Source organism: Pigmentiphaga soli (assembly GCF_039541095.1).
Taxonomy (GTDB): Bacteria; Pseudomonadota; Gammaproteobacteria; order Burkholderiales; family Burkholderiaceae_B; genus Pigmentiphaga; species Pigmentiphaga soli.
In genome coordinates this window covers 1-56,291 of record NZ_BAABFO010000001.1, presented here as the reverse complement: position 1 = coordinate 56,291, position 56,291 = coordinate 1, and the positions used below count along the sequence as shown (strand labels likewise).

At 69.9% G+C, this 56,291-nt stretch carries 52 protein-coding genes and 2 pseudogenes (1 of these 54 running past the window's edge); 25 read left to right on the top strand and 29 right to left on the bottom strand.

The annotated features are described in order from the left end of the window. Nucleotides 1-348 carry the end of a pseudouridine synthase gene (locus ABD927_RS00270; RefSeq protein ID WP_345245125.1) on the top strand. 399 nt of this gene lie to the left of the window's left edge, so only the last 348 of its 747 coding nucleotides appear in the window; its start codon lies off the left edge, out of view; it ends in the stop codon at nucleotides 346-348. 30 nt (nucleotides 349-378) lie between these two features. Here ABD927_RS00270 and ABD927_RS00265 read toward each other — a convergent pair whose 3' ends face one another. The 8 genes from ABD927_RS00265 to ABD927_RS00230 all read right to left on the bottom strand — a co-directional run bounded on the left by ABD927_RS00265 (nucleotide 379) and on the right by ABD927_RS00230 (nucleotide 11,070). Further along, nucleotides 379-552 (bottom strand): hypothetical protein, encoded by a 174-nt coding sequence (locus ABD927_RS00265; protein ID WP_345245123.1) that lies wholly within the window; start codon nucleotides 550-552, stop codon nucleotides 379-381. 223 nt (nucleotides 553-775) lie between these two features. Beyond that, nucleotides 776-1,459 (bottom strand): PqiC family protein, encoded by a 684-nt coding sequence (locus ABD927_RS00260; protein WP_345245121.1) that lies wholly within the window; start codon nucleotides 1,457-1,459, stop codon nucleotides 776-778. Then, the gene (locus ABD927_RS00255) at nucleotides 1,456-3,090 is read right to left on the bottom strand and encodes a PqiB family protein (RefSeq protein WP_345245119.1); all 1,635 of its coding nucleotides are present in this window, start codon (nucleotides 3,088-3,090) and stop codon (nucleotides 1,456-1,458) included. The genes ABD927_RS00260 and ABD927_RS00255 overlap by 4 nt, the downstream gene beginning before the upstream one ends. After that, nucleotides 3,068-3,766: a paraquat-inducible protein A gene (locus ABD927_RS00250; RefSeq protein ID WP_345245117.1), complete on the bottom strand. Its 699-nt coding sequence runs from the start codon at nucleotides 3,764-3,766 to the stop codon at nucleotides 3,068-3,070. The genes ABD927_RS00255 and ABD927_RS00250 overlap by 23 nt, the downstream gene beginning before the upstream one ends. Before the next feature lie 52 nt (nucleotides 3,767-3,818). Then, a complete protein-coding gene (locus tag ABD927_RS00245; protein WP_345245115.1) occupies nucleotides 3,819-4,415 on the bottom strand; it encodes a paraquat-inducible protein A in 597 nt (198 codons plus the stop codon). 107 nt (nucleotides 4,416-4,522) lie between these two features. Then, a complete protein-coding gene (gene tldD, locus ABD927_RS00240; RefSeq protein WP_345245113.1) occupies nucleotides 4,523-5,983 on the bottom strand; it encodes a metalloprotease TldD in 1,461 nt (486 codons plus the stop codon). 53 nt (nucleotides 5,984-6,036) lie between these two features. Beyond that, entirely contained in the window at nucleotides 6,037-6,882 is an 846-nt protein-coding gene (locus tag ABD927_RS00235) for a carbon-nitrogen hydrolase family protein (protein WP_345245112.1), read from the bottom strand. A gap of 48 nt (nucleotides 6,883-6,930) precedes the next feature. Further along, the gene (locus ABD927_RS00230; RefSeq protein WP_345245110.1) at nucleotides 6,931-11,070 is read right to left on the bottom strand and encodes a YhdP family protein; all 4,140 of its coding nucleotides are present in this window, start codon (nucleotides 11,068-11,070) and stop codon (nucleotides 6,931-6,933) included. Between the two features lie 161 nt (nucleotides 11,071-11,231). Between ABD927_RS00230 and glnE the strand changes: the two genes are divergently transcribed. Further along, on the top strand, nucleotides 11,232-13,997 hold the full coding sequence (glnE, locus tag ABD927_RS00225) for a bifunctional [glutamate--ammonia ligase]-adenylyl-L-tyrosine phosphorylase/[glutamate--ammonia-ligase] adenylyltransferase (RefSeq protein WP_345245108.1): 2,766 nt from the start codon (nucleotides 11,232-11,234) through the stop codon (nucleotides 13,995-13,997). Between the two features lie 27 nt (nucleotides 13,998-14,024). Here glnE and ABD927_RS00220 read toward each other — a convergent pair whose 3' ends face one another. Further along, entirely contained in the window at nucleotides 14,025-14,351 is a 327-nt protein-coding gene (locus tag ABD927_RS00220; RefSeq protein ID WP_345245106.1) for an AzlD domain-containing protein, read from the bottom strand. Beyond that, entirely contained in the window at nucleotides 14,348-15,025 is a 678-nt protein-coding gene (locus ABD927_RS00215) for an AzlC family ABC transporter permease (protein WP_425570150.1), read from the bottom strand. The genes ABD927_RS00220 and ABD927_RS00215 overlap by 4 nt, the downstream gene beginning before the upstream one ends. 289 nt (nucleotides 15,026-15,314) lie before the next feature. Here ABD927_RS00215 and ABD927_RS00210 point away from each other — a divergent pair, with 289 nt between their 5' ends. The 6 genes from ABD927_RS00210 (at nucleotide 15,315) to ABD927_RS00185 (ending at nucleotide 19,864) form a co-directional block, all read left to right on the top strand. Beyond that, a complete protein-coding gene (locus tag ABD927_RS00210) occupies nucleotides 15,315-16,235 on the top strand; it encodes a branched-chain amino acid transaminase (RefSeq protein ID WP_345245102.1) in 921 nt (306 codons plus the stop codon). Between the two features lie 152 nt (nucleotides 16,236-16,387). Continuing rightward, nucleotides 16,388-16,588, top strand: coding sequence for a zinc-finger domain-containing protein (locus ABD927_RS00205; protein WP_345245100.1), 201 nt, complete (start codon nucleotides 16,388-16,390; stop codon nucleotides 16,586-16,588). Nucleotides 16,589-16,714: 126 nt separating this feature from the next. Then, nucleotides 16,715-17,569 (top strand): formyltetrahydrofolate deformylase, encoded by an 855-nt coding sequence (gene purU / locus ABD927_RS00200; protein ID WP_345245098.1) that lies wholly within the window; start codon nucleotides 16,715-16,717, stop codon nucleotides 17,567-17,569. A 26-nt stretch (nucleotides 17,570-17,595) separates the two neighbouring features. Beyond that, complete coding sequence (locus ABD927_RS00195) at nucleotides 17,596-18,015, top strand: YybH family protein (RefSeq protein WP_345245914.1); 420 nt, start codon at nucleotides 17,596-17,598, stop codon at nucleotides 18,013-18,015. After that, nucleotides 18,016-19,059, top strand: coding sequence for a YheT family hydrolase (locus tag ABD927_RS00190; RefSeq protein WP_345245096.1), 1,044 nt, complete (start codon nucleotides 18,016-18,018; stop codon nucleotides 19,057-19,059). It begins immediately after the preceding gene. A gap of 139 nt (nucleotides 19,060-19,198) precedes the next feature. After that, on the top strand, nucleotides 19,199-19,864 hold the full coding sequence (locus tag ABD927_RS00185; protein WP_345245094.1) for a DUF2946 family protein: 666 nt from the start codon (nucleotides 19,199-19,201) through the stop codon (nucleotides 19,862-19,864). A gap of 59 nt (nucleotides 19,865-19,923) precedes the next feature. On the opposite strand, the pseudogene ABD927_RS00180 reads toward ABD927_RS00185, so the two are convergent. Both ABD927_RS00180 and ABD927_RS00175 read right to left on the bottom strand, forming a co-directional pair. Then, nucleotides 19,924-20,333: pseudogene (locus ABD927_RS00180) on the bottom strand (type II toxin-antitoxin system HicB family antitoxin). Between the two features lie 105 nt (nucleotides 20,334-20,438). After that, nucleotides 20,439-21,950, bottom strand: coding sequence for a M48 family metalloprotease (locus tag ABD927_RS00175; protein WP_345245092.1), 1,512 nt, complete (start codon nucleotides 21,948-21,950; stop codon nucleotides 20,439-20,441). 186 nt (nucleotides 21,951-22,136) lie between these two features. On the opposite strand from ABD927_RS00175, the gene ABD927_RS00170 reads away from it, so the two are divergent. From ABD927_RS00170 to ABD927_RS00140, 7 genes are all read left to right on the top strand, one after another. Further along, nucleotides 22,137-22,994: a sulfurtransferase gene (locus tag ABD927_RS00170; protein ID WP_345245090.1), complete on the top strand. Its 858-nt coding sequence runs from the start codon at nucleotides 22,137-22,139 to the stop codon at nucleotides 22,992-22,994. Continuing rightward, nucleotides 22,994-23,485: a cyclic pyranopterin monophosphate synthase MoaC gene (gene moaC / locus ABD927_RS00165; protein ID WP_345245088.1), complete on the top strand. Its 492-nt coding sequence runs from the start codon at nucleotides 22,994-22,996 to the stop codon at nucleotides 23,483-23,485. Before ABD927_RS00170 ends, moaC begins: the two co-directional genes overlap by 1 nt. Nucleotides 23,486-23,640: 155 nt before the next feature. Continuing rightward, nucleotides 23,641-24,012, top strand: coding sequence for a RidA family protein (locus tag ABD927_RS00160; RefSeq protein WP_345245912.1), 372 nt, complete (start codon nucleotides 23,641-23,643; stop codon nucleotides 24,010-24,012). Between the two features lie 120 nt (nucleotides 24,013-24,132). Further along, on the top strand, nucleotides 24,133-25,104 hold the full coding sequence (locus tag ABD927_RS00155; RefSeq protein ID WP_345245086.1) for an ornithine cyclodeaminase family protein: 972 nt from the start codon (nucleotides 24,133-24,135) through the stop codon (nucleotides 25,102-25,104). A 24-nt stretch (nucleotides 25,105-25,128) separates the two neighbouring features. Continuing rightward, complete coding sequence (locus tag ABD927_RS00150; protein WP_345245084.1) at nucleotides 25,129-26,097, top strand: threo-3-hydroxy-L-aspartate ammonia-lyase; 969 nt, start codon at nucleotides 25,129-25,131, stop codon at nucleotides 26,095-26,097. Between the two features lie 306 nt (nucleotides 26,098-26,403). Continuing rightward, nucleotides 26,404-27,360 carry a Bug family tripartite tricarboxylate transporter substrate binding protein gene (locus ABD927_RS00145; protein ID WP_345245082.1) on the top strand — a complete coding sequence of 319 codons (957 nt, stop codon included), beginning with the start codon at nucleotides 26,404-26,406 and terminating at the stop codon, nucleotides 27,358-27,360. A gap of 10 nt (nucleotides 27,361-27,370) precedes the next feature. After that, nucleotides 27,371-28,210 (top strand): creatininase family protein, encoded by an 840-nt coding sequence (locus ABD927_RS00140; protein ID WP_345245080.1) that lies wholly within the window; start codon nucleotides 27,371-27,373, stop codon nucleotides 28,208-28,210. A 52-nt stretch (nucleotides 28,211-28,262) separates the two neighbouring features. Here ABD927_RS00140 and ABD927_RS00135 read toward each other — a convergent pair whose 3' ends face one another. From ABD927_RS00135 to ABD927_RS00120, 4 genes are all read right to left on the bottom strand, one after another. Further along, nucleotides 28,263-28,892 (bottom strand): helix-turn-helix transcriptional regulator, encoded by a 630-nt coding sequence (locus tag ABD927_RS00135; RefSeq protein ID WP_345245910.1) that lies wholly within the window; start codon nucleotides 28,890-28,892, stop codon nucleotides 28,263-28,265. A gap of 5 nt (nucleotides 28,893-28,897) precedes the next feature. Then, complete coding sequence (locus tag ABD927_RS00130) at nucleotides 28,898-29,665, bottom strand: HAD family hydrolase (protein WP_345245078.1); 768 nt, start codon at nucleotides 29,663-29,665, stop codon at nucleotides 28,898-28,900. Further along, nucleotides 29,658-30,125: a YbaK/prolyl-tRNA synthetase associated domain-containing protein gene (locus ABD927_RS00125; protein ID WP_345245076.1), complete on the bottom strand. Its 468-nt coding sequence runs from the start codon at nucleotides 30,123-30,125 to the stop codon at nucleotides 29,658-29,660. The genes ABD927_RS00130 and ABD927_RS00125 overlap by 8 nt, the downstream gene beginning before the upstream one ends. Before the next feature lie 85 nt (nucleotides 30,126-30,210). Next, a complete protein-coding gene (locus ABD927_RS00120) occupies nucleotides 30,211-31,185 on the bottom strand; it encodes a glycosyltransferase family 9 protein (RefSeq protein WP_345245074.1) in 975 nt (324 codons plus the stop codon). Between the two features lie 145 nt (nucleotides 31,186-31,330). Here ABD927_RS00120 and ABD927_RS00115 point away from each other — a divergent pair, with 145 nt between their 5' ends. Beyond that, nucleotides 31,331-32,020, top strand: coding sequence for a VIT1/CCC1 transporter family protein (locus tag ABD927_RS00115; RefSeq protein ID WP_345245072.1), 690 nt, complete (start codon nucleotides 31,331-31,333; stop codon nucleotides 32,018-32,020). 1 nt (nucleotide 32,021) lies between these two features. Here ABD927_RS00115 and ABD927_RS00110 read toward each other — a convergent pair whose 3' ends face one another. The 3 genes from ABD927_RS00110 to pmbA form a co-directional block, all read right to left on the bottom strand. Then, entirely contained in the window at nucleotides 32,022-32,696 is a 675-nt protein-coding gene (locus ABD927_RS00110) for a tetratricopeptide repeat protein (protein ID WP_345245070.1), read from the bottom strand. Between the two features lie 82 nt (nucleotides 32,697-32,778). Beyond that, a complete protein-coding gene (locus tag ABD927_RS00105; protein ID WP_345245068.1) occupies nucleotides 32,779-34,068 on the bottom strand; it encodes an NAD(P)/FAD-dependent oxidoreductase in 1,290 nt (429 codons plus the stop codon). Nucleotides 34,069-34,206: 138 nt separating this feature from the next. After that, nucleotides 34,207-35,601, bottom strand: coding sequence for a metalloprotease PmbA (pmbA, locus tag ABD927_RS00100; RefSeq protein WP_345245066.1), 1,395 nt, complete (start codon nucleotides 35,599-35,601; stop codon nucleotides 34,207-34,209). A 201-nt stretch (nucleotides 35,602-35,802) separates the two neighbouring features. Between pmbA and yjgA the strand changes: the two genes are divergently transcribed. From yjgA to ABD927_RS00080, 4 genes are all read left to right on the top strand, one after another. Then, nucleotides 35,803-36,432, top strand: a complete 630-nt coding sequence (gene yjgA / locus ABD927_RS00095; RefSeq protein ID WP_345245064.1) for a ribosome biogenesis factor YjgA — start codon at nucleotides 35,803-35,805, stop codon at nucleotides 36,430-36,432. 43 nt (nucleotides 36,433-36,475) lie between these two features. Next, a complete protein-coding gene (gene mog / locus ABD927_RS00090; protein ID WP_345245062.1) occupies nucleotides 36,476-37,114 on the top strand; it encodes a molybdopterin adenylyltransferase in 639 nt (212 codons plus the stop codon). Between the two features lie 16 nt (nucleotides 37,115-37,130). After that, a complete protein-coding gene (locus ABD927_RS00085) occupies nucleotides 37,131-37,808 on the top strand; it encodes an alpha/beta hydrolase (protein WP_345245060.1) in 678 nt (225 codons plus the stop codon). Between the two features lie 65 nt (nucleotides 37,809-37,873). Next, complete coding sequence (locus tag ABD927_RS00080; RefSeq protein ID WP_345245058.1) at nucleotides 37,874-38,347, top strand: universal stress protein; 474 nt, start codon at nucleotides 37,874-37,876, stop codon at nucleotides 38,345-38,347. A 69-nt stretch (nucleotides 38,348-38,416) separates the two neighbouring features. Here the strand turns inward: ABD927_RS00080 and ABD927_RS00075 are convergent, their stop codons facing one another. From ABD927_RS00075 to ABD927_RS00060, 4 genes are all read right to left on the bottom strand, one after another. Next, nucleotides 38,417-41,584 carry an efflux RND transporter permease subunit gene (locus tag ABD927_RS00075; protein WP_345245056.1) on the bottom strand — a complete coding sequence of 1,056 codons (3,168 nt, stop codon included), beginning with the start codon at nucleotides 41,582-41,584 and terminating at the stop codon, nucleotides 38,417-38,419. After that, on the bottom strand, nucleotides 41,574-42,752 hold the full coding sequence (locus ABD927_RS00070; protein WP_345245054.1) for an efflux RND transporter periplasmic adaptor subunit: 1,179 nt from the start codon (nucleotides 42,750-42,752) through the stop codon (nucleotides 41,574-41,576). Before ABD927_RS00070 ends, ABD927_RS00075 begins: the two co-directional genes overlap by 11 nt. A 14-nt stretch (nucleotides 42,753-42,766) precedes the next feature. Continuing rightward, nucleotides 42,767-44,020, bottom strand: a complete 1,254-nt coding sequence (locus ABD927_RS00065) for a TolC family protein (protein ID WP_345245052.1) — start codon at nucleotides 44,018-44,020, stop codon at nucleotides 42,767-42,769. Between the two features lie 75 nt (nucleotides 44,021-44,095). Continuing rightward, complete coding sequence (locus ABD927_RS00060) at nucleotides 44,096-44,443, bottom strand: heavy metal resistance regulator (protein ID WP_345245050.1); 348 nt, start codon at nucleotides 44,441-44,443, stop codon at nucleotides 44,096-44,098. Between the two features lie 140 nt (nucleotides 44,444-44,583). On the opposite strand from ABD927_RS00060, the gene ABD927_RS00055 reads away from it, so the two are divergent. After that, entirely contained in the window at nucleotides 44,584-44,838 is a 255-nt protein-coding gene (locus ABD927_RS00055; RefSeq protein ID WP_345245048.1) for a FitA-like ribbon-helix-helix domain-containing protein, read from the top strand. Further along, nucleotides 44,835-45,034: pseudogene (locus tag ABD927_RS00050) on the top strand (PIN domain-containing protein). The gene ABD927_RS00055 and the pseudogene ABD927_RS00050 overlap by 4 nt, the downstream one beginning before the upstream one ends. A 53-nt stretch (nucleotides 45,035-45,087) precedes the next feature. Here ABD927_RS00050 and ABD927_RS00045 read toward each other — a convergent pair. The 6 genes from ABD927_RS00045 to ABD927_RS00020 all read right to left on the bottom strand — a co-directional run bounded on the left by ABD927_RS00045 (nucleotide 45,088) and on the right by ABD927_RS00020 (nucleotide 51,302). Then, nucleotides 45,088-46,554 carry an NAD-dependent succinate-semialdehyde dehydrogenase gene (locus ABD927_RS00045; protein WP_345245046.1) on the bottom strand — a complete coding sequence of 489 codons (1,467 nt, stop codon included), beginning with the start codon at nucleotides 46,552-46,554 and terminating at the stop codon, nucleotides 45,088-45,090. Nucleotides 46,555-46,577: 23 nt separating this feature from the next. Then, nucleotides 46,578-47,801 (bottom strand): iron-containing alcohol dehydrogenase, encoded by a 1,224-nt coding sequence (locus ABD927_RS00040; RefSeq protein ID WP_345245045.1) that lies wholly within the window; start codon nucleotides 47,799-47,801, stop codon nucleotides 46,578-46,580. Between the two features lie 70 nt (nucleotides 47,802-47,871). Then, nucleotides 47,872-48,888, bottom strand: a complete 1,017-nt coding sequence (locus tag ABD927_RS00035; protein ID WP_345245043.1) for an Ldh family oxidoreductase — start codon at nucleotides 48,886-48,888, stop codon at nucleotides 47,872-47,874. 71 nt (nucleotides 48,889-48,959) lie between these two features. After that, nucleotides 48,960-49,157, bottom strand: a complete 198-nt coding sequence (locus ABD927_RS00030) for a hypothetical protein (protein WP_345245041.1) — start codon at nucleotides 49,155-49,157, stop codon at nucleotides 48,960-48,962. Between the two features lie 70 nt (nucleotides 49,158-49,227). Beyond that, entirely contained in the window at nucleotides 49,228-50,418 is a 1,191-nt protein-coding gene (locus ABD927_RS00025; RefSeq protein ID WP_345245039.1) for an MFS transporter, read from the bottom strand. After that, nucleotides 50,415-51,302: a LysR substrate-binding domain-containing protein gene (locus ABD927_RS00020; protein WP_345245037.1), complete on the bottom strand. Its 888-nt coding sequence runs from the start codon at nucleotides 51,300-51,302 to the stop codon at nucleotides 50,415-50,417. Before ABD927_RS00020 ends, ABD927_RS00025 begins: the two co-directional genes overlap by 4 nt. A 106-nt stretch (nucleotides 51,303-51,408) precedes the next feature. Between ABD927_RS00020 and ABD927_RS00015 the strand changes: the two genes are divergently transcribed. The 3 genes from ABD927_RS00015 to ABD927_RS00005 form a co-directional block, all read left to right on the top strand. Next, on the top strand, nucleotides 51,409-52,596 hold the full coding sequence (locus tag ABD927_RS00015; RefSeq protein WP_345245035.1) for an acyl-CoA dehydrogenase: 1,188 nt from the start codon (nucleotides 51,409-51,411) through the stop codon (nucleotides 52,594-52,596). 145 nt (nucleotides 52,597-52,741) lie between these two features. Next, nucleotides 52,742-53,947, top strand: coding sequence for a CaiB/BaiF CoA transferase family protein (locus ABD927_RS00010; RefSeq protein ID WP_345245033.1), 1,206 nt, complete (start codon nucleotides 52,742-52,744; stop codon nucleotides 53,945-53,947). 118 nt (nucleotides 53,948-54,065) lie between these two features. Continuing rightward, nucleotides 54,066-56,291, top strand: a 2,226-nt coding sequence (locus tag ABD927_RS00005; RefSeq protein WP_345245031.1) for a CHASE3 domain-containing protein, incomplete at its 3' end; no start/stop codon positions are given.

Sequence of the window (56,291 nt, the reverse complement as noted above, 5' to 3'; positions counted from 1 at the left end):
GGCCGCATCGCGCGCCACCTGATCGGCGAGGACTCCACGGTCGACAAGGAATACCTGGTGCGGGTGCAGTACGCCCGCCCCGGCCGCTTGCCCGAGCGCGACCTGAAGTTGCTCAACCACGGCCTGTCGCTCGACGGCAAGCCGCTGCGGCCGGCGGTAGTGCGCTGGCAGAACGACGACCAGCTCAGCTTCGTGCTGCGCGAGGGCCGCAAGCGCCAGATCAGGCGCATGTGCGAAGCGGTGGGACTGAAGGTGCTGGGGCTCAAGCGGGTGCGGATCGGCGGCGTGCGGCTGGGCAGCCTGCCGCCGGGGCAATGGCGCTACCTGGGGCCCGACGAGCGGTTCTGATCCCGGGCGCGTGCCGTTGTCCGGCTGCCGTCAGCGCGCGGCGACGGCCAGCAGTTCACGTTCCAGTTCGGCCACGAGCGCCGGCATGCGGGCCTGGGCCTCGGGGCGGCGGGCCTCGCGGGAAGCCACCGCCTCGGGCGCGTAGAAGCGTTCCCTGAAATCGTCCTGCGCCCAGGGCTGCCCCGCTTCGCCATAGAAAGGCATGGGCTGGCCGCGTTCGAAATAGGCCCGCGCCGGACCGCCGCGCCGGCCGCGAAGGCCTTGTTGGCGGCCAGCCCGGGAGCCGGGCCGTCATCGGCGGCGAAGATGAATCGGTAGTCTTGCAGGACGGGGCCCAGCAGCCCGTACAGCGCCAGGGCCTCGCCGAAGTCTTGCGCGTTGCAGACGCGCGCCGCGGCGGCGCGCGCCAGCGCGGCGGGCGGCGCGGTCATCCGGCCGCCCACGACGGCGCCGCGCCGCCCTGCTCGGCCGCCCGGCGGCTGGCCGCCAGCGCGTCGACCAGCTCGCCGACCAGGCGCTGGTGGGCCGCCACCACGGCGCCGATGGTGTCGCCGGCCGGCACGCCGAGATCGAGGTGGCAGACCAGCCCGGCGCGCGTATCGGCCAGCGGCCGCACCGACCATGCCACGGCGGCGCTCACGTCGCCGCCTTCGCGGGCGTCCAGCGCGCTGAACTCGATCGAGATCCGGTAGACCGGCCGGCCGCCCGCCAGCCCGGTCTGGGAGACGTCGACCATGCCGTAGCGCGCCTTCAGCCCGGCCGCGATGGCGTCGTGCAACTCGTCGGGCAGCGAGGCCGCCCAGCGGTCCTGTTCCAGCACGCGCAGGCGGGCGGCATCGTCGCGCAGCATGATCTGGCGGCGGCGCATGCGTTCGGGGACGACGACGGGGGCGATGTCGACGAAGGCCGGCGCGGCGCCGGCGTCCGGCACGGGAATGGCCGTGGCGCCCGGCGCGGCGGCGGACGTGGCCGAGCGGCCGGCCCCGGCCGCCGAAGCCGGCGCGTCGGCCTGCAAGGTATAAATGCGGGGCGGCTCGGGCGAGGCGCAGCCGGCCAGCGCCAGGGCTGCGAGGACGGCGGCCGCTGCGTGCGGGGCGGCGGGGATTTTCATGGCTGCTCCTTCGGCTTGCCGCGCAACAGCGACTGCGGGTTCTGTTCGAGGTAATCGGTCAGCTGGCGCAGCGAATCGGCGGCCCGCATCAGTTCCTGCATCGCGCGCCGCACGTCCTGCTGCAGCGGCGCGTCGGAAGCGAAGGTGCGCTCGGCCGCCTGCAGCGTCTTGCGCGCGTCTTCCATCGTCGCCACCGCCTCCGGCGCGACCTGGCCATTCAGGCGATCCATCAGCTGCTGCGCGGTGTCCATCGTGGCCTTCATCGAGCGGGTGGCGTCCGACAGGTTCTGGCCGAGCTGGTCGAACGGCACCTTGCCGATCTTGTCGACGATGTCGGCCAGCTTGCTCTGCAACTCGTTGAAGGCGCCCGGCACGGTGGGGAACTCGGCCATCGAACCTTCTTCGGCCGGCGGCAGCTTGCGCGCGCCGGGGAAGAAGTCGATCGCCACGTACAGCTGGCCGGTCAGCAGGTTGCCGTTGCGCAGCTGCGCGCGCAGGCCGCGCCGCACCAGCACGTCCATCAGGCGGTCGGCGGCCTCCTTGTCGGCGGCGCCCTTGTAGCGGATGCCGAGCCGGCCCGGATACAGGTTGACCACTACCGGCATGCGGAAGGAATTGGTCTTGCGGTCGAACTCGATGCCGATGGTGCGCACCTCGCCGATCACCACGCCGCGGAAATCGACCGGCGCGCCGGGCGACAGGCCGCGCACCGACTGCTGGAAGTACATGACCCGCTCCACCGGCGCGCCGTCTTCGCGCCTGAGCGCGTCGTCTTCGTCGGCGGCCAGATCGAACACCGTCTCGTTGTCGGCCGGCTCCGACCGCGGCAGGTGCGGCGACGGCAGGAAGGCCACGCCGCCCAGCGCCACCGAGGCCAGCGACTGGGTCTGCAGCTTCAGGCCATCGGCGTTGAGCTGCACGTTGATCCCGCTGGCGTGCCAGAAGCGGGCGCTGCGGGTGACGAAGCGGTCGTACGGCGCGCTGACGAAGATCCGCACCGTCAGGCCCTCGCCGTCGGGGTCCAGGTCGTAGGCCACCACCTGGCCCACGTTGATGCGCCGGTAATACACCGGCGAGCCGATGTCGAGCGAGCCGAGGTCCTTGGCGCGCAGCACGAACTGCTTGCCGGGCGTGTCGGCGGTGACGATGGGCGGCACTTCCAGCCCGGTGAATTCGGTGACGCGGTTTTCCGACTTGCCCGGGTCCACGCCGATGTAGGCGCCCGACAGCAGCGTGCCCAGCCCCGACACGCCGCTGGCCGCCACGCGCGGCTTGACCACCCAGAAACGGGAGCCTTCCACCGCGAAGTCGGAGGCGTCGTTGGTGAGCTCGACCGTGACGATGACGTTCGACAGCCCCTTGTCGAGCTTGATCGCCTTGACCTGGCCGATGTCGACGTCCTTGTAGCGCACGCGCGTCTTGCCGGCCTCCAGCCCTTCGGCCGAGCGGAAGGTGATCTCGATGTCGGGCCCGTGGCGCGACAGCATGTTGAACATGAAAGACAGCCCGGCGGCCGCGGCCACGATCGGGATCAGCCATACCAGCGACGGCAGCCAGCGGCGCGGCCGGCGCCGCGCGGGCTCGGGAACGGAAGGCGGGGGGTTGCCGTCAGCGGTCGGTTCTTGTGTCATGGCGGTCTATCGTGTCCCAGATCAGGCGGGGATCGAAACTGAGCGAAGCGAACATCGTGAACACCACCACGGCGCCGAAGGCGATGGCGCCCGGCTCGGGGGTGACGGTGGCCAGCGCGTCGAGCCGGACCAGCGAGGCCAGCAGCGCGACGACGAAAATGTCGACCATCGACCAGCGGCCGATGGCTTCCACCATCCGGTACAGGCGGGTGCGTTCGACCGGCCGCCAGGTGGACCGCATCTGGACGGAGACCACCAGCACGATCAACGCCGCGAGCTTGAATATAGGCACCACGATGCTGGCCATGAAGACCACGCCGGCCACGAAATACGAGCCGTCGAGCCACAGATAGATCACGCCGCTCATGATGGTGTTGGTCTGGCGGTCGACCAGCGTGCCGGTGGTCATGATCGGCAGTATGTTGGCCGGCACGTACAGCACCAGCGCGGCGATCAGGAAGGCCCAGGTGCGCTGGATGCTGTCGGGCTTGCGCGTGTGCAGCGCCGCGCCGCAGCGCGGGCAGGCGGTGCCGGCGGCCGAGCGCGGGCTGATGGCGGCGCATTGCGGGCATTCGACCACGCCGGCGCGGCTGGCCGTGACGACCGCCGGCAGCTCGGCGGGCGTGTCGGCCGCGGGCGCGCCGGCGCCGGGGGCGGTCGGACTGGTGGCGCTCAACGCGCGCCCCTCCCTTGGCTGCGCGCTGGCCGGGCGGCGCCGCGGGCCACGCTCATCGCTCGCACCGCTCGGCCTGGTCCCACAGGCCTTTGGGGTCGACCCGCAGCACCAGCGCCAGCAGCACCGTCAGGATGCCGAACGACCACAGCGCCATGCCCGGGACCAGGTCGGCCAGGGTCGACAGCTTGACCAATGCGGCGATGATGCCGAGCAGGAAAACCTCGATCATGCCCCACGGCCGGCCGATGCGCACCGCGCGCAGCACCAGCCCGAAGCCCGGCGCCACGCGGCCCAGCGCCAGCGGCACCAGCACGTACAGCAGCAGCAGCATCTCGGCTGCGGGAAAGAAGATGGTGGTGGCGAACACCAGCGCCGCCACCGGCAGCATGCCTTCGTTGGCCAGCACCACCACCGATTGCCAGACGGTGGTCTGCGTGCTCTGGCCCTGGATTTCCATCGTGACGATGGGAAAGGCGTTCGAGATCAGGAAGACGATGAAGGCGGCCAGCACGATGGGCAGCAGCGCCTCGTACTGGCCGGCCCGCTCGGCGTACAGCTCGCTGCCGCAGCGCACGCAGTAGGCGCGCTCGGCGCGGCGCAGCGCCGTCTTCAGGTAGACCGCGTCGCAGTGTTCGCAGACGGAGAGCATGCCCCCCCCCTACGCGCTTCGCGCGCCCCCCGGGGGGCAACGCTGGCCGACCGGCGGAGCCGGATCGGCGGCGTTCTGGATCAGAATGCGGCATGCCGGACGGCCCGTCATGCCGTGCCGCCCACGGTAAGCCCCTCCATCCGCAGCGTGGGCTGGCCCACCCCGACCGGCACGCTCTGGCCGTCCTTGCCGCAAGTGCCGACGCCCGAATCCAGCCGCATGTCGTTGCCGATCATGGTGACGCGGTTCATCGCGTCGGGGCCGTTGCCGATCAGCGTGGCGCCCTTGACCGGGTAGGTGATGCGGCCGTCTTCGATCATGTAGGCCTCGGACGTGGAGAACACGAACTTGCCGTTGGTGATGTCGACCTGGCCGCCGCCGAAGTTGACCGCGTACAGCCCGCGCTTGACCGAGCGCACGATTTCGTCGGGATCCTTGTCGCCGGCCAGCATGTAGGTGTTGGTCATGCGCGGCATCGGCAGGTGGGCGAACGATTCGCGCCGGCCGTTGCCGGTGACGGCCGTCTTCATCAGGCGGGCGTTCAGGGCATCCTGCATGTAGCCGCGCAGGATGCCGTCCTCGATCAGCACGTTGCACTGCGAGACGTTGCCCTCGTCGTCGATGTTGAGCGAGCCGCGGCGGTCGGGCAGCGTGCCGTCGTCGACCACCGTGACGCCCTTGGAGGCCACCCGCTGGCCCACGCGGCCGGAGAACACGCTCGAGCCCTTGCGGTTGAAGTCGCCCTCCAGCCCGTGGCCGACCGCCTCGTGCAGCAGGATGCCGGGCCAGCCCGAGCCCAGCACCACCGTCATTTCGCCGGCCGGGGCCGGCCGCGCCTCCAGGTTGACCAGCGCCTCGTGCACCGCGCGCTCCACGTAGCCGGCCAGCACCTCGTCCGTGAAGTGGCCGAAGCCGGTGCGGCCGCCGCCGCCGCCGTGGCCCATCTCGCGCCGGCCGTTCTGCTCGGCGATCACCGTCAGCGACAGCCGCACCAGCGGCCGCACATCGGCCGCCAGGCGGCCGTCGCTGCCGGCCACCAGCACCACGTCGTACTCGGCGCCCAGGCTGGCCATGACCTGCGACACGCGCGGGTCGCGGGCGCGCGCCATGCGCTCGACCTTCTCCAGCAGCGCGACCTTGTCGGGGGCCGGCAGCGAAACCAGCGGGTCGACCGGCGCGTACAGCGTGCGGCCCTGCGCGTGGCGGCGCTCGGCGGCCACCTTGACGCGGCCGGCGCCGCGCCGGCCGATGGTGCGCACCGCGCGCGCCGACGACAGCAGCGCCTCGGGCGACAGGGTGTCGGAATAGGCGAAGGCGGTTTTCTCGCCGCTCTGGGCGCGCACGCCCACGCCCTGCTCGATGGAGAAGCTGCCCGTCTTGACGATGCCCTCTTCCAGGCTCCAGCCTTCGCTGCGGGTGTACTGGAAGAACAGGTCGGCGTAGTCGACCTTGTGCGTGAAGATCTCGGCCAGGGCGCGCGACAGGTCGGCCTCGGTCAGGTCCCAGGGATCGAGCAGCAGCGATTTGGCGGTGGCGAACGACTGGATGTTGGGTTCTACGAGCTGCATGTGGAAGGATCGCTCCGGTGAAAGCTTCGGAAAAGACGGGAACGCGCGCGCGGCTACATCACGCGGTGGCGCAGCGCGGGCAGCGCGGCGCGGACCTCGGCCAGGCGTTGCGGATCGACGGTGCCGGCGGCCAGGCCGGGCCCTTCCGGCACCACGTCGAGCACCTCGCCCCACGGGTCGACCAGCATCGCGTGGCCCCAGGTGGAGCGGCCGTTCGGATGGCGGCCGCCCTGGGCGGGCGCCAGCACGTAGCACTGGTTCTCGATCGCGCGGGCGCGCAGCAGCGTTTCCCAATGCGCCTTGCCTGTGGTGTAGGTGAAGGCGGCGGGCACCAAAATCAAGTGGACGTCGCCCAGCGCGCGGTACAGCTCCGGAAAGCGCAGGTCGTAGCAGGTGGACAGGCCCACGCGGCCCAGCGGCGCCTCGAAGGTGACCGGCTCGCCGCCCGGGCGGATGCTGAGGGCTTCGTCGTAGGATTCGTCGCCGCGGCGGAAGTTGAACAGGTGGATCTTGTCGTAGCGGGCGATGCGGGTGCCGTCGGGGCCGTACACCATGGACGAGTTGAAGACGCGGTCGGGGTCGGGGCAGACCAGCGGCAGCGTGCCGCCGACCAGGTAGACGCGGTGGCGCAGCGCCTGGCCCGACAGGAAATCCTGGATCGGGCCGTCGCCGTCGTGCTCGCGGATCGCGACTTTTTCGTGGTCGGCGCGGCCCATGAAGCAGAAGTATTCGGGCAGCGCGACCAGTTCGGCGCCGTCGTCGGCGGCGCGGGCGATCAGTTCGGCGGCGGCGTTCAGGTTTTCGCCGACGTCGGGCGTGGAGACCATCTGCACGGCAGCCACTTGCATGGCGACCGGCGCGTCGGCATCGGCGGGGGCATTCGTGGCGGAAGCGTTCATGGGCGTCGGAAGCCGCGGCGGCGGCCCTGGTTGGGAGTCGGCAAGGGTTTATTGTCGCGCAGAACCGGCGGCGCCGGATTGCGCCTCGTCCGGACCGGACCCGCCCGCGCTGGAGAACGGCGCGGCGGGCGTCGCGTTCGGCAGGCGCTCGATATGCGGGTCGCTCCAGTTGCCGGTGATCGCGTACTGGTAGGTGAAGGCCTGCGACAACGGCTGCTTGAGCAGCATCTGCGCCAGGAACACGCTGAGCCCCACCGCCGGGTTGACCAGCCCGTACAGCAGCGAGGCGCCGCCGGCGTCCAGCTTGGGCACCACCACCACGCGCAGGTTCTGGCTTTCGCGGGCCAGGTCGGTGTCGCCGGCGATCAGCACGGTGGCGTTCACCCCGTTCATGTTGAAATCGTCGGTATGGGCCACGCCGCCCGTAATGCCCGCGTGGGCCCGGATCGTGTCGTAGGCGAAGCCTTCGCTGAAAACGTCGCGGAAATCCAGGGTCACGCGGCGCGGCAGGCTCTGCAGCGACAGCACGCCCAGCAGCTTGGCGATGCCGGGGTCGGCCTTCAGGAACTGGCCCTTGTCGAGCGACAGGTCGATGCTGCCGGCCAGGCTGGGCAGGTCCAGCGAATACGGCAGCCCGCGCCACGACAGCCTGGCGGCCAGCGTGCCCTTGCCGCCGGCCATCGTGCCCGGCAGCCCCATGCGGTCGAGGAAGCGGCCGGCGTCGTTCAGGGTCAGCGTGCTGTTCAGCGTCATCAGGCGCCGGTGGTCGGACTGGGGGCCCGGCTCGGCGCGCCAGACGCCGCTGCCTTCGAGCTGGGCGTCCGGATTGGCGAGGCTGAAGCGGTCCAGGCGCCACTCGCGGTCGCGGCCGATGCGGCGGGCCAGCACGTCGAGCCGACCGAGCGGCTTGCCGTACAGCCGGAAGGCGTCGACGACCAGGTCGATTTCGGGCACGTCGGCGTCGTCGTCGCCCAGCGGATCGGCGCTGCCGGGCTCGGACGCGTCGCCGTCGCCGGCATCGCCGACTTCCAGCCGGCTCAGGCGCGCCGTGATGCGGCCGGCGTCGGCCGCGGCGCCCGGCGCCGTATCGCGCCACGAGATGCGGCCGGCCAGCTGGCGCGATTCGGCGTCCAGCCGCCAGACCGACGAGGTGGGATCGGCCAGCGCGACCAGCGATGCGTCGTCGAACTGGCGGCCGAACAGGCGCAGCTTCGGCGTGTGCAGGCTGATCCGGCGCAGCGGCGGCAGCCCGCCGGCCATGGCTGCGCCGGAGGAACCGGCTGCCGCGGAGGCGGTCCCGGCGCCTGCGCTACCGGGAGCCCCACCGTTGCCGGCACCCGCGCCGGCTCCCGGACGGGTGGCATCGGCCGGCGGCACGAACTCGGCCGCGATCCGGCGCCACTGGTCGACGTCGATCTCGGGCAGGTCGGCGCTGATGCCCAGCCCCGGACCCGCCAGCGTGGCCGGGCGGTTCACGCCCAGCGCGGCGCGCACGGCGCGCACCGCGCCGCCGGGGTCGAAATCCCGCTCCACATGCAGGTTGACGTGGTCGCCCAGCCCGCCGGCCAGCCAGTCGCCGCCGCTGCCGCCCGCGCCATTGTCGATGGCGTCCCATTCGAGCCGCAGCGGCAGCGCGCCGGCGGCCGGCTTGCCCAGCGGCGCGGGCAGGTCGATCGCCAGGCCGGCCAGGTCGGACTGGATCGTCACCGCCGGCGGCCGGCCGTGGGCCGCCACCACGCGGGCCGAATACGCCGCCTGGCCGCTCAGCCGCGCCATGCCGGGCGCCGGCCACAACTGGCGCAGGCCGTCGGCCGACGCGCTGCCGTCGATCTGCAGCACGTCGCGGCCGTCGGCCTGCGGCCCGCCGGCGATGCGCACCGGGCCGCCCAGCAGCGAGCCGGCCACGCCGCGCATCTCCAGGCCTGCGTTGCCAAAGGCCACGGTGCCGGTCAGCCGCTGCAGGGGCGGCAGTTCCGGCCTGAGCCGCAGGTCGTTGCCCGCCAGCCGGACTTCGCCGCGCACCTGGCTCTGCGCCATGCGCGCCAGCTGCAGCCGCAGCGACAGCGGCACCACGAAGGCGCCGGTGGCGGTGGCGCCGTCGAGCGCGCCGCCGATCATCGAGGCCACCGGCGAACCCTGGACGAAGGCGAGGAAGGCCGACGCCGGGCCGCGCGTCTCGCCGTCCACCTCGAGCAGCGGATCGTGCTCCATGTCGGCGATGCGCACGCGGGTCGGGCCGAGCTCGATGGCGGCATCGCCCGGCGGGCGGATGCGCCCGGCGCGCGCGTTGATCGTCATCGCCGCGCCATCGAACGACCAGTCGCCGGCCACGCCCTCCAGCCGCGGCCAGCCCGGCAGGCCGGCATGCGCCGGCTCGTAGTCGAGCGTGGCGCCCTGGACCTGCCCGCCCACATGGAACTGGCCCGCCTTGCCGTCGACGAAGGGAAAATCGTGCAGATCGCCGCGCACCCTGAACGAGACGTCGCTCGCCGTGCCGGCCACCAGCGCCTGCCTGAGCCAGCCGCGCACGTGCGGCCCCACCACCAGCGGCACCAGGGCGGGGATTTCCCGCATGTCGGCGCGCGCCAGGCGCCCCGTCAGGTCGAGCGTGCCGTCGCGCCCCTTGCCCTCGCCGCGCCAGACGCCGGACGCCTCGCCGGACAAGGTCGTCCGCTGGAATTCGAAGCGTTCCAGGCGCACCTCCAGCACGCCGTCGGCGCCGCGCGCGTAACGCGCCTGCGCGGTCAGGCCGCGCAAGGGCACGGCCGGGTTCTCGAACACGCCGGGGAAAAACAGCACCGCGTCGCGGGCGTCGATCGACAGCGTGCCGCCGTCGAGGCGGCCCTCGAAGCTGCCGCTCAGGTTGCTGAAGCCCGGGCGCCGCGGATGCGCGGCGTCGGCGCCGGCCGGCGCGGGCGCGGCGGCCAGCGTCAGGCCGCTGAAGCGCATCGCCACGCTGGCGGACGCCAGCTGCGGCGCGGCGCCGCGCCATTCGAGCGCGAACGCCTGCAGCATGCCGGACGGCGCCAGCTCCTCCACCCGGCTGCGCACCGCGGCGGGCAGCGGCAGCCGGTCGGCCAGCTTTTCCAGCGCCGTCAAGTCCAGCTCCGATACCTGCAACTCCCCGCCGGCCACCTGCCCCTCGACGCGGCGCGCCTGCCAGACCACGCTGCGCGGCGCCAGCGCCAGCCCGTCGGCGGTCTCGACGCGGCTGTCGACCAGCGCCACCCGGTCGCCGTCGCGGCCGTGCGCGGCGTCGATGCGCGTGGCGGCGCTGCGCAGCGCGAGCGGCGGCAGGCCGGACTGCAGGCTCAGCTGGGCATCGGCCAGCGCGACGTCGGCCACCGCGCCCGTCAGGCGGCCCTGCCGGAGCGTGACCCAGGCGCGCAGCGCGCCGGCGCCCCGTTCGACGCCGGCCGGCAGGTCGAGCCAGGCCCGCCAGCCGGCCAGGTCGAGGCGCGGCGCGGCGGCATACACGGTGCCGCTCCAGCGCCTGGGGTCGCCGGCGTCGAACTCGAACAGGCCATGATAGAAATCGGCGCGCACGTCGAGCGGCGCGGCCAGCCCGGCCGGCGGGTCGGCGCGCAGCGCCGCCCGGTGGTGCAGGCCGGTATTGCTCAGCCGCAGCTCCACGTTACGCAGCTCCAGCGGCGGCGCCGGCCGCGTTTCGTCGGTCCAGCGCAGCAGCGCGCCGCGCACGGCGATCTGGCGCTGCGCGAACAGCCAGCGCAGCCGGCCGGAGGAAGGCGACGTCTTGTCGATATCGATGGGAAAGCCGGCGATCTCGATCCGGCCTTGCGCGTCGCGCCGCACGTCGAGCTCGGGCGCATCGAGCCGGAAATCGAGCAGGCGCGGCTCCAGCGCCAGCACGCTGCGCCAGGAAAACAGCGCGTCCACGCGCGGCAGCGCCAGCGCCGTGCGCCCCTGGGCATCGAGCACGCTGACCTGCCGCAGCTCCAGCCGCGGATTGAGCCCCCGCCAGTCGGCGCCGATGTCGCCGATGCGCACCGTGGTGCCGGCCATGCGGGTGGCCAGGCGTTCGATCGAAGGCCGGTAGTCGTCGATCGACGGCAGTACCAGGTAGCGCAGCACGAGCGCCGTGACGGCGAACAGGAAATAGCCGGCCAGCAACAGCCATAGGACCGGACGCAGGACGCGCAGGCAGAAGGGGCGGGGATCGATACGCACGAAAGACGCGAGAGAATGGAACTGCGCGGCGGCGCGCCGGAACCGCGGCGAACGGCAAGAGACGAAGCTTATACCGTAGAACATGTCTTATGCTGGCGTCTGCGGAAATCGCCGCCCCGGGCGACAATTCTGTTACGCATTACAACGACGAGACTGCCCCCATGTCCGACTCCTCCCTGCTGGCGCCCGCCCTGGCCTGGTCGGCCCATCTGCGCCAGCGGCTGGCCGCCCGCCCGGGCTTTGCCGAATGGCTGCAAGAAGCCGCCCGCGAACCCCTCGATGCCGCCGTGCTGGCGCGCTGGTTCGACGAATTGTGCGGCGGCGCCTGCGTGCCGCTGGACGGCCCGGCCTGCCGGGCGGCGCTGCGCCGGCTGCGCGAGCGCGTGTTCTGCACGGCCATGGTGCGCGACCTGGCCGGGCTGGCGCCGCTGGAGGAAATCGTGGGCGCGATGACGCGCCTGGCCGACGTCGCCATCGACCAGGCCTACCGCAGCACGGCCGCCGAGCTGGGGCAGATCCACGGCATCCCGCGCGAGGCGGCCTCGGGCCGGCCGCAGGAAATGCTGATCGTCGGCATGGGCAAGCTGGGCGGCGAGGAACTGAACGTGTCGTCCGACATCGACCTGGTCATGCTGTACGGCGACGAGGGCGAGACCGACGGCCCGCGGCCGCTGTCCTACCACGAGTTCTACGGCCGGCTGACGCGCCGCATGATGCCGGTCATCTCGGAAGTCGACGCCGACGGCCATGTGTTCCGCACCGACCTGCGGCTGCGGCCCGACGGCGACGGCGGCCCGCTCGCCTGGAGCCTGGACGCGCTGGAGAACTACCTGATCAGCCAGGGCCGCGAATGGGAACGCTATGCCTGGCTCAAGGCGCGCCGCATCGAGACCGCCGCCTTCGAGGGCAGCGATCCGGCGGCCCAGGCCGCCCAGCTCGAATCGCTGCGCCAGCCCTTCGTGTTCCGCAAGTATTTCGACTTCGACGCGCTGGCCTCGCTGCGCGGGCTGCGCGAGCGCATCCGCCAGGACTGGAACCGCCGCGCCGTCAACGCCGCCGGCGACGAGGCCGACAACGTCAAGCTGGGCGAAGGCGGCATCCGCGAAATCGAATTCATCGTCCAGCTGCCGCAGCTGATCCGCGGCGGCCGCATGCCGGCCCTGCAGACGCGCGGCCTGCTGGCGGCGCTGCACGTGGAACGCGACGCCGGGCTGATCGACGCCGGCGAAGCCGCGCGCCTGGAAGCCGCCTACCGTTTCCTGCGGCGGGTGGAGCACGCGCTGCAATACCGGGAAGACCAGCAGACCCACCTGCTGCCGCCCGACCCGGAACGCCGCGCCCAGCTGGCGCAGGCGCTGGGCCTGGCCGACGCCGCGGCCTTCGAGCGCGAACTGGCCGGCCATCGCGAGTTCGTCGAACAGATGTTCCGCGGCATATTCGGCCAGGCCGGCCTGGAGGCCGCGCCCGACACGGCGCCGGCCGCCGCCGCCGCGCCCGACCCCGACGAAGGCCTGGCGGCCCGCATCGCCGAGCGCCTGCCCGGCCAGGCCGAGGCCGTGCTGCCCCACGCCCGGGCGCTGCTCGACAGCCCGCGCATCCGCAGCCTGCCCGACGCCAGCCGGCGCCGGCTGGCCACGCTGCTGCCGGCCGCGGTCGACGCCTGCGCCGGCACCAAGGCGCCGGCCGCCGCGCTGGTCCGCATCTTCGACCTGATCGAGAACATCGCCCAGCGCAGCGCCTACCTGGCGCTGTTGGCCGAATACCCGGAAACGCTGGCGCGCGTGGCCCGCATCGCCGCCGCCAGCGACTGGGCCGCGCGCTACCTGATGCGCCACCCGATCCTGCTCGACGAACTGCTCGACTGGCGCACGCTGCTGGCGCCGCCCGACTTCGACGCGCTGGCGCGCAAGCTGTCGGAAGACCTCGACGCCTGCGTGATCGTGGAAACCGGCGCGCCCGACGTCGAGCGCCAGATGAACCTGATGCGCGACGCCCAGCGTCAATGGGGCTTCCATCTGCTGGCGCAAGACCTGGAAGGCATGCTGACGGTGGAGCGGCTGGGCGACTATTTATCGATGCTGGCCGACGTGATGCTGCGCGAGACGCTCAAGCGGGTCTGGGCGCAGGTCTCGAAGGACGGCGGCAAGACCCCGGCGCGCTTCGCCATCATTGCCTACGGCAAGCACGGCGGCAAAGAGCTGGGCTATACCTCCGACCTCGACCTGGTGTTCCTGTTCGACGACCCGCGCGAAGACGCCGACGAGATCTACGCCAGGCTGGCCCAGCGCATCCTGTCGTGGCTGGGCTCGATGACGGCCTCGGGCCGGCTGTACGAGGTGGACCTGCGGCTGCGGCCCGACGGCCAGGCCGGCCTGCTGGTCAGCTCCACCGCGGCCTTCGAGCGCTACCAGAAAGAACACGCCTGGCCCTGGGAACACCAGGCCATCACCCGCGCGCGGTTCGCGGTCGGCGATCCCGATGTAGGCGCCCGCTTCGAAGCCATCCGCCGCGAAGTGCTGCTGATGCCGCGCGACCCGGCCAAGCTGGCGGCCGAGGTGGTGGAGATGCGGCGCAAGATGGCCGAAGGCCATCCCAATCCCACTTCCGACTTCGACCTGAAGCAGGATCCGGGCGGCATGGTGGACGTGGAATTCGTCACCCAATACCTGGTGCTGCTGCATGCGCGCCGGCACCCCGTGCTGCTGGAGAACCTGGGCAACATCACGCTGCTGCGGCTGGCCGGCGAGGCCGGGCTGATCCCGCCCGGGCTGGCGGCGCGCGCCGGCGACGCCTACCGCATCCTGCGCGCCGAACAGCACGCGCTGGGGCTGCAAGGGGTGGAGACGGCCCGCGTGCCGCCGGAACGCGTCATGCGCGAACGGGCGGCCGTGATGGAGCTGTGGACCGCCACCCTCGGACGGGGATAAAACCCGCCTGTATAGGCCTGCACGGATTCATGTGCCGAATATCCAGCGCAGCAGCCACAGCGCGGCCATGCCGGCCACGATCATGGCCGCGGTGCTGCGGGTATAGGCCATGACGGCCACCGCCACCACGGCGGCCAAGGGCTTGAAGTCGAACGGCGGCGCGGCGCCCCAGGGGAACAGCTCGGGCACCACGATGGCCGCCAGCGCGGCGGCCGGCGCATAGCGCAGGGCCCGCCGCACGATATCTGGCAAGGGCATGTAGTCGCCCAGCAGCAGGAAGCCCGAGCGGGCCACCACGGTGCACGCCGTCAGGGCCGCGATCGCCAGCCAGACGTAGCCGTCGCCCGGCGTCACGACGGCGCCCCGCGCCGGGCTGCGCGGCCTTCGGCCAGCAGGCCGGCGGCCACGCCGGCCACCACAGCCGCCACCAGCCCCAGGCGCAGCGGCAGCGGCTGCGCCGCCCAGGCCGTGACGCCGGCGGCGGCCAGCGCCGCCAGCATCGGCCGGCTGGCCGCCATCGGTACCACGATGGCCACCAGCGCCAGCACGCCGGCGAACTCCAGCGACCATGAAGCCGGGAACAGGCCGCCCAGCAGGATGCCCGCGATCGAGGCCACCTGCCACACCGCCCAGTTGGCCGCCGCGATGCCCACGTAGAAGCCGGTCTGCTCCGGCGTGCCCTTGACCGCCGCGCTGCCGTAGCGCGGCATGAACAGCACGAAATTCATGTCGCCGCCGATGTAGCCCAGGAACAGCCGCTGGTACCAGCGGTAAGGGCGGAAATAGGGATGCAGCCCGGCCGCGAAGATCACGAAGCGCAGGTTGACCACGAAGGCGGCGGTGAACAGCAGCCACAGCGGCACGCCGGCCATGACCAGCGGCAGCGAGGTGAGCTGGGCGGTGCCTGCGTACACGATCAGGGTCATGCCCAGCGCGGCGCCGATGCCCAGGCCGGCCTTGACCATCGCCACGCCGGTGACCAGGCCCCACAGCGCGGTGGCGACCGCGACCGGCGCCAGCGTGCGCACGCCTTCGCGGAAGCCGGCGCGGAATTCGGCGGAGGCGGCCGATGGCGCGGCCTTCCCTACGGTGGAACCAGGGGTGGAATCGGGGGTGGAATGGGTGGGCATCGGGCGGCGCCCTGGCGTCTCTGCTGGCGGCCGCGCGCGGCGCGGCCCATGGTTTTTTTCTTATTGTAAGGGACAACCCCGTCCCCCGCCGCCGTGCGCGCCTGGCCGCCGTGGCGCAAAATCGCGGGCACGGCCATGCAGGGCCACAGATTGCTACAATGTCTGGTTCATTTCGGAGATCCAAATCATGTCGATGGCAGACCGCGACGGCTTCATCTGGTACGACGGCAAGCTCGTACCGTGGCGTGAGGCCAATACCCACGTGCTCACGCACTCTCTGCACTACGGGTTGGCGGTATTCGAGGGTGTTCGCGCGTACAAGACCCATCTCGGCACGTCGATCTTCCGGCTCAAGGAGCATACCGACCGCCTGTTCAACTCGGCGCACATCTACCAGATGCCCATCCCGTACAGCCGGGAACAGGTGATGGAAGCGCAGAAGGAAGTGGTGCGCGCCAACAAGCTGGAATCGTGCTACCTGCGCCCGATCGCTTTCTACGGCTCCGAAAAGATGGGCGTCTCGCCCAAGGGCGCCACCGTGCACGTGGCCATCGCCGGCTGGGAATGGGGCGCCTACCTGGGGGCCGACGGCCTCGAAAAAGGCATCCGCATCAAGACCGCGTCGTACGCCCGCCACCACGTCAACGTGACGATGCCGCGCGCCAAGCTGGCCTCCACCTACGCCAACTCGATCCTGGCCAACATGGAAGCCACCGACGCCGGCTACGACGAGGCCCTGCTGCTCGACACCGACGGCTTCGTGGCCGAGGGCGCGGGCGAGAACGTCTTCATCGTCAAGGACGGCGTGATCTACGAACCCGAGATCGCCTCGGCCCTGATCGGCATCACGCGCGCCACCGTGCATGCGCTGGCGGCCGACCTCGGCCTGAAGGTCGTCACCCGTCGCCTCACGCGCGACGACGTCTACATCGCCGACGAAGCCTTCTTCAGCGGCACCGCCGCCGAGATCACCCCCATCCGCGAACTCGACGGCCGCAAGATCGGCGCCGGCAGCCGCGGGCCGGTCACGGCCAAGGTACAGCAGGCCTATTTCGACCTGGTCGCCGGCCGCAACGAGAAATACGCCCATTGGCTGACGAGGGTTTGAGCCCACCCCTACGCGCTTCGCGCGCCCCTCGAGGGGCGGCACCGGCGGACCGGCGAAGCCGGATCCGCGGTGCCCTGGATGCAGTGACGCAGGTTGGTGCCGTATTTGAAGGTGCGCAGCACCATGGAAACAGAGCTGAGCAGGAAATGGCCATGAATGCCGACACGAAAGAAGAAGTGATCGAAATCGACGGCGACGAGCTGCCGCTGGCCTGCCCCGGGCCGCGCGCGCCGCTGTGGAGCATGCACCCGCGCGTGTTTCTCGACGTCGCCACCACGGGCCAGGCCAAGTGCCCGTACTGTGGCGCCGAATATCGGCTGAAGGCCGGCGCTATCGTCCACGGGGGGCATTAAGGCCCCCTACGCGCTTACGCGCGCCCCCAAGGGGCGACGCTGGCGGACCGGCGGAGCCGGATCCGCGGCGTCCTGGATCGGGGCGGCTGAATGCCGCCCGGCGGGCTTTTTTTACAGGACATTCCTGTGCAGCAGAACGACCACATCCTGACGCTCGCCTGCCCCGATTCGATCGGTATCGTCTACCACGTCTCGGGCTTCCTGTTCGAGCGTGGTTGCAACATCATCGATTCGCAGCAGTTCGGCGACGAAGACACCAAGCTGTTCTTCCTGCGCGTGCATTTTTCGCTGCCCGACGGGGTCGGCCCCGGCCGGGTGCGCGAGGAGTTCGCCGCGATCGGCGAACGCTTCGGCATGAGCTGGCAGATCCACGACGCGCACCGCAAGCAGCGCGTGATGCTGATGGTCAGCAAGCACGGCCACTGCCTGAACGACCTGCTGTTCCGCGTCAAGAGCGGGCAACTGCAGATCGAGATCCCGGCCATCGTCTCCAACCATCCCGATTTCGCGCTGCTGTCGGCTTCGTACGGCATTCCGTTCTACCATCTGCCGGTGCAATCCGGCGGCAAGGAACAGCAGGAGCGGCAGGTGCTGCAGATCGTGGAGCGCGAACGCATCGACCTGGTCGTGCTGGCGCGCTACATGCAGATCCTGTCGGCCGGCATGTGCCACGCGCTGGCCGGCCGCGCGATCAACATCCACCACAGCTTCCTGCCGAGCTTCAAGGGCGCGCGCCCCTACTACCAGGCGCACGAACGCGGGGTCAAGCTGATCGGCGCCACCGCGCACTACGTCACGCCCGACCTCGACGAAGGCCCGATCATCGAACAGGACATCGCGCGGGTCGACCACACCATGTCGCCCGAAACCCTCACCCAGGTCGGCCGCGACGTCGAAAGCCTGGTGCTGTCGCGCGCGGTGCGCTGGCACGTGGAGCACCGCATCCTGATCAACGGTCACAAGACCATCGTGTTCCGGTAACCGCCATGACCCCCCGCACGTCGCCGCTGTTCGCCACGCCCGACGAAGCCGAACACGCCTTCTACGAGGCGCTGGAGCAGGCCGACCTCGCGCAATTGATGGAAGTGTGGTCCGACGACGAGGAAATCGTCTGCATCCACCCCGGCGGCCCGCGGCTGGTGGGGCTGCAGGCGGTGCAGGAATCGTGGCAGGAAATCTTCGCCAACGGACCGCTGCCGATCCGCCCGCTGCACCTGCACACGGTGCAGAGCATGATGAGCTCGGTCCACACCGTGGTGGAGCAGCTGGTGGCCGGCAGCGGCCGCAGCCGGCAGATCCTGAACTGCCATGCAACCAATGTCTATCACAAGGGTCCGACTGGCTGGCGCCTGGTGTTGCACCACGCGTCGCAGGCGCCGGCCGGGTTCGAGCCGGTCCCCGAGGACATCCCCGACCTGCTGCACTGAATGCCCGCCCGACTGGACACCACCGCCTGCCCCACGCCCCGCTGGCTGCCCGAAGGACATAGTCAAACCATCTATGCGGCGCTGTGCGCGTCGCACCACCGCGTAGGTTTCGCGCGCGAGCGGGTCGAGACGCCCGACGGCGATTTCATCGACCTGGACTGGACCGCGCCCGGCCTGGTGCCCGGCCCCGCCCCGGCCGGCGGCATCGCCGCCGCGCTGGCGGCCCGCAAGCCCTCGCCGCGCGGCGCCGATGCGCTGGCCCTGTTCCATGGCCTGGAGGGCAGCAGCGCCAGCCACTACGCGCAGGCGATCGCCCAGCATTTCCGCTCGCGCGGCTGGACGGTGGTCGTACCCCACTTCCGCGGCTGCTCGGGCGAGCCGAACCGGCTGCCGCGCGCCTATCATTCGGGCGATTCGGCCGAACTCGGCTTCATGCTCGAGACCGTGCGGCAGCGCGCGCCGGACGCCCGCTGGCACGCCGCCGGCGTGTCGCTGGGCGGCAACGTGCTGTTGAAATACCTGGGCGAACAGGGCGCCGCCGCCGGCTGGCTCGCGGCCGCCGCCGGCATCTCGGCGCCGCTCGACCTGACCGTTGGCGGCCATGCGCTGGGCCATGGCTTCGTCAACCGCCGCCTCTATACGCCCATGTTCCTGCGCACGCTGAAGTCCAAGACGCTGCAGAAGGCGCAGAAATTCCCCGGCACGGTCGACGTGATCCGCGTCGCCAACGCGCGCGACCTGAAGGAATTCGACGACGCCTACACCGCCCCCACGCATGGCTTCCGCAACGCCGACGACTACTGGGCGCGCGCCTCCAGCAAGCCGCTGCTGGGCGGCATCGCGGTGCCGACGCTGGTGCTGAACGCGCGCAACGACCCCTTCCTGCCGGCCCACTGCCTGCCGGAGCCGAAGGACGCCTCCGATGCCGTGCTGCTGCACCAGCCACGGCACGGCGGCCACGTCGGCTTCGCCACCGGCCGCTTCCCCACCAGCCTGGGCTGGCTGCCGGCGCGCCTGGCTACATTCTTCCGCACGGGGGATTGACAGATGGGCCCACCCCTACGCGCTCCGCGCGCCCCTCAAGGGGCGGCACCAGCGGACCGGCAAAGCCGGATCCGCGGTGCCCTCGACAGGACGGTGCTGAATCATGCGCTGCAGAAAATTCGTCGCACTGGGGATTGGCATGGATGACAACGTCGTCGCCGCGATGGCGCGCTGGCCCAACGTGCCGGACGCGTTCGGCTGGCTGTCGCTGGACCGGCGCGGCCGCTGGCGCCTGCATGCGCGCGGCGACGCGGCGCGCGGCGGCACGGGCGAGGAAATCGCGCACCCGGGCGTGCAGGCCTTCATCGGCCGCAACTACCTGCGCGACGACGCCGGCCGCTGGTACTTCCAGAACGGGCCGCAGCGGGTCTTCCTGCGGCTCGACGGCGCGCCGCTGATCTTGCGCACCGGCGATACCGGCGCCGGGCTGGTCGCCCACACCGGCGCCCAGGTGAGTGCCGTACACGAATGGGCGATCGACGCCGACGGCAACCTGTACGCCGCCACCGATCTCGGCCCCGGCCTGGTCGAAGACCGCGACCTGGAACGGGTGCTGGACGGCATGACCGGCGAAGACGGCCGGCCGCTGGACGAAGCCGCGCCGGACTGGCTGCAGCGCCTGCTGGAAGGCGGCGGCGCGCCCGATGCGCCGGCGGCGGCGTTCTCGGTGCGCTGCCGGGCCTTGCCGGATGCCGTCGTGCCGCTGCGCCCGCTCGCGGGCGGGGCGGACCGCCATTTCGGCTTCGTGGCCAATCCGCAGGGTTCGGAGTCTGCCGGGGACTGCGTAGGCGGCCAGCCGGAATGAAGAATTGAGCCTGAACGAGCTGTTTGCTCTCCCGCGTGGAGAAACGGCCCTCGCCGGATTTAAACGTGCTTCGATACTTCCGGCTGTATCGCCAGTTGCGCGATATAGGCAGAGCGTGATGCGCCCGCAGCACGAGCCTTGGCATCCAGGCGCGCCAGGATCCGGCGCGGCAACGTGATGTTTACACGCTCGATGGTGTCATCGAAGATGGCAGGATCGATTTCGGCAATCGCCCATATCCAGCCCTTGTTTCAGGATCTCGTTGAAGATCGGTAATGCTGCTGGGTGCGGGGATCTCCATGCCATCGTCCGAGGCGGTTTCTATCCACAGCGTTATCGCTTCCTTGGCGTTTTCAATGGCTTCGTCCACGCCCTCGTCGGCGGCAGAAAAACAGCCTGGAAGATCGGGCACCACGACGCCCCAGGCGTGCTTGTCGTCACCGGGTTCGATTGCAATGGGATATTTCATGGCGATCGTCCTTCCTTTATTTCAACCCGGCCTGTTTCAGCAACTTGGCCACCAGTCCTACACCCAAGTCTTTATGGGACAGGACAACCTTGGGCCATCTCCGGCTCAGCTCTGGAACCGCTTCAACAGATCCTGCTCTTCTTTCTGCTTGCGCTGCAGATCCCTGACCTGCGCGTCGATCTGCGATTGTTCGTAGAAATCCTTGGAGATCCTGCGCGCCTGCTGCAGTTGCTCGACCGCGGCCGGCAGCGCGCCGGTCATGGCGTAGTAATCGGCCATGTTGCGGCGGCTGGCGACGTCGTTGCCCAGCTTTTCGTAGCTATTGGCCAGCATCTGGCGGAACCCGGACTCCTCGCTCCAGCGCCCGATCTGCTCGCGCAGGAAGTCGACGGCTTCGCGGTCGCGGCCGGCGCGTTGCAGGCTTTCGCCCACCGCGTAGGCGAGGGTCAGCTGCTGGGGCCAGCGCGCATAGGCGGCGCGCGCCAGTTCAAGGGCATGCGCCGTGTCGCCCTGGGCCAGCGCCAGGTCCACCGCCAGGCGGGCCAGCATGAAATGGTCGCGCGCGCCCGAAGTGGCTTCCATATAAGCCTGGCTGGCCTTGGCGTAGTCGCGCCGCATCATCCAGCCGGTGGCCACGCCGTACAGGTCGGCGGCGCGTTCGACGCCGTTGGTGGTGTCGCGCGCGCGGCTTTCCAGGTAGCGGATGGCGTCGAGCGTTTCCTGCGCGTTGCCGCCGGACTGCAGCACCCGCAGCTTGGCCCGCACGAAATAGAAATCCGGCGAATCGGTGTACGAATGCTGCGGCACCGAGCGCGCGCGGTTCTGCATGTCGGACATCCGCTCGATCGACAGCGGGTGGGTACGGGTGAAGACGTTGCCGGTGCCCTCGTTGACCGAGGTCAGCTGCATCAGGCGGCCGAAGAAGGCCGCCATGCCGTTGACGTTGAAGCCTGCCGCATTGAGCATGTCGAAGCCGGTGCGGTCGGCCTCGCGCTCGGCGTCGCGCGAGAAGCCCAGCTGCGAATCGATGGCGGCGGCCTGGCCGAAGGCCATCGCCGCCTCGGGCGCCTGCGAGTTGCCGCGCGCCGCCACCACGGCGGCCAGCAGCGCCGCCACCATGATGAGACTGTTCTGCTTTTGCTGCACCAGGCCGCGCGCAATGTGCCGCTGCACCACGTGGCCGATTTCGTGCGCCAGCACGCCGGCCAGCTCGGATTCGTTTTCCGCCGCCACCACCAGCCCGGCATTGACGCCGATGAAGCCGCCCGGCATCGAAAAGGCGTTGATCTCGCTGTCGCGCACGGCGAATACCCGGATGTCGGGCGCGCCCGGCGGCGCGCCGGCCACCAGCCGGCCGCCCAGGTTGGTGAGGTACTGGCGGATGGCCGGATCGCCGATGTAGTCCGGATCGTGCTCCGAATCCGTCATGATGGCCTCGCCCAGCCGCCGCTCCAGCCGCGGCGACAGCTCCGTCGATGCCGAATCGCCCAGGTCGGGCAGGCCCACCGGCTGCGCCAGCGCGGCGCGCGGCAGTGCCGAGGCCATCAGGAACGGCGCCAGCAGCGCGGCGGCAATGGCCCGCAGGCAGCGCGAAGAGGGTCGGGATAGGGTCGCCATGCAAGTATGATAATGGGTCCACCCCCCCTACGCGCTTCGCGCGCCCCCTCGAGGGGGCGATGCGGGCGGACCGGCTGAGCCGGATCCGCCGCATCCTGGATGGGGCGGTACAGACCGCACGCCATGGATACTGGAACGATAGCCCAAAAGCCCCGGTCCGGCGCGACGGGCGCGAGGAAAATGAAGATGCCCGATACCCCGCTGATCTCTCCCGCCGAACTGCAGGCGCTGTTGCGCGCGCCGGGGGCCGACGTGCTGGTCTGCGACTGCGGCTTCGACCTGGCCGATCCCGCGGCCGGCGAACGGGCCCACGTCCTGGCGCGGCTGCCCGGCGCCGTCTACGTGCACCTCGAGCGCGACCTCAGCGCGCCGCGCAGCGGCAACAACGGCCGCCATCCCCTCCCCGCCCGCGAAACCTTCGCCGCCACGATGGCGCGGCTGGGCGCCGGCAACGGCACGCGGGTGGTGGCCTACGACGCGGCCGGCGGCATCTATGCCGCGCGCCTGTGGTGGATGCTGCGCTGGGCCGGCCATGCCGCGGCCGCGGTGCTCGACGGCGGGCTGGCGGCCTGGCGCGAGGCCGGACTGCCGCTGGAAACCGGCGTGGCTCCGCCGCGCCCGGCGGGCGGCTTCACGCTGCGGCCGGCGCTGGCTGCCACGGTGGACTACGACACGCTGCGCGCCCGGATCGGCGACGGCCGCCACGTGGTGATCGACGCTCGCGCCGCCGACCGCTTCCGCGGCGAAAACGAGCACATGGACCCGGTGGCCGGACATATTCCGGGCGCGGTCAATCGCCCGTGCGCGCAGAACCTGGCCGGCGGCCGCTTCCTGCCGGCGGAACAATTGCGCGCCGCGTTCGCCGGGCTGCTGGACGGCCGGCCGCCGGCCGACGCCATCAGCCAATGCGGCTCCGGCGTGACCGCCTGCCACAACCTGCTGGCGATGGAAGTGGCCGGCCTGCCCGGCGCGGCGCTGTACCCAGGCTCGTGGAGCGAGTGGTGCAGCCGCCCCGGCGCGCCCATCGCTACCGGGGAACAGTGATGGCCGACCTGACGCATTTCGACGGCGCCGGCCGCGCCCACATGGTCGACGTGGGCGCCAAGCCGGCCACGGCGCGGGTGGCCGTGGCCGGCGGCAGCATCCGCATGCAGGCCGCCACGCTGGCGCGCGTGCGCGACGGCAAGGCCGACAAGGGCGACGTGCTGGGCGTGGCCCGCATCGCCGCCATCATGGCCGGGAAAAAAACGGCCGACCTGATCCCCTTGTGCCATCCGATCCCGCTCACCCACGTGGCCTGCGACTTCGAACTGGACGAAGCGGCCTGCGCGGTCCATTGCACCGTGCGCGCCGAAACCGTAGGCGCCACCGGCGTCGAGATGGAGGCACTGACCGCGGTGCAGGTGGCGCTGCTCACCATCTACGATATGTGCAAGGCGGTGGACCGCGGGATGGTGATGGAGAACGTGCGGCTGCTGGAAAAGCGCGGCGGCAAGTCGGGAGACTGGGTCCGGCAGGACACGCGGCAAGGGTGAGGCGGGCCCGATTATTAAATAGATTGTCTAAAATTAGACATAAAGTTAATAACCCGGTACAGTGTCATTTGCGGAGACATGCCGCGGCCTCAGGAATTCCAAGGGAAATCATCCGAGTGTCTTCCAAATACACCTCGCAAGACATCGCCTGCGTTATGAGCAGGGACATCTCTCCGCCTGCCGGGCATTACTCCCACGTCTGCGTGGCCGGCGGCTTCGCCTACATCTCGGGCCAGCTCCCGGTCGATGCCCATGGCAAGCCGCTCGGCGACCTGCCGTTCGAAGACCAGGTCAGACAAGTGCTGGCCAACCTGGATGCTTGCCTGGCGGCGGTGGATGCCACCCGCAGGGACCTGGTCCAGGTGCGGGTATTCGTTACCGACATGGGCCAGTGGCCGGCCTTCAACAGGCTCTATGCCGAATGGATCGCCGACCACAGGCCGGCCCGGGCCGTGGCGGCGTCTTCGGCCCTTCACTACGGGTCCGCCGTCGAGATCGAGGCCGTCGCGCTGAGTCCCGCGCACTGATTTGACTTTTTGTCTACTGTTATACACAATAAATAAATCCCACAGGGCCCGTCTGACGGGCCCTGCTCGTTCTTGCCTGTAACGACGGCACGCCCTTCACGAATCAGCCCCCCTCCCCCGATGCCTCAAGACGCAACGCTCCTCCTGCTCGACGGCCGAACCGTCGAATCCCTGCTCGATCCCGACGATGTACTTGCCGCCGTGCGTCTGGCATTCAGTCTCCACAGCCAGGGCAGCGGCCGGGTGTTCCCCCTGATTCGCGAACATCTGCACACAGGTGGCGTCTTCGGCATCAAGGCGGGAGACATCGCCGGAGACAACGTGCTCGGCTTCAAAGCGGCCGGCTTCTGGCCGGGCAACCGCGAGCTGGGCAGCGAGCCGCACCAGGCGACCGTGATGCTGTTCGACCCGGCCACCGGGCGTCCGCTGTGCCTCATGGACGGCAACGCCATCACGGCCGAGCGCACCGGCGCGGCCGGCGGGATCGGCCTGCAGGAACTCGCGCGGCCGGACAGCGGCAGCCTGTGCGTGTTCGGCACCGGCGTCCAGGCGCGGGTACAGTTGCGCTATGCGCTCAAGGTCCTGCCCGGAATCCGGCATGTACGGTATGTCAGCGCGAACGGCCAACCCGACCTCGCCTTCGAAGCGGCATTCCACGGCAAATGCGAATTGCGGCTGGCCGCCAACCGCGACGAAGCCGTCGCCGCGAGCGACGTGGTCATCACCGCGACGACGGGCGGCGGCGCGCTGTTCAGCCTGGACGCCGTGCGGCCGGGCACGCACCTCAACTGCGTGGGCTCGGATACGGCCGGCAAGCGGGAATTGCCCCCCGGCCTGCTTGCCCGCGCCCGCGTCGTCGTCGACGACCTGGCGCAGTCGCGATCCGTGGGAGAGTGCCAATGGGCAAGCGGCACGGAGTGCACGGAGATGGGAAGCCTGATCGCCAAGCAGCACAAGCCGCTCCGGAAAGACGACGAAATCACCGTGTTCGATATGACGGGAATCGCACTGCAGGATCTGACCGTCGCCCGCACTCTGTATGAAGGCGCCCGCGCGCGAGGCCAAGGCACCTCCGTGGCGTGGCCTTGGTAAAACACCGACTCCGGAAATCCAACCATGACGACCATCGACCTTCCCACCTACGCCGACGTCGAGGCGGCGGCCGGCCGCCTGGCAGGCTATGCGCACAAGACTCCCGTCAACACCTCGCGCACCCTGAACGAAATGACGGGCGCGCAGGTGTTCATCAAATGCGAGAACTTCCAGCGCATGGGCGCCTTCAAGTTCCGCGGCGCCTTCAACGCGCTGGCGAAGTTCACGCCCGAGCAGCGCAAGGCCGGCGTGGTCACCTTCTCGTCGGGCAACCATGCCCAGGGCATTGCGCTCTCGGCAAAGCTGCTGGACGTGCCCGCCACCATCGTGATGCCGCACGACGCCCCGGCCGCCAAGGTCGCGGCCACCAAGGGCTACGGCGCCGAAGTGATCGTCTATAACCGCTACGAGGAAGACCGGGAGGCCATCGGGCGGCGCCTGGCCGCCGAGCGCGGCCTGACGCTGATCCCGCCCTACGACCACCCCGACGTGTTGACCGGCCAGGGCACCGCGGCCAAGGAACTGTTCGAAGAAGCCGGCCCGCTCGATGCCCTGTTCGTGCCCCTGGGCGGCGGCGGGCTGCTGTCCGGCACCGCCCTGTCGACGCGGGCGCTGGCCCCCGGCTGCGAGCTGTACGGCGTCGAGCCCGAGGCCGGCAACGATGGCCAGCAATCGTTCCGCAGCGGCGCCATCGTCCATATCGACACGCCGGTGACCATCGCCGACGGCGCGCAGACCCAGCACCTGGGCAACTACACCTTCGGCATCATCAAGCGCGACGTCGACGACATCCTGACCGCGAGCGACCGCGAACTGGTCGACGCGATGAGGTTCTTTGCCGAACGGATGAAGATGATCGTGGAACCCACGGGCTGCCTGGGCCTGGCCGCCGCGCTCAAGCACAAGGATGCGCTCAAGGGCAAGCGCGTCGGGGTCATCGTCAGCGGCGGCAATGTCGATCTCCAGCGTTTCTGCCAGCTGGTATCCGCCTGAGGCGTTGCCGCGGTACCACAGCATATCGCCGCCACGATATCGGCCCCTGGCACCACCGCTGTGCACGTGGCCGATTCGACCCTCCATTCCGCCGCCCGGCGCACCATATGGAAGCAGTTTTCCGGTCTCTTCGCACCGGAAAAGCGCAGCGGGATATTCATGGACGAACGGTCAATTAATGCGCGCCACGCGTCCGTCAATATGGCGGACTTCCGTTATTTACGATTTGTACAATCCTAGATAAACTGACAATAATCGGGCGCACCGAAATCTCTCGGCGCCCGGATCGTCTACTCAAGGATTGAAATGTTCAGACACCTTCTGCGCCTATTGCTCCTGTGCGTTCCCCTGACGGCCTTCGCCCAGGCCCCCACCGCGCCGGTCAGGCTCATCATCCCGTTCGCCCCCGGGGGAACCGCCGACATCCTGGGCCGTCTTCTCGCGAATAGCCTGACGCCGATCGTGGGCCAGCAGGTGATCGTCGAAAACCGCAGCGGCGCCAGCGGCTTCATCGCCGCGCAGGCGACCGCGGCGGCCAAGCCGGACGGCCAGACGCTGATGATGTCCTTCCTGAACCTGCACGCGGTTTCCAAGCAGGTGCCCGGCATGAACCTGCCGATCGATCCGGACAAGGACCTCACGCCTATCGTCAACGTCGCGCGCGTGCCGTTCATCCTGGTGGCCAACAAGAACGCGCCGTTCAACACGGTGCAGGAACTGATCGCCTACGCCAGGGCCAATCCCGACAAGCTGAGCTTCGCCTCCTCCGGTTCCGCCGGCGGCCCGCACCTCGCGGGTGAGCTGTTCAAGGCCCAGGCCGGCGTCAGCATCCTGCACGTGCCGTACCGCGGCGGCGCGCCGGCCGTGAACGACATCATCGCGGGCAATACCACGATGATTTTCGGCCTGCTGCCCGAACTCATCGGCCAGATCCAGGCGAAGAACCTCAAGCCGATCGCCATGCTGTCCCAGAATCCCAATCCCCTGGTACCGAACGTTCCGCTGATCCGGAGCGTGCTGCCGAACTACGACAACGATTACTGGTACGCCATCTCCGGCCCGGCGGGCATGGCGCCGGCAACGGTGGCCTATTGGAACGAGGCCGTGAACAAGGCCCTGCAGACGCCCGAACTGCGGCAGCGGCTGGAGCGCCAGGCGCTCGAACCGATCGGCGGCTCGGTGGAAAGCTTCAGGGCCACCATCAAGTCGGACTACGATAAGTGGGGCGACATCGTGCGCCGGGCCCACATCACGGCAGAGTAAGGAACCCATGGTGGAAAAACCGCAAAGCAACTGGATCCACGAACTGACCTGGCGGGTCGTGGAAGCGCGCATCAAGCGCAGCGACGTGGTGCTGGTACCCATCGGCGCCACCGAACAGCATGGCGAGCACGCCGCGCTCATGCTCGACACCGGCTGGGCGATCCAGTCGAGCGTGGCGGCCGCCACGATGACGGACTGCCTGATCGCGCCCCCGCTGCACTACGGTTGGTCGTACGGCCACATGGCCTTTCCGGGCACCGTGGGCTTCTCCGCGGCCACGCTCACCCAGGTTGCCGTCGAAATCGGCGAATGCCTGGTGCGGCACGGCTTCAAGCGCATCGTCTTCGTCAACGGCAATCGCCAGGCCAACGTGCCGCCGCTGGAGATCGCCGCCGCGAAACTGCAGCTGGACACGGGCGCCTTCGTGGCCGTTGCCGACTGCGGACTGATCGCGCGCGACGACGTGTTCAAGCTTGCCGAAGGTCCGACCGGCACCCTGGGACACGCCGGCGAGAGCGAAACGTCGATGATGCTGGCGTTCTATCCGGAACTGGTGGACATGAAGCTCGCCCCGCCCGACCGCCCCGCCGGCGTGTCGCATCCGGCGCTGCGGCAAGGCCATCTGACGCTGGACCCGCGCCTGGAAGGCAATTCCTGGTTCGTGCCCCGCGATCCGGCCGAGTTTTACCAGCAGACGATCGAGCGCGGCGGCGTGGTGGGCGATGCCCAGCCGGCCACCGCGGAAAAGGGCGCGCAGATGGTGCGCGCCATCGGCAGGCGGATCGCGGAAGGCATCGACGCCGCCCGCAGCAAGAAACTCACGATCCGGATTCCGGACATCCGCGTCTAGCGAGGCCGGACGGCTGGGGGGAATTCCGGTTTGCCGCCGGAAATCCCCCGGCCTATTTGATGTCGTTGTAGACGGTGGCGCGCGATACGCCAAGAACCTGGGCCGCGATGTCGACCGAGCGGCGGAACTCCAGATAGCCCTCGTCCTTCAGCGAGGCAATCAGCTCGCGGCGCTGGTCGAGCCGCAACGCCCTGGGGGTGGTTGCCAGGTTCGCGGCAAACTGGCCGATCCGCTCGCGCAGCCTGTCCGCATTGGCGGGATCGATCGATTCCTTGGCCTCGCCGTTGATGGCGGAGAACCGCTCCAATATGGAGGCCATGCCGCGGAACGCGGTCACGTCCACGTTCAGGCAGAGCGCGGCGAAATAATGGCCGCCCGAATCCTTGATGCCGATCGACGTGCTCTTGGCGCGCCGGCCATCGGCAAATTCATTCGCGTAATTGGCCAGCACCTGGGGGTAATCGTCGTCTGCGATCCGGGCCAGGCCGAGCTCCGTGGCCGGATCCCCCACTTTTCGTCCCGACAGATTGTTGTGGATGGCCAGGATCGCGTGCTGGGGCGAGCGCAGGTCGTGCACGACGACCTCCGTGAACGGCGCCAGCGTTTCGCCGAGCGCCTGCGCGATCTGCTTCACCTGGTCCAGGATGACCCGCTGTTCGCTGGTAAGGTCCTTCTTCGGCATCGCCTTCATCTTGGAATATCTTTCGTTGCCATGCGGGTGCCTTGCAGAAGCAGGCACAGGTCGCCGAGACTGCCCACTACGGCATGGGCGTCCGGTTCGCGCGTGTCTCGCGTATCTCTTGCGGCAGGCGGCACGGGCTCCCGCACCAGCCATGCCGCCGCCATGCCGGCGCGCCGGGCGCCAACGACATCCATGGGATGGCTGTCGCCCACATGCAGTATCCGGGAGGGGCTCAGTTTCAGCTTTCGGGCCGCTTCGTGGAATATGCGCGCCTCCGGCTTGCCCGCGCCGACTTCTTGCGCCGTTACCGCGGCGTCGAAGAACCGGTCTATGCCCGCAGCCGCCAGGCTCGAGTTTCCGTTGGTGACCGCGACGATAGCATAGCGGGCCGCAAGCCATTCGAGCGCGGGAACGACGTCGTCGTAGAGCTCCACCCGCAGGCGTTCGGCGTAGAAGACGTCATAGGCCTCGTCCACGAATATGCCGTCGCCGCCGGCGGCCGCGAGAATGCGGCGGATGGATTCTTTTCGGATCAGGTCCGGCCTTTCGGCCAGGTCCCGGCGTTCGATGGCCGTTCGCTCGCGCATCCGGGCGAGCGCGCCGGGGCCCGAGGCCGTCCGGGCGATGCCGGGAAAACGTTCCAGCATCCACCGGTGAAGCGCGGCTTCCGCACGCGCGACGGCCGGCGCGAACGGCCACAAGGTGTCGTCGAGATCCAGCGAGATCGCCCGGAGACCGTTCGGCCATACGGGATCGAACGGAGAATCAGGCACAGAGGGGATGCAGCCTGGGAGACGCGATCGCAAGATAGTCCTGCGAATCGAGGACCATCGAGCGGTCGAGGCGGCCTGCGTTGAAGGCGATTTCCCGATACGCCCGGACCAGGCCCGGATCGGCCACGAGCTCGATCTGCGGCGAGAAACTGAAAGGCGGGATCGCTCCGATCGCGCAGCCGGTTTCCCGGGTCGCTTCCTCGGGGCTCGCCATGGTGACTTTCTTCAGGCCCAGCGCTTGCGCCAGCTTGCGGAAATCGAGTTTCCTGTCGCCCGGGAGAACCGCGAGAATGAAACGCGGGGGATCGTCCTTGCTCTTGCAAAGCATGGCCTTGGCGCCCTGGCCCGGCTCGGTGCCGCGAATGCGGGCAACCTCGTCGGATTTTCCCGCGGGCGGATGTTCGATGGTCCGGAATCGGGCGCCGCGGGCGGTCAATAGACGCTCCAATTCTTCGAACATCGCCAACGCTCCAAATGACTTCCGAATGCGGTTCTGCACGCCGTGCAGTCCGGATTCGATTTTAGACGTTTTATATAACTAGTGTCTAACCGTCAAAAAGCGCATGGCGGTCACGCTGGCCCAGGTGGCGGTCGAAAAGGCAATGTGCGCCGAGGCCTGCGACTTCCGCCTGCAGCGCATCGAAAGCCCGCAGCACCCGCGACACTGGCAGCAATTGCCGCCAGTAGCGCTCTTTCAAGACCGTCGGAAAAACCAGCGGCAGCGGCAGCACCACGCGGTTTCTGCCCCAGGCCGGGCGCCACCGGCGCGCCAGCCCGTTGCGGGGAAACAGCGAGAGCGTGGGTAGCCCGAGGGCCGAGGCCAGATGGCCCACGCCGGAGTCGTTGCCGATGAACCATCCGGATTCGTAGATCAACGCCGCCAGGTCGGCCAGGTCCGGCAGGACTTCTATCCGGACCCGGCCCGCATGCGCTTTCCACGCCGGCCATTCCGACGGCGACACCACCAGGCACGGGTCCAGCCCCCAGCGCTCCAGGGCATGCGCAAGATCGACGAAATTGCCGGCTCCCCAGGCCTTGAAATCGTTGCTGGCGGTGGGGTGGATCACGACCCGCTCCGGGAAGTGGCGAAACCGCAGCGCCCGGGCGGCCGGAGGCCGCATCCCGCAATCCCTCGACAGTTCGCCGGCAAGCCCCATGTCGCCGCCGATCATCAACAGCGAATCCAGTATGTGGATACGCTTGCCGAAATGCGGCTGGTGGATGAGCGACACGAGGTTGCCGGCGTTCAGATATTCGCCGGCGACCCTGCGCGGGTACATCTGCACGATCCGGTCATAGCGCGCCAACGCGCCGGCGACATCGGCCGCCGGCGGGTCGGGCACGAAGAGATGGGAGGCGTAGGGAAACCAGTCCCGCAGCGGCGCGATGACGCCGCCCACCAGCTCCAGCCTGGCGCCCTGGCTCAGGAGGTTGCGCAGCAATACGCAGAGATAGAGGGAGTCGCCGATCGCATGCGGCATGACGACTCCCGTCAATCCGCCAAAGACGCGGGAAACCATAGGCATAGCCGTTCCTGAAAAAAATTGGCAGGTGCAGTGGCGCGGAAGATTACAGGAACATGCCCCACACTGCGCTGATAAAATGCCGGACGCTGGCCGCCGGCGGCGCTTTCCGCGTCCGTTTCCCGCCCCTCGACAACCCGCCATGCCCGAGCGAACCCATCACCGCATTTTCCGCAGCGCCCGGCTGCGCGCCGCCGTGCTGGGCGCCAACGACGGCATCGTTTCCACCGCCAGCCTGGTGGCAGGCGTGGCGTCGGCGCACGGCGAACCGTCGTCGGTGCTGACGGCGGGCCTGGCCGGGCTGGTGGCCGGCTCGCTGTCGATGGCGGTGGGCGAGTACGTGTCGGTCAAGTCGCAGGCCGAGACCGAGGCGGCCGACCTGCGCCTGGAGGCCAGGTCGCTGGCCTCCGACCGGCACGGGGAACTGCAGGAGCTGATCGACATCTACGTGGCGCGCGGGCTCAGCCCCAGGCTGGCGCACAGCGCGGCCGTCCAGCTGATGGCGCACGACGCGCTCGACGCCCATGCGCGCGACGAGCTCGGCATCTCGCCCCACAACCGCGCCAAACCGCTGCAGGCCGCGGCGTGGTCGGCCGGCAGCTTCGCCAGCGGCGCCGCGCTGCCGCTGGCGGCCTTCGTCGCCGCGCGCGGCGGCGCGGTGCTGGCCTGGATGGCCGCCGGCTCGCTGCTGTCGCTGGCGGCGCTGGGCGCGCTGGCGGCGCATGCGGGCGGCGCGCCTGTGCTGCGCGGGGCGTTGCGCGTAACCGTGCTGGGGGCGCTGGCGATCGCGCTCACCGCCGGCATCGGCAAGCTGTTCGGGATCGTGGTCTGAGCTACTGCGGCAGCCGCTTCACCAGCTGCGCGATGTCGGCGCGCCGGCCGGCGTCGAGCGCTTCGTAGCCGGGCCGGGGCGGCGCCGCCTGCGCGCGCGCCAGATAGCGCCGGGCTTCGTCGAAGCGCTTGCGGGCCACCAGGAAATCGGCATAGAAATAGTTCGTATCGATGCCGCCGGGATTGATGGCCAGCGCCTGCTTGAACAACTGTTCGGCCTTCGCGTCGTCGCCGAAGCCGATCGGCCAGCCCGGTACCTTGCCGTACAGCAGGCCCAGGCGGGACAAGGCCGAGGCGCCCAGCGCGGCGGGATCGATGGCGATGGCCTGTTCGAACTCCGCCTTGGCCTGCTTGACCAGTGCCAGCGCGCCCGGCCCGCCCTTGGCGCCGGCCCACGAAGTCAGCACGGTGCCGTACCAGATGCGCGCCTCCGCGCGATCGGGAAATTGTTCGGCCATGCGCCGCGATTCGCCTGCCAGTCCGGAAAAGCGCGACTCGTGCTCCTGCTCGGGCGCCGAGTACTCGATCTGCGCCCACCGGTTCTGTACCGCGTGCAACTGCGCATCGAGGCCGGGCGCCTGCGCGCCCGTGGCCAGGGGCAGCAGCAACGCCATCGCCACCGCGCACAGCGCGCGGGCGATGCGCCGCGGTGCCCTGATCTCCATTGCGTGGATCATGTCGTGATTCTCCGATCGAAACGCCGTCCGGCGTGCCTGCCGGTTCGTGCCCCGACGCTTCGGAAAAGCCACGCGGGCCCGCCTAGTGCAGCTTGACCCGCGGCCGCGAACGCCGGCCGAAGAACTGCGCCAGCGAGCGCATCGTGGCGCCCCACCAGCCCAGCACGGTGGCGTAATGCGACCAATGGATGCTGGCATACATCACGCGCGCCACCCATCCTTCCACCAGCAGCCTGCGGCCCGCCAGGCCGCCCATCAGGGTGCCCACGCCTTCCGCGTGGCCGATCGACACCAGCGAGCCGAAATCGCGGAAGGCGAACGGTTCGGCCGGCGGGCTGCGGCCTTCGATGCGGGCCGACAGCACGCGCGCCAGGTAGGCGGCCTGCTGGTGGGCGGCCTGGGCGCGCGCCGGCACGGTCTTGCCCTGCCAGGGCGCGGCCGCGCAATCGCCGAAAGCGTAGACGGCCTCGTCCTCGGTGCGCAGGCGGTCGTCCACCACCAGCTGGTTGACGGCATTGACGGGCAGGCCAAGGTCGCGCAGCAGCGTGGGCGCCTTGATGCCGGCCGCCCATACGAACAGGTCGGCCGGCAGATCGCCGCCGGACGTGCGCAGGCTGCCCTGCGCCACCTCCAGCACCTTGCAGCCTTCCTTGACGCGCACGCCGCGCCGGACCAGTTCCTCGCGCGCGGCGTCGGCCACCCGCTCGGGCAAGGGGCCGAGGATGCGCGGCCCGCTTTCGATCAGCGTCATGTCCAGGCGCGGCACGGCCTCGACGCCGAGGCCATAGGCGGCCAGGGTGCGGCCGGCCTCGTGCAGTTCGGCGGCCAGCTCCACGCCGGTGGCGCCGCCGCCCACGATGGCGATCTCGACGGCGGCCCCGGCGCCGGCGCGCCCCTTGCGCGCCACCGCCTTCAGCAGTTCGATACGGAAGCGTTCGGCCGACGCGGTCGAGTCGAGCGAGACCGCATATTGCTCGGCCCCCGGCGTGTTGAAGAAGTTGCCGTTGCTGCCGAGGCACAGCACCAGCGTGTCGTAGGGCAGCGTGCGGGCCGGCAGCACTTCCTCGCCGTCGCTGTCGCGCAGCGCATCGACCTGCACCTGGCGCGCCGCGCGGTCGGCGCCGGTCATGCGGCCGGCCACGAAGCGGAATCCGTTGTCGTGCGCCAGCATGGCGTACGACAGTCCTTCGCGATGGATATCGATCGTGCCGGCCGCCACTTCGTGCAGCGACGGCTTCCAGACGTGGAACGGCGTGGCGTCGACCAGCGTGACCACGCCGGCGCCATAGCGCCGTCCGAGGCGGACGGCCAGTTCCAGGCCGCCGGCGCCGCCGCCGACGATGACGACCCGGTGCGAAGCCTTCGATTTCATCGATTCTCCTTATGTGGCCGCCCCGCGCGGCCGTGCCATGCATGCTTATCCGGCCGCCCCGTCCGGCCGTCCGAGGCCGGCCAGCAATCCCCATGCCGGCCGGGACGTGCCGGCGCCGCGGATACGCCTCTGCCGGCGCTACAGCCCGGCGATGGCCATGCTGCCGATCAGGATCGAGCCCGTCCGCTTGGTGCCGCGCACCAGCGTGTCGGCGCCGACCGCGGCGACGTCGAGGAACATGTCCTTCAGGTTGCCGGCGATGGTGATCTCTTGCACCGCATGGCGGATCTCGCCGTTCTCGACCCAATAGCCGAAGGCGCCGCGGGAATAATCGCCGGTCACGTAGTTGACGCCCTGGCCGATCAGTTCGGTCACCAGCAGGCCGGTGCCGAGCTTGCGCAGCATGGCGCGGAAATCGTCGCCGGGCTGCGTCAGGCGCGACGACAGCGTCAGGTTGTGCGAGCCGCCGGCGTTGCCGGTGGTGCGCAGGCCGAGCTTGCGCGCGGTATAGGTGGACAGCAGGTAGCCCTCGACCACGCCGCCCTTGACCAGGTCGCGCGCATGGGTGGCCACGCCCTCGTCGTCGAACGGCGTGCTGCCCTGCGCGCCGGGCACGAAGGGATCCTCGGCCACGTCGATGTGGCCGGGAAAGATCTGGCGGCCCAGGCTGTCGACCAGGAAGCTGGACTTGCGATACAGGGCGCCGCCGCTCAGCGCCTGGGTCAGCGCGCCCAGCAGCCCGCAGGCCAGCGGCGCCTCGAACAGCACCGGGTAGCGGCCGGTGCGGATGCGCCGGGCCGACAGCCGCGACAGCGCGCGTTCGGCCGCATAGCGGCCCACCGCGGCCGGGTCGGCCAGGCGCGCGGGGTTGCGGTCGCTGGTGTACCAGTCGTCGCGCTGCATGTTGTCGCCGCGGCCGGCGATCGGCGCCACCGACAGGCTGTGGCGCGAATACGGGTAGCCGTTGAGGAAGCCGCGCGTATTGCCCAGCACGAAATGGCCTTCGTAGGTGGAGACCGAGGCGCCGTCGGAATTGGTGATGCGGCGGTCGACCGCGCGCGCGGCGTTCTCGGCCGTCAGCGCCAGCTCGGTGGCCTGCTCGGCCGAGATGTCCCATGGGTGGTAGAGGTCCAGGTCGGGCGCCTCGGTGGCCAGCAGCTCGACCTCGGGCAGGCCGGCGGCCGGGTCTTCGGCCGTGTGGCGCGCGATGTGGTAGGCCGCCTGCACGGTGTCGCGCAGCGCCTGCCCGGAAAAGTCGGAGGTGGACGCCGAGCCGCGCCGCTGGCCCACGTAGACGGTAACGTCGAGCGAGCGGTCGCGCGTCTGCTCGACCGTTTCCAGCGCGCCCTTGCGCACCGTGACCGACAGGCCCTGGCTTTCCGAGACCTCGGCGGCGGCATCGGTGGCGCCGGCGCGGCGGCTTTCTTCGAGCACCTGGGCGATCAGTTCGCGGAACTGCGCCTGGTTGGCGACGATGGGAGGACGAGCCGGCGCGGAAGGGGTCGGTTTGCTGCGGGAACGGTTGGCGGCCATCGATTTCTTCGGAAGTAGGTAACGCCCCTTTAAGGGGCAGGACAGCAGTTATCATAGCCAATATGAAGCTTCCCCCTACGCGCTTCGCGCGCCCCCAAGGGGCGATGCGAACGGACCGGCGAAGCCGGATCCGCCGCATCCTGGATGGAGCGGCGCGGGTTCATACGGTGCCGGACGTAGCGCCATGAATAGATGAAGGAAATGTTTAAGACCAAACGCTTCACCCCTGCGCCGGCCGGCCCCGCCGACGACGATCCGCGCCCGCCCAGCAAGTCCCAGCTCAAGCGCGACATGACCGCGCTCCAGGAATTGGGCGAACGGCTGGTGGCGCTGCCGCGCGACCGGCTGGCCCAGCTGGCGCTGGCCGAACGGCTGCACGACGCCATCGTCGAGGCCCAGCGCATCACCTCGCACGAGGCGCGCAGGCGCCAGCTGCAGTACGTCGGCAAGCTGATGCGCGACGCGCACGTGGAGCCGATCCGGGCCCGGCTGGCCGAATGGGACGGCGAATCGATGGAACAGATCGCCGCCTTCCACCAGCTCGAACTGTGGCGCGACCGCCTGCTCCAGGATGACGAACAGGCCACCGCCTTCATCGCCCAGCACCCCGGCGCCGACGCCCAGCACCTGCGCGCGCTGATCCGCGCCGCGCGCAAGGAGCGCGCGGCCAACGCCGCGCTGCTGCCCGGCCAGGAACCGCAGCGCCGCCAGTTTCGCGCGCTGTTCCAGGAAATCAAGCGCCTGCGTGCCGAGGCCGAGGCCGGCGGCGATGCCGATGCCATGCCTGACGGCGACGCAGCCGCCGACGACAGCGCGGACGGCGACGACTGACGCGCCCGTCCACGGCATCCAGCAACCCACCACCGCCTCGACCATGACCGCCTCCCTTCCCGCCCGCAACCACCCCGACGAACTGGTCTGCGGCCTCGTCTCGATCAGCGATCGCGCCTCCGCCGGCGTCTATGCCGACGAAGGCATCCCCGCGCTGCGCCAGTGGCTGGGCGGCGCGCTGCGCACGCCGGTGCGCTTCGTCGAACGCCTGATCGCCGACGAGGCGCCGCTGATCTCGGCCACCCTGGTCGAGCTGTGCGACGAGGCCGGCTGCGACCTGATCCTGACCACCGGCGGCACCGGCCCGGCCCGGCGCGACGTGACCCCCGAGGCCACGCTGGCGGTGGGCACCAAGGAAATGCCCGGCTTTGGCGAACAGATGCGGCAGATCTCGCTGCGCTTCGTGCCCACCGCGATCCTGTCGCGGCAGGTGGCGGTGATCCGCGAACGCGGCGCGCGCGCCGAAGACGGCGCCGCGCTGATCGTCAACCTGCCGGGCCAGCCCAAGGCGATCCGCGAAACCCTGGAAGGGCTGCGCGGCGCCGACGGCGCGCTGCTGGTGCCGGGCATCTTCGCCGCCGTGCCGTACTGCATCCAGCTGATCGGCGGCCCCTACATCGAAACCGACGACGCCGTCTGCAAGGCGTTCCGCCCCAAGGCCGCGATCCGGCCCCAGGGCTGATTCCACGGAGCCCGCCATGACCGACCAGCCCACCCTGCTCGACTGCGTCGAGATCGCCACCGGCCCCGATCCGGCCCGCGCCGTCATCTGGCTGCACGGCCTGGGCGCCGACGGCCACGATTTCGCGCCGCTGGTGCCCGAGCTCAAGCTCGACGGCCTGCCCGATGTCCGCTTCGTGTTCCCGCACGCCGAGATCCAGCCCGTCACCATCAACGGCGGCATGGCCATGCGTTCGTGGTACGACATCCTCGGCGCCGACCTCGTCCGGCGCGAAGACGAGGCCGGCATCCGCGCCTCGCAGCGCCATGTGGAAAACCTGATCGCGCGCGAGAACGCGCGCGGCATCGCCGACGAGCACATCGTGCTGGCCGGCTTTTCGCAGGGCTGCGCGATGACGCTGCATACCGGGCTGCGCCATCCGCGGCGGCTGGCGGGGCTGGTGGCGCTGTCGGGCTACCTGCCGCTGTCGGACGGGTTCGCGGCCGAGCGCCATCCCGCCAACGCCGGCACGCCCGTCTTCATGGCGCACGGCAGCGCCGACCCGGTGGTGCCCCTGGCGCGCGCCGAAGCGTCGCGCGCCGCGCTGCAGGCGCTGGGGCAGCCGGTGGAATGGCATGTGTACCCGATGCCGCATTCGGTGTGCCTGCCGGAGGTCGACGATATCTCGGCCTTCCTGCGCAAGACGCTGGCCTGACGCGCGCCGCGTTCTAGGCTATCCTGCGGTCGACGCCTCAGTCCAGAAGGCAAGGAGAAGCCCTCATGTTCAAGAAAATCCTGATCCCGACCGACGGCTCGCCGCTGTCCGCGCAGGCGGCCAACGCGGGCGTCATGTTCGCCCGCTCGGTCAACGCCGAGATCGTGGCCCTGCACGTGACCCAGCCGTTCGCCGCCACGATCGGCTTCGACGGCATGGCGGCTGCCTACGCCATTACCGACGACGCCTACGAAAAAGCCGCCGCCGAACAGGCCGCGCGCTACATCGAAGCCGTGGTCCACCGCGCCGACACGGCCGGCGTGCCGGCCACCTCGCTGTCGGTGTCGAACTTCAACGTGGCCGACGGCATCGTGCAGGCCGCGGCCGACACCGGCTGCGACCTGATCTTCATCGGCAGCCACGGCCGCAGCGGCCTGTCGCGCCTGCTGCTGGGCAGCGTCACGGCCAAGGTGCTGTCGCTGGCCGAGGTGGCGGTGCTGGTGTACCGCGTCAAGGAAGAGAAGGAACCCCGCAAGTAATCCTGCCGGACCGGGCCGCCATGGGATTCTCCATGGGCGGCCCGTCCGGAAGAGCCCCGCCGGCCGCGGCTAGTCGAACGCCAGCGTGTCGGCATGTTCCACGAACGGCTCCCGCGCCCTTTTCGTGTGCGTGAGCCGGTAGATCACGGGCAGGACAAGCAGCGTCAAGGCGGTGGAGGAGATGATGCCTCCGATGACCACCGTCGCCAGCGGGCGTTGCACCTCGGCGCCGGTCCCGGTGGCGAGCGCCATCGGGATGAAACCCAGCGATGCGACCAGCGCAGTCATCAGTACCGGCCGCAACCGGGTCACCGCGCCGATGCGGACGGCCTCGTCCAGCGAACGCCCCTGTGCCCGCAGCGAGCGAATGAACGACAGCATGACCAATCCGTTCAGGACGGCGACGCCGCAGAGGGCAATGAAGCCGACCGCAGCCGAAATGGAGAGCGGGATCCCCCGCAGCCACAGGGCCGTGATGCCCCCGGTCAGGGCGAAGGGAATGCCGGTGAAAACGATCAGCCCGTCGCGCGCATTGCCGAACATGGAAAACAGCAGGACGAACACCAGCGCAAGCGCCACGGGCACCACGATCTGCAGGCGTGCCGTCGCGGACTGCAACTGTTCGAACGTCCCGCCCCACGATAGCCAATAGCCCGGGGGGATCCTGACGGCGGCGTCGATCTGCCGCTGCGCCTCGGCAACGAAGGAACCGAGATCGCGCCCGCGGACGTTCGCGCTGACGACGATCCGGCGCTTGCCGTCCTCGCGGCTGATCTGGTTCGGCCCCGGGGCCAGGTCAAAGCGTGCGAGCTCGGAAAGAGGAACGAACGCCGTGCGTGCATCGCCGTTCCTTGGCAGTGCGACAGGCAGCCGCTTCAATGCCTCGATATTGCTGCGCACGTCGTCGGGCAATCGCACCAGGATGTCGAAGCGCCGGTCTCCCTGGAAGAAGGTGCCGGCCTCCTTGCCGCCTACGGCCGTGGCGATGGCATCCTGCACCTCGGACAGGCTGACGCCATAGCGGGACGATCTTTCCCTATCGACGGAGATGGTCAGCATCGGCAAGCCCGTGGTCTGCTCCGCCTTGACCGATTCGGCCCCCGGTATCCGGGACAGCACACTGACGATGTCCGCAGCGCTCCTCTCCAGCTGCGACGTGTCGTCGCCGAACACCTTGACCGCCAGGTCGCTGCGCACCCCCGAGATCAGTTCGTTGAAGCGCATCTGGATCGGCTGGGTGAACTCATAGTTGTTGCCGGGCACGGCATCGGCCACTTCCTGCAGCGCGGCGATCACCTCGTCATGAGACCTGCGCGGGGCAGGCCATTGATCCACGGGTTTCAGGATGATGTAGGTATCGGCTGCGTTCGGCGGCATGGGATCCGACGCGACTTCCGCGGTCCCGATCCGGGCGAACACGCGCTCCACCTCGGGCACCTTGGCGAGGTTCTTTTCGAGCGCCGATTGCATCTCGACCGATTGCGTCAGGCTGGTGCCCGGAATGCGAAGCGCCTGCAGCGCGACGTCGCCTTCGTTGAGATTCGGGATGAACTCGGCGCCCAGGCGGGTCGCGACGGCAAAGGTGAACAGGATCGACATGGCGGCAAACGCTATCACGACCGGCGTGTTGGCCAAGGCCCGCTCCAGCAGCGGCTCGTAAACGCGCCGGGCGCGCAGCATGAGCCAGTTCTCCTTTTCTTCCACCTTCTTGCCGAGCAGCAGCGCCACCGCGGCCGGCACGAAGGTGATCGACAGGATCATCGCGCCCAGGAGCGCCAGGACCACGGTGGTGGCCATGGGATGGAACATCTTTCCCTCGACCCCGCTGAGCGCGAAGATGGGCAGGTACACGATCATGATGATCAGCTGCCCGAAGATCAGCGGCCGCCGGGCCTCGCTGGCCGCCGCAAACACCTCCTTGAATCGTTCGACCCGGGTCAGTACGCGTCCCTGTGCGGCTTGCACATGCGCCAGGTGGCGGATGCAGTTTTCGACGATGACCACCGCGCCGTCGACGATGATCCCGAAATCCAGCGCGCCCAGGCTCATCAGGTTCGCGCTGACCTTGTAGGCCACCATTCCGGAGAATGTGAACAGCATGGAAAGCGGAATCACCATGGCCGTGATCAAGGCCGCGCGGATATTGCCCAGGAATAGAAAGAGCACGACGATCACCAGCACCGCGCCTTCCAGGAGGTTCTTCCTGACGGTTGCCACTGCTTTGTCGACCAGGGCCGTGCGGTCGTACACCGTGACCGCCTTGACGCCGGGCGGCAAGGTCTTGTTGATGCCGGCCAGCCTCGCGTCGACGGCCTGGGCTACCGTCCGGCTGTTCTCGTTGATCAGCATGAAGACGGTGCCGAGCACGACCTCGCGTCCATTCTCCGTCGCGGCGCCGGTGCGCAGTTCCTTGCCGATCGCGACGCTGCCCACGTCGCGAATGCGTATGGGAACCCCCTGGGCCTGGCTGACGATGATGCTGCCGATGTCGTCGATCGACTGTACCTGCCCTGGCGCGCGCACCAGGTACTGCTCCCCGCCGCGCTCGATATACCCTGCCCCGACATTGACGTTGTTGCGCCCGAGCGCGGCGACTAGGTCGGCCAGCGTCAGGCCATAGGCGGAAAGCCGCTCCAGGCTGGGCGCAACGACATATTCCTTGGCAGAACCGCCGATCGTGTTGACTTCGGTCACGCCCGCGACGGTGCGCAGTTGCGGCCGGACGACCCAGTCCTGCAACTCGCGCAGGTCGGTCAGGGTGTATGGCGTACCGTCGGGCTTTCTTGCATCCGGCTCGGCCTCTACCGTCCACATGTAGATCTCGCCCAGTCCCGTGGAAATCGGCCCCATGGTCGGCGTCACTGCCCGGGGCAGCGCATCCCTTGCCTCCTGGATGCGCTGGTTGACCAGCTGGCGGGCGAAGTAGATGTCGGTCCGGTCGTTGAAAATGACCGTGACCTGGGACAGGCCATAGCGCGAGATCGAGCGCGTTTGCACCAGGTCCGGCAGGCCGGCCATGGCCGTCTCGATCGGATAGGTGATCCGCTGCTCGGCTTCCAGCGGAGAGTAGCCGGGCGCCGCCGTGTTGATCTGCACCTGCACATTGGTGATGTCGGGCACCGCGTCGATCGACAGGCGGGTGAAGTTGTAGACGCCCAATCCGGCCATGCCGATCACGGCCAGCACGACCAGCCAGCGGTGGCCGATCGCGAACCGGAGTATTCTGTCAATGACCATGCTCGGCCTCGCTCTTGCCCAGCTCTGCCTTGAGCGTGAAGGTGTTCGAACTGGCGTACGACTCGCCCGGCTCCAGGCCCTGCCTGATCTCGACGAGCTCGCCGTCGCTGCGGCCGGTCACAACCGCCTGCGCCTTGAACCCTCCCGGGACGGCCTTGAAGATCGTCGGCTTGTCGTCAAGCGTCTGCAATGCGTCGGCCTTCACGGCAACCGGCACCTGTTGTTCGGCCTGGCGGACCCGGACCGTGATGAACAATCCCGGCCGCCATGCCCCGCCGGGATTGACCAGCGTGACGCGAGCCGTTGCCGTGCGCGTCTGGTCGCCGATGAGCGCGCCGACGTAGGACACGGTGCCCTCCGTGGATTCGCTCAGGGCGGTCGAGGTGATCGTTACCGGCTCCCCTACCCGAACGGCGCCCAGGTCCTGCGGCGCGACGATGAACTCTGCCCAGACCGTGCCGAGGTCGGCGATCGTGAACGATTGGTCCGTTTCGCTGACGGCCTCGCCCAAGGTCATATGCTTTGCGGTGACCATACCGTCGAACGGCGCCGTCATGGCGTATTGGTTCAACGCGGAAGCACTGGGCGGCACGCCGATCGCTTTCAGTTTCTGCATGGCGTTCTGGACGGCGATCGAGGCCTCTTCCCGCGCGGCGTTCGCCTGCAGATACTCCTGCTCCGCCGAAACGCGCTGCTCCCACAGTTTCTTTTCGCGCTCGTAGGTCTGATTGGCGAGCACGGCGCGCCGCTGGGCGGCCATCAATTCGCTGCGCAGGTCGGACAGCGAGGTGCTGGCGATCACCGCCAGCGTCTGGCCCTTGCGCACCTGCTGCCCCAGATCGGCGGATACACGCTCGACCACCCCGGCCAGCCGGGGCACGACATGCGCCAATCGGTCGGCGTTGAATTTGATCTCTCCGGGGAACTCCCGGAACGCGCGTATGGTGCCGGGGCCGGCTTGCGCGATCGCGATGTTGCTGTCCCGGATCTGCGCGTCGCTCAGCTTGACGGTTTCTTCCGCCGGCTCGGTCCGTGGTTGCGACGCTTCGTCGTGCGCCGCATCGCCATGCCCGCCATGATCCGCACGGCCATAAAGCACGCCGGCAATGGCCAGCACGCCCACGATAATGATGGCCGCCGTGGCGGCCGTCTGCTTCTTGGTCATCATGATCTGAAAATTCCTTAGCGGCCGAGTATGCGATCAATCGCGATGGCGGCCTGGTAGGTGTCGGCCAGGCTGGCCAGGTACCGGATCCGGGCTTGAAACAGCGTGCGCTGCGCGTCGAGTATGTCCAGGAAGCCGAACTTGCCCGCCTCGAAGCCGGCCGTCGCCACGCCATACGCCTGTTGCGCCCCCGGCAGCACCGACGAACGCAGCGTGGCCGCGGCCTCCCTGGCGAACGCCAGGCGGGCGGCCGCTTGCCGCAGCTCTTCGTCCAGCCGGATCCTGGTCGCGCGCAGCTGGTCTTCTGCCTGGTCGGCGCGCACGGTGGCTTCGTAAAGGCCACCCTGGTTGCGATTGAAAAGAGGCAGCGGGATCGAGACGCCGATGAGCGCCTGATTGCGCCCCAGCGAGTAGTCGCGCTGCGTTCCGGCCGTAATGCGGATATCGGGATACTGCCGGCTGCGCTCCAGCTGCACGACCGCCTCCCGGCGCTGGATCTCCATGCGGCCCACCACCAGTTCCGGCGCGTCGTCCAGTTCCGCCAGCAGCGTCTGGATGGCGGCCCGCTCCGGCAAGGCGTCCAGGTTGCCGACGACTTCGGAAACGTCCGACGGCGGCGCGCCCCACAACGCACCCAGGGACACGCGCGCGCTTTCAAGCGCCGTCTTTGCCTCGGCCAGCGCGAGATCGGCGTTGGCGCGTTCGACCTGGGCGCGCGTCTCTTCGAGCGGCGGCACTTTGCCGGCCGCGACCCGCCGGCCAACAACGTCCACGGCTCGCGCGGCAACGTCCACGGCGCCCTGGGTGAGCCGGACGTTCTCCTGCGCCACCAGCACGTTGAAAAAGGCGGCGACCGTCGCCGCGCGAACGTTGGCGCGCGCGACCGCAAGATCGGCCTGCGCCACGCTGCGGGCTCGCTCGGCCGCGGTTATGCGCGCCGTTCGCTTGCCGCCGAGCTCGACGGGAATGCCGAACTCCGCGATCGTGGTACGCGTTTCCCTGCGCGTGTCCTCCAACCGGATGGACAGGTCGGGGTTCGGCAACAGGCCTGCCTGGGTAACGCCCCCCTGAAGCGCATCGACTTCCTTGGCCGCGGCGGCGAGCGACGCGTTATGGCCGGCGCTCAGCGCTAGGGCCATGTCGAGCGTGAGCGGCTCGGCGCTGGGCGTTCGTTGTTGGAAATACGGTCGAGACTCGGGCGCCGCCGGTTGCGCAAGAACAACCATCGGCAGGCCCAGGGCTAGAGCCAGCCCCGGCAAACAGCGTCGCATCGGATTGCACCTGAAAGAAAAAGGGTGAATCCAGCGAGGCGGCGAGAATGAAAAGGGGAGGAGGTGCCTCGCTGGTCAGGCGAGGCGGGGCCATTTGGGCCGTTCAGGGACGGCGGCCGGGCGCGATTCGAACGCGTCGTGCAGCGGCGCGAACCTAATCGCCGCAACCGCCATGTCCGTCATGGGCATGGCAGTGTCCGCGAACACGGCATGCATCGACACGAAGTGACACGCCACGCAATCACCGTGGACGGGCTGCTTGGCAGCGCCGTGTCCGTCGTCGCCGATGTCGATATGCGTATGGTGGCCGAAATGCGTCTGCGCAGCGCCGTCGCCATCCACGCAATAGCGCGCCGCGGCCGACCAGGCGCCCTGGAACGGGACGGCCAGCACGAGAAGGAGGATGACGAGCGCTCTACGCATGGTGTCGCATTGTACAGAAACCGGGTGACAGTCCGGCTTGCCCCGCACCTGTTCCGTGCTTGCTCCACACTCGCCCCGATGCTGTCAAATCGATAAAAATTGACAGCATTGATTGCATTTCATGTTCAAGGAGTCCGGTCATGGCCGTCCTCACCGTACGCAATGTCCCCGACGAAATACACCGCGCCCTGCGCGTGCGGGCGGCACGGCACGACCACAGCACCGAGGCGGAAATCCGCGCCATCCTGGCCGACGCGGTCAAACCCCAGAAGCGCGTCCGCATGGGAGACGCGCTGGCCGCACTGGGCCGCACGATCGGGCTGACCAACGCGGACGTCGAAGCAACCGGGCAGGCGCGCGACCGGAAACAGGCCGAACCGATGAAATTCGAATGATCGTTCTCGACACCAACGTTGTTTCCGAGGCAATGAAGCCGACCCCGGCCCCGGCCGTGCTCGAGTGGCTCAACGAGCAGCGCCCGATGGCTGTATCGCCGCAATTGCGGCGGCGCACGGGTTCATCGCCGCGTCGCGCGACACGGCGCCGTTCGAGGCGGCCGGGGTGCGCGTGGTCAATCCCTGGCGGGCGTAACCCGCGGGAGCGGGCATGCAGCCGGGCGGCGGCTTGCGCCGCCGCCTTTCTCATCACCAGCTGGTGGCGATGTACTTGGCTTCCATGAACTCCAGGATGCCGTGGTGCGCGCCCTCGCGGCCCAGGCCGCTCTGCTTGACGCCGCCGAACGGCGCGGCCGGGTCGGACACCAGGCCGCGGTTCAGCGCCACCATGCCGCTTTCGATCGCTTCCGACACGCGCAGGCCGCGCTTCAGGTCGCCGGTGAACACGTAGGACACCAGGCCGTACTCGGTGGCGTTGGCCAGTTCGATGGCCTCGGCCTCGTCGTCGAACACGACGATGGGCGCGACCGGCCCGAAGATTTCCTCGCTCAGCACCTTGGCGTCGCGCGGCACGTCGGCCAGCACGGTGGGCAGGTAGAAGAATCCCGTGCGATCCAGCCGCTTGCCGCCGGTCAGCACGCGCGCGCCCTTGGCCACGGCGTCGTCGACCAGCTCGGCCACCTTGGCGACCGCGGCGGCGTTGACCAGCGGGCCGCAGTTGGTGGTGGGCTTGACGCCGTCGTCGACCACCATCTTGCCCATGCGCTCGGCCATGCGCGCGGCGAAGGCCTCGGCCAGGCCGCGCTGCACGTAGAAGCGGTTGGCCGCGGTGCAGGCCTCGCCGCCGTTGCGCATCTTGGCGATCATGGCGGCCTCGACCGCGGCGTCGAGGTCGGCGTCGTCGAACACCACGAACGGCGCGTTGCCGCCCAGCTCCATCGAGCAGTTGAGGATCTGGCCGGCGGCGCTGCGCAGCAGCACGCGGCCGACCTCGGTCGAGCCGGTGAACGACAGCTTGCGCACGCGCGGATCCTGCAGGATGGCGTCGATCACCTTGCCGGAGGTGGAGGTGGTGATGACGTTGACCACGCCGTCGGGCACGCCCGCTTCCTTGAACAGCGCCGCCAGTGCGTAGGCGGTGAGCGGGGTTTCGGTGGCCGGCTTGAGCACGCAGGTGCAGCCGGCGGCCAGCGCCGGCGCGATCTTGCGGGTGGCCATCGCGGCCGGGAAGTTCCACGGCGTGACCAGCACCGACACGCCGATCGGCTGGTACTGCACCAGGATGCGGTTGGCGCCGCCGGGGGCGATGGCGAGGTCGCCGTTGATCCGCACGGCCTCTTCGGCGAACCAGCGGAAGAATTCGGCGGCGTAGATCACTTCGCCCATCGCGTCGCTCAGCGCCTTGCCGTTTTCGAGCGAGATCAGGCGCGCCAGGTGGTCTTTGTCGCGGATCATCAGCTCGAAGCACTTGCGCAGGATCTCGCCGCGCTGGCGCGGCGGCATGCGGGCGAAGGCCGGCGCCGCGGCGGCGGCGGCGTCGACCGCGGCCTGCGCGTCTTCGATGCTGGCGTTGGCGATGCTGGCGATGACCTGCTCGGTGGACGGATCGAAGACGTCGATGCGCTCACGCGAGCCGGGCAGCCAGGCGCCGCCGATGAACAGATCGGTGGGGACGTCGGTGACGGACTGCGAAGATGGCTTGGCGACAGATGACATGGTGTGTCTCACAGGTAGGATGGCTATCCGCGCCATGCGCGGTCGCCGCGGAACGCGGCCGCCACGATGGCGTGCATGGTGCGCTCGTCCAGCGGACGAGGGTTGTTGGTGACGAGCCGGGCCGCCAGCATGGACTGGGCGGCCACCCAGCCGATGCGGTCTTGCGGCAGGCCCAGTTCGGCCAGCGTGCGGGGCACGCCGGCGCCGTCCAGCAAGGCCGCGACGGCGTCGATCGCCGCGTCGGCCAGGCGCTCCGGGTCGTCGCCGGCCACGTTCATGGCGCGGGCGATCTGGGCGAACTCGTCGGTGCAGGCGGGGCGGTTGTAGGCCATCACGTAGGGCATCAGCTGGGCGACGCCGACCGCATGCGCGGTATGCGTCAACGCCCCTACAGGATACTGGATCGCGTGGGCGGCTGCCGTGCCGGCCGCGCCGAAGGCCAGCCCGGCGTGCAGCGCGCCCAGCATCAGCCCGGCCCGGGCCTGGCCGTCGGCGCCGTCGGCCAGCGCGCGCGGCAGCCAGCGGGCGATGGCGCCGATGGCCGACAGCGCGTAGGCGTCGCTGAGCGCGTTCTTGCCGACGAACACGCGTTCCCCGGCCAGCGCCGCCGTGGGTTCGCGGCGTACCGCGGTGAACGACTCGATGGCGTGGGTCAACGCGTCGGCCGCCGAATAGGCCGTCAGCCGGGGCGGGCAGGAGGTGGTGAGGTCGGGGTCGCAGATCGCCGCGTGCGGAATCAGATAAGGGGTGGAGACGCCCACCTTCAGGTCGCGCGCGTCGTCGGCCAGCACCGCCACCGGCGTCACCTCGGAGCCGGTGCCGGAGGTGGTGGGCAGCGCGATCACCGGCCGCACCGGGCCGGGCACGTTCAGCTCGCCGTAATAGCGGTCGAGCGGCCCGTCGTGGGCCAGCAGCAGGCTGACCAGCTTGGCCATGTCCATGCAGCTGCCGCCGCCCACGCCGACCACCACTTCGGGGTCGAAGCCGCGCATGGCGTCCACGCAGGCATGGATGCCGGCGGCCGGCAGCTCGGCCTCGGTGCCGTCGTAGACGCGGGCCTCGACGCCCGCCTCGCGCAGATTGTCCACCAGGGCGCCCAGTTCCGGGGCGGCGCCGAAGCGCGGGTCGGTGCAGAGCAGCGCGCGGCGGCCGAGCGCGACGGCGGTCCGGCCCAGGGCGAAGCGTTGGCCGTGGCCGAACAGGATCAGGCGGGGCGAGCGGGTGACGCCGAACGATGCAGTGCTCATGATGCGGTCCTTGGAGGAAAAGTGGAGGCGGCGGCACCGGACGCCGGCGCGGCGCGCCGGCCGGCCCGGTTCAGCCCTGCGCCGGCCGCGACAGGGCGACGATCTCGCGCCATACCGGTTCGGCCAGCCGGATGCCGTCGCGCAGCCGCGCCTCGCGGCTGTCGCGGCCGCGGTCGCCCGGCACCAGCACCGGTTCGCCGGGCCGGGCGGGCGGGCAGGCGCGGATGGCGTCCAGGTAGGCGGCGATCGCGCGCGCCGCGGCCGAGCCGGCCGGCTCGATCACGATGAAGACGTCGCCCTTGTTGCAGGGCTCGGTGGCGTCGAGCGTGCCGCGCACGTCGGCGCCCAGCGCGGCGCCGGTCAGGGCCGTCACCAGCACTTCGAACGCCAGGCCGAGCGCATAGCCCTTGGCGCCGCCGAACGGCGCGATCGCGCCGTCGCGGGCGGCGGCGGCATCGGTGGTGGGCTCGCCGGCGGCGTCGAGCGCCCAGCCGGGCGACAAGGGCTGGCCGCGGTGCGCGTAGTCGTGGATCTGCCCCATCGACACCAGGCTGGTGGCCATGTCGAGCACGAAGGGGTGGGGCCGGGCCGGCACGCCGATCGCGATCGGATTGGTGCCGAGCAGGGCCTTGCGGCCGCCCCAGGGATGCACCAGCGCCTCGCTGGTGGTGAGCGCGATCAGCGCCTGCCCGCCGCGCGCCACGCGTTCGGCGTACCAGCCGATCATGCCCAGGTGGTTGTTGTTGCGGATCGCGGCGGCCGCCACGCCGGTGCGGCGCGCGCGCTCGCCGATGCGGTCGAGCGCGGCGCAGGCCACCACCGGGCCGAGCCCGCGATTGCCGTCGACGTCGAGGAAGGCCTCGCCGCGCCACAGCGCGTCGCCTTCGGTGACCGGATCGCACACGCCGTTGCGGATGCGCTGGACCACCCGCGGCAGGCGCAGCAGGCCGTGCGAGGCGCGGCCGGCCAGTTCGGCGTCCACCAGCAAGTCTACCTGGAGGCGGGCATGGGCGGGCGGGACGCCGGCGCGGCCGAGCGCGGCCATGGCGGTCTCCACCGCTTCGGTGTAGCTGATCGTCAGGGTCATTTTTCAAAAATCCGATCGGATATCGTATTTTCGGCGCGACTCCGCGCCAGCGTCAAGCCGTGCAAATGCGGTCAGGCCGTTTCGTCGTCGTATTCGGCTTCGGCGATCCGGCGCCTCAATGCGCGCGCATCCACGTCCTGGTGGCCGTAATCGAGCACCAGCTGGTGCGTGTTGGACCCTTCCGGCTCGTCGCCATGGGGCGGCAGGAATTCGAACGCGCTCAGCCTGCGCTGGCTGAGCTGGCGCATGTACAACAGCAGTTTTCTCATGGCGGCCCCCCGGCCGGAGATCCCGACACGGCACACACTATCACAGGCTTCGCCCGGCGGCCCGGAGACACTAGGACCGGCGCCGGTTCAACAGCGCGTGGCGGAACGCCAGCGCCACGGCCGGCATCAGCACCGCCGCCAGCGCGAAGGCCCACGGCATGCCCAACGCGCCGTCGATCTGCGCGACGGTCCACACCCCCACCGACTGTCCGGTGAACAGAAAGGACGCGAACATCGACACCGCCGTGCCGCGCACCTGCGGCGCCATCTGGGTGGCATTGGTCTGCAGCGTGCTGTGCAGCAGGTAATAGCCGAAACCCGACAGCAGCGCCGCCGGCAGCGTCAGCGTCCACGACGGCGCGCCCAGGAAAACCAGGAACACCACGCACAGCGACAGGGCGGCGCCGGCGGCCATGCCCGCCTCGCCCAGCCGCGGCACCAGCCGGCGGGCGGAGCCCACGTAGACATAGCCGCCCAGCGCGAACATCGCGCCGGTCATGCCGGCGAGCGTGGCCGACACGCCGAAGCGCTGCTGCAGGTAATTGGGCACGAAGGCCAGGATGCCGAACACGATCGCGCCTTCCATGAAACCCGTGGCCAGCACCACGCGCGCCCAGCGCACGCGGAACAGCGTGCCAAGCGCGGCGAAGACGTGCGGCCGCGGACCGGACGGCGGCAGGTCGGGCCGCGCAGGCCGGAACAGCAGCAGCGCGCCGCCGGCGGCCAGGTACACCAGGCCGAGGAACACGAAGCCGGCCCGCCAGCCCAGCGTATCGGCGAACATGCCGCTGATCAGCTGGCCGCCGGCGATGCCGGTGATCGAGCCCAGCAGGAAGCGCGCCAGCGTGGCCTGCCGCCGTTCGTAGGGCACGCGGTCGCCCAGCCAGGCAAGCGCCAGCGGCATGATGCCGGCTCCGGCCGCGCCCGACAGGATGCGGCACACGATCAGCATGTCGAGCGACGGCGCGAACGCCGCGCCGATGCTGCCGATCGAACACAGCAGCGTGGCCGCGGTGATGGTGCGGTACTTGCCGATGCGGTCGCCCAGCGGGCCGTACAGGAACTGGGCGATGCCGTAGGCGATCGCGAACACCGTCACTGCCCGCGACGCGCTGCCGGTGCTGACGGCGAACTCGCGCGCCAGGTGCGGCAGCAGCGGATCGACGATGCGGAATGCGCTGGCGCTAGCGAACGAGGCCAGGGCCAGCAGGAATACGGAAAGGCCGGAAGGCGGCGGGGCGGCGGATTCGGATGTCGTCATCGGGTGGCCTGCTGCACCAGCCAGTCGCCGAAGGAGGCCAGCGCCGGATCGCCGGTGCGGTGTTCGGGATGGATGAAGTAATACGACAGATCGCTGGCGAACGGATGGCTGGCCAGCACCACCAGCCGGCCGCTGCGCAGTTCCTCTTCGGCCAGCAGCTCGGGCACCAGCGCCGCGCCCATGCCGTGCGCCGCGGCCTCCATCGCCATCGAGAACAGCTCCATGCGCGGCCCGGCCAGCGCGGCCTCGACCAGCAGCCCTTGCGAGGCGAACCAACGGCGCCAGGCATAGGGCCGCGTGCTCATCTGCAGCAGCGGCATGGCGGCCACCTCGCGCGCGGCAAGCTGGCCGCGGCCGGCCAGCCACTGCGGCGCGCCCAGGGCCAGCAGGCGCTCGGGCATCAGCAGGCGGGCGCGGGTGCCCGGCCAGCGGCCGTCGCCGGCATGGATGGCGGCGTCGAGGCGGGTTTCGTCGAACAGGAAGGGCCGGGTATTGGCCTGCAGGTGGATGGTGATGTGGGGATGGCTGCGCTGGAACGCGGGCAGCCGCGGAACCAGCCAGCGCGTGCCGAAGGTGGGTACCACCGCGACGTCGAGCGAGCCGCCGGCGCCGGCCTTGGCCATCACTTCGAGCGTGTCGCGCTCGACGTCGTCCAGCCGCGCGCGTACGCTGCGGCTGTACTGCAGCCCGGCCGGGGTCAGCACCACGCCGCGCCGCGAGCGCCGGAACAGCGCCACGCCCACGAACTGCTCGAGCGCCGCGATCTGCCGGCACACCGCGCTTTGCGTGACGGCCAGCTCGTCGGCCGCCAGCGTGAAGCTCTGGTGGCGGGCGGCCGCCTCGAACGCGGCCAGGGCGGCGGTCGACGGGATCTTCCGTCGCATCGAGGCCTCCTTCGGAGTGCGCAACACGCACAATAGATTGCGAATAAATCGGTTGGCGGCCAGCTTCGCCGCCGATAGAGTCTAGCCCATCATCATGGAGACAAGCATGCGTTCTACGAATACCGGAAACGCTTTCCAGTGGGACGACCCCCTGGGCCTGGACAGCCAGCTGGCCGACGACGAGCGCCAAATCCGGGACGCGGCCGCCGCCTACTGCCAGGACCGCCTGGCGGCCCGCGTGCTGCAGGATTTCCGCGAACAGCGCACCGAAGCGGCGGTGTTCCGCGAAATGGGCGAGCTCGGCCTGCTGGGCGCCACGGTGCCCGAAACCTACGGCGGCGCCGGCCTGAACTACGTCTGCTACGGCCTGATCGCGCGCGAGGTGGAACGGGTCGATTCCGGCTATCGCTCGATGATGAGCGTGCAAAGCTCGCTGGTGATGCTGCCGATCCACGTGTTCGGCACCGAGGCCCAGCGGCAGCAATACCTGCCCCGGCTGGCAAGCGGCGAATCGATCGGCTGTTTCGGCCTGACCGAGCCCGACCACGGCTCCGACCCCGGCGGCATGGCCACCCGCGCCCGCAAGGCGCCCGGCGGCTACCTGCTGCGCGGCAACAAGATGTGGATCACCAACGCGCCGATCGCCGACGTGTTCGTGGTCTGGGCCAAGGACGACGACGGCGCGATCCGCGGCTTCATCCTGGAAAAAGGCTGGAAGGGCCTGAGCGCGCCGGTGATCCACGGCAAGGTCGGCCTGCGCACCTCGATCACCGGCGAGATCGTGATGGACGACGTGTTCGTGCCTGAAGAGAACGCCTTCCCCGAGGTGCGCGGCCTGAAAGGGCCCTTCACCTGCCTGAACAGCGCCCGCTACGGCATCGCGTGGGGCGCCATGGGCGCGGCCGAAGACTGCTTCCACCGGGCGCGCCAGTACGTGCTCGACCGCCGCCAGTTCGGCCGCCCGCTGGCCGCCAACCAGCTGGTCCAGAAAAAGCTGGCCGACATGCTCACCGAGATCGCGCTCGGCCTGCAAGGCTGCCTGCGCCTGGGCCGCATGAAAGACGACGGCGGCGCGCCGGTGGAGGCCACCTCGATCCTGAAGCGCAACAACTGCGGCAAGGCGCTCGACATCGCCCGCGTCGCGCGCGACATGCTGGGCGGCAACGGCATCAGCGACGAGTTCGGCATCGCCCGCCACCTGGTCAACCTGGAAGTCGTCAACACCTACGAAGGCACGCACGACGTGCACGCGCTGATACTGGGCCGCGCCATCACCGGCATCGCCGCTTTCTAGGATGAAGCCCACCCGTACGCGCTTCGCGCGCCCGAAGGAAAGCCCCACCCCTACGCGCTTCGCGCTCCCCTCAAGGGGCGATGCGAGCGGACCGGCGGAGCCGGATCCGCCGCATCCTGGAGGGGGGGGCGCTAGTTCGGGGGCCGTGGGAGGTGCGACGGACGTCGCTGCCGGGCGAGCGGCGCTGGCCAGCCTCAAGGTGCTCGACCTGTCGCGCGTGCTGGCCGGCCCGTGGGCGGGCCAGTTGCTGGGGGACCTGGGCGCCGACGTAGTCAAGGTGGAACACCCGGGCCGCGGCGACGATACCCGGGCCTGGGGGCCGCCGTGGCTGCGCGATCCGCAGGGCGAGCCCACTGCCGAGGCCGCCTACTATCTGGCCGCCAACCGCAACAAGCGCTCGGTGGCGATCGACCTGGCCACGCCCGAGGGCCGGGCGCAGGCGCGCCGGCTGGCGGCGCGGGCCGACGTGCTGCTGGAAAACTTCAAGGTGGGCGGCCTGAAGCAGTACGGCCTCGACTACGAAAGCCTGCGCCAGGTCAACCCGCGCCTGATCCACTGCTCCATCACCGGCTTCGGTCAGGACGGCCCCTACGCCAGCCGGCCCGGCTACGACTTCCTGATCCAGGGCATGGGCGGCCTGATGAGCCTGACCGGCCGCCCCGACGGCGAGCCCGGCGGCGGACCGCTGAAGGTGGGCGTGGCGCTGACCGACGTCATGACCGGCCTGTACGCCACCGTGGCGGTGCTGGCCGCGCTGGCGCACCGCCAGGCCACCGGGCGCGGCCAGCATATCGACCTTGCGCTGCTCGACGTGCAGGTCGCCACGCTGGCCAACCAGGCCTCCAGCTACCTGGTGGGCGGCGCCGTGCCGGGCCGCATGGGCAATGCCCATCCCAGCATCGTGCCGTACCAGGACTTTCCCACCGCCGACGGCTACATGATCATCGCGGTCGGCAACGACGGCCAGTTCGGGCGGCTGTGCCAGGTGCTGGGGCATCCGGAGTGGGCCGCCGACCCGCGCTTCCTCACCAATCCGCAGCGCGTGGCCCATCGCGATGCGCTGGTGGCGCTGATCGCCGGCGTCACCGCCAGCCGCGCCACTGCCGACTGGGTGGCCGCGCTCGAGGCCGCCACCGTGCCCTGCGGCCCGATCAACACCCTCGACCGGGTGTTCGCCGATCCCCAGGTGCAAGCCCGCGGCATGCGGGTCGAGGTGCCCCATCCGCTGGGCGTCACGGTACCCCTGACCGCCAACCCCATCCGCCTGTCGGACTCGCCGGTGGCCTACCGCCGCCCGCCGCCGATGCTGGGCGAACACACCGACGAAGTCCTGCGCGACTGGGAGGCGTAGCCAAGGCTCGGCTTCTCTCTTTCTTGTATCATCGTCGGCGCGCCTCCCCCTCCCCACACGCCCTGCCGGCCACCGACCGCGGCCGACGGCGCGTTGCCGTTTTCGTGCCGAGCCGCCCATGACCAGCGAACCCGCGATCGATTCGAACAAATTCCGCCGCATCATCCGCCGCAACATCGTGCTGCCCCTGGGCATGGGGGCGCTGACGATCGTGGTGTTCGTGGCGTTGATCGCCTACCTGCTGTCGTCGCTGAACTGGGTCGAACATTCGGAGCGGGTCATCTCCACCGCCAACCAGCTGGCGCGGCTGGCGGTGGACCGCCAGACCAGCGTGCGCGGCTTCCTGCTCGCCGGCGACGAATCCTACCTGACCGAATACACCGCGGGCCGGCCGCAATTCGCCAACCAGGCCGCCACGCTGAAGGACCTGGTCTCCGACAATCCCCCGCAAGTGGCCCGGGTGACCCGCATCGAATCGCTGCTGGCCACGTGGGAACAGGCCGTCGAACCGCTGATACAGATGCGGCGGACCGCCGGCAGCTACCAGCCGCCGCCGGGCTCCGGACTGGGCAAGGTGCAGTTCGACGCGCTGCGCAAGGAGTTCGGCGATTTCCTCGACACCGAGATGCGGCTGCGCCAGGAGCGCAACGAGACGGCGCGCAACGTGACCACCACCGCGGTCGTCCTGTTCGTGGCCGCCAGCCTGCTGATCAGCGCGTTGCTGGCCGTGTTCGGCCGGCGCGAACTGATGTCGCTGTCGGCCGCCTACGGCGAAGCGCTGCGGCAGCACCAGCGGCACGCCGAATTCCTGCAGCATCAGGCATGGCTGCGCACGGGCCAGACCGAACTGGCCGAGCAGGTGGCGGGCCAGCCCGGGCTGGGCGAGCTGGGCCGCACCATCCTCGATTTCCTGTCGCGCTACGTGGGCGTGGCTGTGGGCGCGCTGTACGTGCGGCGCGACGACGGCAGCCTGGGCCGCGCGGCCTCGTACGGGTTCAGCCGCGAAGGCGAACAGGCCGAGCAGAACTTCCACGAAGGCGAGGGCCTGGTCGGCCAGGCGGCCATGGGCAACCGCGTCATCCGCCTCGACGACGTGCCCGCCGACTACCTGAAGGTGACTTCCGGACTGGGCGGGAGCGAACCGCGGCAGCTGGTGCTGCAGCCGATCGCCAGCGACGGCGTGGTCAACGGCGTGGTCGAACTGGGCTTCATGCGGCCCGTGGCAGAGCGCGACCTGGAATTCCTCCAGCTGGCCTCGTCCAGCATGGGTGCCTACGTCAGCGCCGCGCTGTACCGCCAGCGGCTGCGCGACGCGCTGTCGGAAACCCAGCAACTGAACGAGGAACTGCAGGTCCAGCAGGAAGAACTGCGCACCGCCAACGAGGAACTGGAAGCACAGTCGCGCTCGCTGGAGGAATCGCGCGCCAGCCTGGAGAACCAGGCGGCGGAGCTGGAACAGACCAACGAACAGCTGGCCCACCAGGCGCAGATGCTGGACCAGAAAAACGATGCCCTGAGCCAGGCGCAGGCCGAACTGCAGCGGCACGCCGACGAGTTGCAGCGCGCCAGCCGCTACAAGTCGGAATTCCTGGCCAATATGTCGCACGAGCTGCGCACGCCGCTCAACAGTTCGCTGATCCTGGCCAAGCTGCTGGCCGAAAACCGCCAGGGCAACCTGACCGAAGAGCAGACCAAGTTCGCGCAAACCATCTACTCTTCCGGCAACGACCTGCTCACGCTGATCAACGACATCCTCGACATCTCCAAGGTCGAGGCCGGCAAGCTGGAACTCTCGCCCCAGGACGTGCCGCTGGAAAAGCTGGCCGGCTCCCTGCGCACCGCGTTCGAGCCGCTGGCGGCGCAACGGGGCCTGGCGTTCGCGGTGCGGATCGAGCCCGGCACCCCGGCCTCGATCCATACCGACCCGCAGCGCCTGAGCCAGATCCTGAAGAACCTGCTGTCGAACGCGATCAAGTTCACCGACGCCGGCCACGTCGCGCTGTCGATCGGCCCGGCGCCCCACGACGGCCTGCGCTTCGCGGTCAGCGATTCCGGCATCGGCATCGCGCCCGACCAGCAGGACGTGATCTTCGACGCCTTCCGCCAGGCCGACGGCACCGCCAGCCGCCGCCACGGCGGCACCGGGCTGGGGCTGTCGATCTCGCGCGACCTGGCGGTGCTGCTGGGCGGCTCGATCGGCGTGGAAAGCTCGCCCGGCCGCGGCAGCACTTTCACGCTCACGCTGCCGCGGCTGTTCGCCGGCCCGGCCGAACGGACGGCCCTGCCCGCCGCCCCGGCGCCGGCCGCCGCGCCGGCCGCCCGGCCCGCGGCGCCGCCCCTGCCG

Coding starts and splice junctions, on each gene's coding strand:
- ABD927_RS00085 (WP_345245060.1), top strand. CDS start 37,131: ATGACCGACCAGCCCACCCTGCTCGACTGCGTCGAGATCGCCACCGGC.
- tldD (WP_345245113.1), bottom strand. CDS start 5,983: ATGCAGCTCGTAGAACCCAACATCCAGTCGTTCGCCACCGCCAAATCG.
- glnE (WP_345245108.1), top strand. CDS start 11,232: ATGTCCGACTCCTCCCTGCTGGCGCCCGCCCTGGCCTGGTCGGCCCAT.
- ABD927_RS00175 (WP_345245092.1), bottom strand. CDS start 21,950: ATGGCGACCCTATCCCGACCCTCTTCGCGCTGCCTGCGGGCCATTGCC.
- pmbA (WP_345245066.1), bottom strand. CDS start 35,601: ATGGCCGCCAACCGTTCCCGCAGCAAACCGACCCCTTCCGCGCCGGCT.
- ABD927_RS00025 (WP_345245039.1), bottom strand. CDS start 50,418: ATGACGACATCCGAATCCGCCGCCCCGCCGCCTTCCGGCCTTTCCGTA.
- yjgA (WP_345245064.1), top strand. CDS start 35,803: ATGTTTAAGACCAAACGCTTCACCCCTGCGCCGGCCGGCCCCGCCGAC.
- ABD927_RS00040 (WP_345245045.1), bottom strand. CDS start 47,801: ATGAGCACTGCATCGTTCGGCGTCACCCGCTCGCCCCGCCTGATCCTG.
- ABD927_RS00075 (WP_345245056.1), bottom strand. CDS start 41,584: ATGGTCATTGACAGAATACTCCGGTTCGCGATCGGCCACCGCTGGCTG.
- ABD927_RS00185 (WP_345245094.1), top strand. CDS start 19,199: ATGGATGACAACGTCGTCGCCGCGATGGCGCGCTGGCCCAACGTGCCG.
- ABD927_RS00155 (WP_345245086.1), top strand. CDS start 24,133: ATGCCTCAAGACGCAACGCTCCTCCTGCTCGACGGCCGAACCGTCGAA.
- ABD927_RS00205 (WP_345245100.1), top strand. CDS start 16,388: ATGAATGCCGACACGAAAGAAGAAGTGATCGAAATCGACGGCGACGAG.
- ABD927_RS00160 (WP_345245912.1), top strand. CDS start 23,641: ATGAGCAGGGACATCTCTCCGCCTGCCGGGCATTACTCCCACGTCTGC.
- ABD927_RS00150 (WP_345245084.1), top strand. CDS start 25,129: ATGACGACCATCGACCTTCCCACCTACGCCGACGTCGAGGCGGCGGCC.
- ABD927_RS00105 (WP_345245068.1), bottom strand. CDS start 34,068: ATGAAATCGAAGGCTTCGCACCGGGTCGTCATCGTCGGCGGCGGCGCC.
- ABD927_RS00035 (WP_345245043.1), bottom strand. CDS start 48,888: ATGACCCTGACGATCAGCTACACCGAAGCGGTGGAGACCGCCATGGCC.
- ABD927_RS00020 (WP_345245037.1), bottom strand. CDS start 51,302: ATGCGACGGAAGATCCCGTCGACCGCCGCCCTGGCCGCGTTCGAGGCG.
- ABD927_RS00265 (WP_345245123.1), bottom strand. CDS start 552: ATGCCTTTCTATGGCGAAGCGGGGCAGCCCTGGGCGCAGGACGATTTC.
- ABD927_RS00065 (WP_345245052.1), bottom strand. CDS start 44,020: ATGCGACGCTGTTTGCCGGGGCTGGCTCTAGCCCTGGGCCTGCCGATG.
- ABD927_RS00125 (WP_345245076.1), bottom strand. CDS start 30,125: ATGTTCGAAGAATTGGAGCGTCTATTGACCGCCCGCGGCGCCCGATTC.
- ABD927_RS00145 (WP_345245082.1), top strand. CDS start 26,404: ATGTTCAGACACCTTCTGCGCCTATTGCTCCTGTGCGTTCCCCTGACG.
- moaC (WP_345245088.1), top strand. CDS start 22,994: ATGGCCGACCTGACGCATTTCGACGGCGCCGGCCGCGCCCACATGGTC.
- ABD927_RS00080 (WP_345245058.1), top strand. CDS start 37,874: ATGTTCAAGAAAATCCTGATCCCGACCGACGGCTCGCCGCTGTCCGCG.
- ABD927_RS00120 (WP_345245074.1), bottom strand. CDS start 31,185: ATGGTTTCCCGCGTCTTTGGCGGATTGACGGGAGTCGTCATGCCGCAT.
- ABD927_RS00070 (WP_345245054.1), bottom strand. CDS start 42,752: ATGATGACCAAGAAGCAGACGGCCGCCACGGCGGCCATCATTATCGTG.
- ABD927_RS00055 (WP_345245048.1), top strand. CDS start 44,584: ATGGCCGTCCTCACCGTACGCAATGTCCCCGACGAAATACACCGCGCC.
- ABD927_RS00110 (WP_345245070.1), bottom strand. CDS start 32,696: ATGATCCACGCAATGGAGATCAGGGCACCGCGGCGCATCGCCCGCGCG.
- mog (WP_345245062.1), top strand. CDS start 36,476: ATGACCGCCTCCCTTCCCGCCCGCAACCACCCCGACGAACTGGTCTGC.
- ABD927_RS00135 (WP_345245910.1), bottom strand. CDS start 28,892: ATGCCGAAGAAGGACCTTACCAGCGAACAGCGGGTCATCCTGGACCAG.
- ABD927_RS00170 (WP_345245090.1), top strand. CDS start 22,137: ATGCCCGATACCCCGCTGATCTCTCCCGCCGAACTGCAGGCGCTGTTG.
- ABD927_RS00115 (WP_345245072.1), top strand. CDS start 31,331: ATGCCCGAGCGAACCCATCACCGCATTTTCCGCAGCGCCCGGCTGCGC.
- ABD927_RS00255 (WP_345245119.1), bottom strand. CDS start 3,090: ATGACACAAGAACCGACCGCTGACGGCAACCCCCCGCCTTCCGTTCCC.
- ABD927_RS00210 (WP_345245102.1), top strand. CDS start 15,315: ATGTCGATGGCAGACCGCGACGGCTTCATCTGGTACGACGGCAAGCTC.
- ABD927_RS00060 (WP_345245050.1), bottom strand. CDS start 44,443: ATGCGTAGAGCGCTCGTCATCCTCCTTCTCGTGCTGGCCGTCCCGTTC.
- ABD927_RS00015 (WP_345245035.1), top strand. CDS start 51,409: ATGCGTTCTACGAATACCGGAAACGCTTTCCAGTGGGACGACCCCCTG.
- ABD927_RS00245 (WP_345245115.1), bottom strand. CDS start 4,415: ATGCTCTCCGTCTGCGAACACTGCGACGCGGTCTACCTGAAGACGGCG.
- ABD927_RS00235 (WP_345245112.1), bottom strand. CDS start 6,882: ATGAACGCTTCCGCCACGAATGCCCCCGCCGATGCCGACGCGCCGGTC.
- ABD927_RS00030 (WP_345245041.1), bottom strand. CDS start 49,157: ATGAGAAAACTGCTGTTGTACATGCGCCAGCTCAGCCAGCGCAGGCTG.
- ABD927_RS00190 (WP_345245096.1), top strand. CDS start 18,016: ATGCCCGCCCGACTGGACACCACCGCCTGCCCCACGCCCCGCTGGCTG.
- ABD927_RS00045 (WP_345245046.1), bottom strand. CDS start 46,554: ATGTCATCTGTCGCCAAGCCATCTTCGCAGTCCGTCACCGACGTCCCC.
- ABD927_RS00260 (WP_345245121.1), bottom strand. CDS start 1,459: ATGAAAATCCCCGCCGCCCCGCACGCAGCGGCCGCCGTCCTCGCAGCC.